Annotated in this window: 52 protein-coding genes and 5 pseudogenes (1 of these 57 only partly in view); 26 read left to right on the top strand and 31 right to left on the bottom strand. The window is 71.4% G+C overall.

The window, feature by feature from the left end:
- Positions 1-172, bottom strand: partial view of a DUF5997 family protein gene (locus tag TU30_RS14245; protein WP_042169503.1) — the beginning only. 221 nt of this gene lie to the left of the window's left edge; the window shows 172 of its 393 coding nt (coding positions 1-172); it begins with the start codon at positions 170-172; the stop codon falls past the left edge of the window.
- Between the two features lie 169 nt (positions 173-341).
- Between TU30_RS14245 and TU30_RS14240 the strand changes: the two genes are divergently transcribed.
- A complete protein-coding gene (locus TU30_RS14240; protein ID WP_370626657.1) occupies positions 342-1,082 on the top strand; it encodes a LysR family transcriptional regulator substrate-binding protein in 741 nt (246 codons plus the stop codon).
- 28 nt (positions 1,083-1,110) lie between these two features.
- On the opposite strand, the gene TU30_RS14235 is transcribed toward TU30_RS14240, so the two are convergent.
- The 4 genes and pseudogenes from TU30_RS14235 to TU30_RS14220 form a co-directional block, all read right to left on the bottom strand.
- A complete protein-coding gene (locus TU30_RS14235) occupies positions 1,111-1,860 on the bottom strand; it encodes a DUF4142 domain-containing protein (RefSeq protein ID WP_042169496.1) in 750 nt (249 codons plus the stop codon).
- A gap of 118 nt (positions 1,861-1,978) precedes the next feature.
- Positions 1,979-2,839: pseudogene (locus tag TU30_RS14230) on the bottom strand (glycosylase); the annotation flags it as partial.
- Between the two features lie 66 nt (positions 2,840-2,905).
- On the bottom strand, positions 2,906-3,601 hold the full coding sequence (locus TU30_RS14225; protein WP_042169489.1) for an HAD family phosphatase: 696 nt from the start codon (positions 3,599-3,601) through the stop codon (positions 2,906-2,908).
- A gap of 50 nt (positions 3,602-3,651) precedes the next feature.
- Entirely contained in the window at positions 3,652-4,128 is a 477-nt protein-coding gene (locus tag TU30_RS14220; RefSeq protein WP_042169485.1) for an Lrp/AsnC family transcriptional regulator, read from the bottom strand.
- Positions 4,129-4,445: 317 nt separating this feature from the next.
- Between TU30_RS14220 and TU30_RS14215 the strand changes: the two genes are divergently transcribed.
- A complete protein-coding gene (locus TU30_RS14215; protein WP_042169482.1) occupies positions 4,446-5,936 on the top strand; it encodes an FUSC family protein in 1,491 nt (496 codons plus the stop codon).
- Between the two features lie 122 nt (positions 5,937-6,058).
- Positions 6,059-7,162: a lactonase family protein gene (locus TU30_RS14210; protein WP_042169816.1), complete on the top strand. Its 1,104-nt coding sequence runs from the start codon at positions 6,059-6,061 to the stop codon at positions 7,160-7,162.
- A gap of 136 nt (positions 7,163-7,298) precedes the next feature.
- Here TU30_RS14210 and TU30_RS14205 read toward each other — a convergent pair whose 3' ends face one another.
- Together TU30_RS14205 and TU30_RS14200 are read right to left on the bottom strand one after the other, a co-directional pair.
- Positions 7,299-8,222 (bottom strand): sirohydrochlorin chelatase, encoded by a 924-nt coding sequence (locus TU30_RS14205; protein ID WP_063837635.1) that lies wholly within the window; start codon positions 8,220-8,222, stop codon positions 7,299-7,301.
- An 84-nt stretch (positions 8,223-8,306) separates the two neighbouring features.
- Complete coding sequence (locus tag TU30_RS14200; RefSeq protein WP_042169813.1) at positions 8,307-9,293, bottom strand: N-acetylglucosamine kinase; 987 nt, start codon at positions 9,291-9,293, stop codon at positions 8,307-8,309.
- Between the two features lie 246 nt (positions 9,294-9,539).
- Here TU30_RS14200 and TU30_RS14195 point away from each other — a divergent pair, with 246 nt between their 5' ends.
- The gene (locus TU30_RS14195; protein WP_042169479.1) at positions 9,540-10,247 is read left to right on the top strand and encodes a uracil-DNA glycosylase; all 708 of its coding nucleotides are present in this window, start codon (positions 9,540-9,542) and stop codon (positions 10,245-10,247) included.
- 506 nt (positions 10,248-10,753) lie between these two features.
- Here the strand turns inward: TU30_RS14195 and TU30_RS14190 are convergent.
- The 3 genes from TU30_RS14190 to TU30_RS14180 form a co-directional block, all read right to left on the bottom strand.
- On the bottom strand, positions 10,754-11,908 hold the full coding sequence (locus tag TU30_RS14190; RefSeq protein WP_042169477.1) for a sialidase family protein: 1,155 nt from the start codon (positions 11,906-11,908) through the stop codon (positions 10,754-10,756).
- Between the two features lie 197 nt (positions 11,909-12,105).
- On the bottom strand, positions 12,106-12,909 hold the full coding sequence (locus TU30_RS14185) for a pectate lyase (RefSeq protein ID WP_042169475.1): 804 nt from the start codon (positions 12,907-12,909) through the stop codon (positions 12,106-12,108).
- A 443-nt stretch (positions 12,910-13,352) separates the two neighbouring features.
- Entirely contained in the window at positions 13,353-14,318 is a 966-nt protein-coding gene (locus TU30_RS14180) for a LysR family transcriptional regulator (RefSeq protein WP_304951813.1), read from the bottom strand.
- Between the two features lie 214 nt (positions 14,319-14,532).
- Between TU30_RS14180 and TU30_RS14175 the strand changes: the two genes are divergently transcribed.
- Positions 14,533-15,405, top strand: a complete 873-nt coding sequence (locus TU30_RS14175; protein WP_042169473.1) for an aldo/keto reductase family oxidoreductase — start codon at positions 14,533-14,535, stop codon at positions 15,403-15,405.
- Positions 15,406-15,682: 277 nt separating this feature from the next.
- Here TU30_RS14175 and TU30_RS14170 read toward each other — a convergent pair.
- Both TU30_RS14170 and TU30_RS38280 read right to left on the bottom strand, forming a co-directional pair.
- Positions 15,683-16,042 (bottom strand): annotated as a pseudogene (locus TU30_RS14170) (NAD(P)-dependent alcohol dehydrogenase); the annotation flags it as partial.
- A gap of 6 nt (positions 16,043-16,048) precedes the next feature.
- Positions 16,049-16,401 (bottom strand): annotated as a pseudogene (locus TU30_RS38280) (Tn3 family transposase); the annotation flags it as partial.
- Between the two features lie 276 nt (positions 16,402-16,677).
- Between TU30_RS38280 and TU30_RS14160 the strand changes: the two are divergent.
- Entirely contained in the window at positions 16,678-17,262 is a 585-nt protein-coding gene (locus TU30_RS14160; protein ID WP_042169467.1) for a DUF6214 family protein, read from the top strand.
- Here the strand turns inward: TU30_RS14160 and TU30_RS14155 are convergent.
- Positions 17,254-17,922 (bottom strand): DUF305 domain-containing protein, encoded by a 669-nt coding sequence (locus tag TU30_RS14155; RefSeq protein ID WP_042169465.1) that lies wholly within the window; start codon positions 17,920-17,922, stop codon positions 17,254-17,256. The genes TU30_RS14160 and TU30_RS14155 overlap by 9 nt on opposite strands.
- 190 nt (positions 17,923-18,112) lie before the next feature.
- Between TU30_RS14155 and TU30_RS14150 the strand changes: the two genes are divergently transcribed.
- The gene (locus TU30_RS14150; RefSeq protein WP_042169463.1) at positions 18,113-19,615 is read left to right on the top strand and encodes an LVIVD repeat-containing protein; all 1,503 of its coding nucleotides are present in this window, start codon (positions 18,113-18,115) and stop codon (positions 19,613-19,615) included.
- On the opposite strand, the gene TU30_RS14145 is transcribed toward TU30_RS14150, so the two are convergent.
- The 4 genes from TU30_RS14145 to TU30_RS14130 form a co-directional block, all read right to left on the bottom strand.
- On the bottom strand, positions 19,603-20,418 hold the full coding sequence (locus tag TU30_RS14145) for a TetR/AcrR family transcriptional regulator (protein ID WP_042169461.1): 816 nt from the start codon (positions 20,416-20,418) through the stop codon (positions 19,603-19,605). The two genes, TU30_RS14150 and TU30_RS14145, sit on opposite strands and share 13 nt — an antisense overlap.
- Positions 20,419-20,625: 207 nt before the next feature.
- Positions 20,626-21,312, bottom strand: a complete 687-nt coding sequence (locus TU30_RS14140) for a phosphatase PAP2 family protein (protein ID WP_042169458.1) — start codon at positions 21,310-21,312, stop codon at positions 20,626-20,628.
- 157 nt (positions 21,313-21,469) lie between these two features.
- On the bottom strand, positions 21,470-22,405 hold the full coding sequence (locus tag TU30_RS14135; RefSeq protein ID WP_042169455.1) for a M56 family metallopeptidase: 936 nt from the start codon (positions 22,403-22,405) through the stop codon (positions 21,470-21,472).
- Positions 22,406-22,504: 99 nt separating this feature from the next.
- Positions 22,505-23,074 carry a DUF5134 domain-containing protein gene (locus tag TU30_RS14130; protein ID WP_042169452.1) on the bottom strand — a complete coding sequence of 190 codons (570 nt, stop codon included), beginning with the start codon at positions 23,072-23,074 and terminating at the stop codon, positions 22,505-22,507.
- 252 nt (positions 23,075-23,326) lie between these two features.
- Between TU30_RS14130 and TU30_RS14125 the strand changes: the two genes are divergently transcribed.
- Positions 23,327-23,983, top strand: a complete 657-nt coding sequence (locus tag TU30_RS14125) for a MarR family transcriptional regulator (RefSeq protein ID WP_078878284.1) — start codon at positions 23,327-23,329, stop codon at positions 23,981-23,983.
- Positions 23,984-24,020: 37 nt separating this feature from the next.
- On the opposite strand, the gene TU30_RS14120 is transcribed toward TU30_RS14125, so the two are convergent.
- Positions 24,021-24,422 (bottom strand): VOC family protein, encoded by a 402-nt coding sequence (locus tag TU30_RS14120; RefSeq protein WP_042169450.1) that lies wholly within the window; start codon positions 24,420-24,422, stop codon positions 24,021-24,023.
- A 71-nt stretch (positions 24,423-24,493) separates the two neighbouring features.
- Here TU30_RS14120 and TU30_RS14115 point away from each other — a divergent pair, with 71 nt between their 5' ends.
- Positions 24,494-25,036, top strand: coding sequence for a GNAT family N-acetyltransferase (locus TU30_RS14115; RefSeq protein ID WP_042169447.1), 543 nt, complete (start codon positions 24,494-24,496; stop codon positions 25,034-25,036).
- A 94-nt stretch (positions 25,037-25,130) separates the two neighbouring features.
- Here the strand turns inward: TU30_RS14115 and TU30_RS14110 are convergent, their stop codons facing one another.
- Positions 25,131-25,814 carry a glycerophosphodiester phosphodiesterase family protein gene (locus tag TU30_RS14110; protein ID WP_042169444.1) on the bottom strand — a complete coding sequence of 228 codons (684 nt, stop codon included), beginning with the start codon at positions 25,812-25,814 and terminating at the stop codon, positions 25,131-25,133.
- Between the two features lie 252 nt (positions 25,815-26,066).
- On the opposite strand from TU30_RS14110, the gene TU30_RS14105 reads away from it, so the two are divergent.
- The 6 genes and pseudogenes from TU30_RS14105 to TU30_RS37215 all read left to right on the top strand — a co-directional run.
- Positions 26,067-27,464: a DUF6421 family protein gene (locus TU30_RS14105; protein ID WP_042169441.1), complete on the top strand. Its 1,398-nt coding sequence runs from the start codon at positions 26,067-26,069 to the stop codon at positions 27,462-27,464.
- Between the two features lie 38 nt (positions 27,465-27,502).
- Entirely contained in the window at positions 27,503-28,249 is a 747-nt protein-coding gene (locus tag TU30_RS14100) for an SDR family NAD(P)-dependent oxidoreductase (RefSeq protein WP_042169433.1), read from the top strand.
- Positions 28,246-29,316 carry a low specificity L-threonine aldolase gene (locus tag TU30_RS14095; protein WP_042169430.1) on the top strand — a complete coding sequence of 357 codons (1,071 nt, stop codon included), beginning with the start codon at positions 28,246-28,248 and terminating at the stop codon, positions 29,314-29,316. Before TU30_RS14100 ends, TU30_RS14095 begins: the two co-directional genes overlap by 4 nt.
- Positions 29,317-29,864: 548 nt before the next feature.
- Positions 29,865-30,071 carry a hypothetical protein gene (locus TU30_RS14090; RefSeq protein WP_042169427.1) on the top strand — a complete coding sequence of 69 codons (207 nt, stop codon included), beginning with the start codon at positions 29,865-29,867 and terminating at the stop codon, positions 30,069-30,071.
- 671 nt (positions 30,072-30,742) lie between these two features.
- Positions 30,743-30,931, top strand: coding sequence for a hypothetical protein (locus tag TU30_RS36000; protein WP_158719315.1), 189 nt, complete (start codon positions 30,743-30,745; stop codon positions 30,929-30,931).
- A 166-nt stretch (positions 30,932-31,097) separates the two neighbouring features.
- Positions 31,098-31,635 (top strand): annotated as a pseudogene (locus tag TU30_RS37215) (transglutaminase family protein); the annotation flags it as partial.
- 44 nt (positions 31,636-31,679) lie between these two features.
- Here TU30_RS37215 and TU30_RS14080 read toward each other — a convergent pair.
- Positions 31,680-32,408 carry a 1-acyl-sn-glycerol-3-phosphate acyltransferase gene (locus TU30_RS14080; protein ID WP_042169422.1) on the bottom strand — a complete coding sequence of 243 codons (729 nt, stop codon included), beginning with the start codon at positions 32,406-32,408 and terminating at the stop codon, positions 31,680-31,682.
- A gap of 498 nt (positions 32,409-32,906) precedes the next feature.
- Between TU30_RS14080 and TU30_RS14075 the strand changes: the two genes are divergently transcribed.
- From TU30_RS14075 to TU30_RS14060, 4 genes are all read left to right on the top strand, one after another.
- Positions 32,907-33,233, top strand: a complete 327-nt coding sequence (locus TU30_RS14075) for a thioredoxin family protein (protein WP_042169419.1) — start codon at positions 32,907-32,909, stop codon at positions 33,231-33,233.
- 270 nt (positions 33,234-33,503) lie between these two features.
- A complete protein-coding gene (locus TU30_RS14070) occupies positions 33,504-34,292 on the top strand; it encodes an electron transfer flavoprotein subunit beta/FixA family protein (protein WP_042169412.1) in 789 nt (262 codons plus the stop codon).
- Between the two features lie 61 nt (positions 34,293-34,353).
- The gene (locus tag TU30_RS14065) at positions 34,354-35,316 is read left to right on the top strand and encodes an electron transfer flavoprotein subunit alpha/FixB family protein (protein ID WP_042169409.1); all 963 of its coding nucleotides are present in this window, start codon (positions 34,354-34,356) and stop codon (positions 35,314-35,316) included.
- 656 nt (positions 35,317-35,972) lie between these two features.
- Entirely contained in the window at positions 35,973-37,277 is a 1,305-nt protein-coding gene (locus TU30_RS14060) for an aldolase/citrate lyase family protein (protein ID WP_042169403.1), read from the top strand.
- 137 nt (positions 37,278-37,414) lie between these two features.
- On the opposite strand, the gene TU30_RS14055 is transcribed toward TU30_RS14060, so the two are convergent.
- The gene (locus TU30_RS14055) at positions 37,415-38,464 is read right to left on the bottom strand and encodes a LacI family DNA-binding transcriptional regulator (RefSeq protein WP_042169401.1); all 1,050 of its coding nucleotides are present in this window, start codon (positions 38,462-38,464) and stop codon (positions 37,415-37,417) included.
- Between the two features lie 238 nt (positions 38,465-38,702).
- Between TU30_RS14055 and TU30_RS14050 the strand changes: the two genes are divergently transcribed.
- The 4 genes from TU30_RS14050 (at position 38,703) to TU30_RS34060 (ending at position 46,020) form a co-directional block, all read left to right on the top strand.
- Positions 38,703-39,656, top strand: coding sequence for an ROK family protein (locus TU30_RS14050; RefSeq protein WP_042169399.1), 954 nt, complete (start codon positions 38,703-38,705; stop codon positions 39,654-39,656).
- Positions 39,657-39,786: 130 nt separating this feature from the next.
- The gene (locus TU30_RS14045; RefSeq protein WP_042169397.1) at positions 39,787-39,981 is read left to right on the top strand and encodes a hypothetical protein; all 195 of its coding nucleotides are present in this window, start codon (positions 39,787-39,789) and stop codon (positions 39,979-39,981) included.
- Between the two features lie 1,150 nt (positions 39,982-41,131).
- A complete protein-coding gene (locus TU30_RS14035) occupies positions 41,132-44,833 on the top strand; it encodes a hypothetical protein (RefSeq protein ID WP_042169391.1) in 3,702 nt (1,233 codons plus the stop codon).
- Positions 44,833-46,020, top strand: a complete 1,188-nt coding sequence (locus TU30_RS34060; protein ID WP_078878283.1) for an NUDIX domain-containing protein — start codon at positions 44,833-44,835, stop codon at positions 46,018-46,020. Before TU30_RS14035 ends, TU30_RS34060 begins: the two co-directional genes overlap by 1 nt.
- Here the strand turns inward: TU30_RS34060 and TU30_RS14025 are convergent.
- The 7 genes from TU30_RS14025 to TU30_RS13995 form a co-directional block, all read right to left on the bottom strand.
- Entirely contained in the window at positions 45,990-46,904 is a 915-nt protein-coding gene (locus TU30_RS14025) for a 5'-3' exonuclease H3TH domain-containing protein (protein WP_052479799.1), read from the bottom strand. The two genes, TU30_RS34060 and TU30_RS14025, sit on opposite strands and share 31 nt — an antisense overlap.
- Before the next feature lie 222 nt (positions 46,905-47,126).
- Positions 47,127-47,939 (bottom strand): class I SAM-dependent methyltransferase, encoded by an 813-nt coding sequence (locus TU30_RS14020; protein WP_042169387.1) that lies wholly within the window; start codon positions 47,937-47,939, stop codon positions 47,127-47,129.
- A gap of 44 nt (positions 47,940-47,983) precedes the next feature.
- A complete protein-coding gene (locus TU30_RS14015) occupies positions 47,984-48,190 on the bottom strand; it encodes a hypothetical protein (RefSeq protein WP_234307861.1) in 207 nt (68 codons plus the stop codon).
- Complete coding sequence (locus TU30_RS14005; protein WP_234307860.1) at positions 48,187-49,719, bottom strand: hypothetical protein; 1,533 nt, start codon at positions 49,717-49,719, stop codon at positions 48,187-48,189. Before TU30_RS14005 ends, TU30_RS14015 begins: the two co-directional genes overlap by 4 nt.
- A gap of 249 nt (positions 49,720-49,968) precedes the next feature.
- Positions 49,969-50,730 carry a hypothetical protein gene (locus tag TU30_RS37210; RefSeq protein WP_234307859.1) on the bottom strand — a complete coding sequence of 254 codons (762 nt, stop codon included), beginning with the start codon at positions 50,728-50,730 and terminating at the stop codon, positions 49,969-49,971.
- Entirely contained in the window at positions 50,724-51,215 is a 492-nt protein-coding gene (locus tag TU30_RS37205) for a helix-turn-helix domain-containing protein (RefSeq protein WP_234307858.1), read from the bottom strand. Before TU30_RS37205 ends, TU30_RS37210 begins: the two co-directional genes overlap by 7 nt.
- 86 nt (positions 51,216-51,301) lie before the next feature.
- The gene (locus TU30_RS13995; RefSeq protein WP_052479798.1) at positions 51,302-52,702 is read right to left on the bottom strand and encodes a helix-turn-helix transcriptional regulator; all 1,401 of its coding nucleotides are present in this window, start codon (positions 52,700-52,702) and stop codon (positions 51,302-51,304) included.
- 72 nt (positions 52,703-52,774) lie between these two features.
- On the opposite strand from TU30_RS13995, the gene TU30_RS13990 reads away from it, so the two are divergent.
- Positions 52,775-53,272 (top strand): restriction endonuclease, encoded by a 498-nt coding sequence (locus TU30_RS13990; protein ID WP_078878293.1) that lies wholly within the window; start codon positions 52,775-52,777, stop codon positions 53,270-53,272.
- A 46-nt stretch (positions 53,273-53,318) separates the two neighbouring features.
- On the opposite strand, the gene TU30_RS13985 is transcribed toward TU30_RS13990, so the two are convergent.
- Together TU30_RS13985 and TU30_RS13980 are read right to left on the bottom strand one after the other, a co-directional pair.
- Positions 53,319-53,549 (bottom strand): DUF397 domain-containing protein, encoded by a 231-nt coding sequence (locus tag TU30_RS13985; protein ID WP_042169382.1) that lies wholly within the window; start codon positions 53,547-53,549, stop codon positions 53,319-53,321.
- Entirely contained in the window at positions 53,546-54,403 is an 858-nt protein-coding gene (locus TU30_RS13980) for a helix-turn-helix transcriptional regulator (RefSeq protein ID WP_052479796.1), read from the bottom strand. The genes TU30_RS13985 and TU30_RS13980 overlap by 4 nt, the downstream gene beginning before the upstream one ends.
- A 217-nt stretch (positions 54,404-54,620) precedes the next feature.
- On the opposite strand from TU30_RS13980, the gene TU30_RS13975 reads away from it, so the two are divergent.
- Entirely contained in the window at positions 54,621-55,043 is a 423-nt protein-coding gene (locus TU30_RS13975; RefSeq protein ID WP_042169380.1) for an ATP-binding protein, read from the top strand.
- 56 nt (positions 55,044-55,099) lie between these two features.
- Positions 55,100-55,564, top strand: a complete 465-nt coding sequence (locus TU30_RS13970) for a GNAT family N-acetyltransferase (protein WP_042169378.1) — start codon at positions 55,100-55,102, stop codon at positions 55,562-55,564.
- Positions 55,565-55,643: 79 nt separating this feature from the next.
- Here the strand turns inward: TU30_RS13970 and TU30_RS13965 are convergent.
- Positions 55,644-56,181 (bottom strand): annotated as a pseudogene (locus tag TU30_RS13965) (ISKra4 family transposase); the annotation flags it as partial.

Here is a 56,181-nt window from a genome sequence, read left to right as displayed (position 1 = left end):
CGTTGCGCCGCAGGTCCTGCAGCCACTGGGGCGGGTCTGCCTGGAGCGCGTTCAGCTCGGCGCGGGAGACGACACCCTCCCGGAACTCGGCGGGGGTGGCCTCGAGGTACACACCCAGTTTCTTCGCCGCGGTCGCGGGCTTCATCGTCTGGGTGTTGTGGTGCGACGTCATGGTGTCCAGGGTATCGACCGTACGCGCGCCCGCCGACCACCCTCGGCGGGCGCGGCCGGCCCTCAGGCCGTCGCAGGCGGTCCGGGCCCGTGGCCACGGACGGTAGCCTGGCAGGGTGACAGCCTCGGATGTGTCCCCGTCGTTCCGGCTCGTGTACGCACCCGGGGTGATGCCCGGCAAGTGGGTGCGCGTCTGGAAAGAGCGGCTGCCCGGCGTCCCGCTGGCCCTCACCCAGGCGCCCGCCGCTCGGACGGCCGGCCTGCTGCTGACCGGTGACGCCGACGCGGGCCTCGTCCGGCTGCCCGTCGACCGGACGGTGCTCAGCGCGATTCCCCTCTACACCGAGCAGACGGTCGTCGTGGTCCCCAGGGACCACATCGTGACGGCGGTCGACGAGGTGTCCCCGGAGGACCTGGCCGACGAGATCCTGTTGCACCCCCTCGACGACGTGCTCACCTGGGAGACCCTGCCCGGGAGGCCAGCCCTCGAACGCCCCGCCACCACCGCCGACGCCGTCGAACTCGTCGCGGCCGGGATCGGCGTGCTCGTCGTACCGCTGTCCCTGGCGCGGCTGCACCACCGCAAGGACCTCACCCACCGGCCGCTCAAGGACGCCCCCGAGTCGAGTGTGGCACTGGCCTGGCCCGAGGACGCGACCACCGACCTGGTGGAGGAGTTCATCGGGATCGTCCGCGGCCGGACCGTCAACAGCACCCGGGGCCGCACCCGGCCCCAGCCGTCCGCGGCGCAGGGGAAGTCCAAGGAGAAGCCCGGGCGGGCCGCCGAGAAGGGCGGAGCCGGGACCCGGCGCCGGCAGGCGTCGGGCGGGCCGGCCGCCCGCGGGCAGCGGAAGGGCACCGGCGGCACACCGAGGAACCCGCGCCGGGGCAAACCCCGCCGCGGGTCCTGACCTCGGGTTTCCGGGTTCCGCGGGGCGTCTACTTCACCGTCGAGGCAGGCGTCGGCGCCGGGGAGACGGTGTTGAGGTCCTTCAGCTCCTCGGGGATCTCGAGCACCAGCACCGGGGCGCCCGCCGGCGGGGCAGGCGGCGTCACCTGCTCCCGGGGCATCTTGGGCGGGCTGGTCTGCTGGAAGTTGACCTGCTCGTGATTGACCAGTCCGGTCTTCTCCAGCACCGTGATGTGGTCGAGCACGGTGTCGTTGGCCTGGTCGGCCAGCTGCCGTACCAGGGTGTTCCTGGTGTTGGCCCGGACCTTGGCGATCGCCGGGAAGATCTGGCCGTGGGTCACCCGCATGATGTTCACCGCCAAGGTGTCGAACTCCTTGTCGTTGGTGGTTTTGATGCTCTCCACGAACTGTTCCTGCTGGGGGGAGGCCTGGTTGGGCAGGGTGATGCCCAGTTCGAGGGAGATCTTGCGGCAGCTCTCGTCGAGCCGTCCGTGCCCGACGACCAGGTGCTCGCCCGCCTCCTTCATCTCCGGAGTCGTACCCCGCTCCATCGCCAGCAGGCCCAGGGGGTGTTCCCAGAGCCCGGCGGCGCGCACCTTGACCACGAAGTCGCGGTCGGCCTCGGTCAGCTGGCCGTACTGCGTGTTGGCGACGACGCGGTCCGGGGTGCTCGATGTGGTCTGCACGCCCAGCATGGTGGGGTAGGCGAGCGCGGAGAGGGTGAGAACCATGGCTCCGCCCACGAACGCGGTTCCTGCCGTGCTGCGCGAGATGCGCATCGTTCCTCCTGGTGTATCAACAGCCCAACACCATGGAGTACGGATGGAAGTGGCGAGACAATCACCCTTCCGGAAGAAAACTTCTGCCGGGATGCGCATGACCTCTCGCCGTATGACCTCATGCCGCGTAGGAGGCGTTCTGTGCGGTACGCGCCGCCCTGTCGCCGTCCATGCCGCTCGGCAGGCCGGCGAGGGCCCGGTCGGCGACCGTCGTCCGTACCCGTGTGACCAGCGCGCCCTTGCTGCCGAAGAGGGCTCCCGCCCAGATCTCGTCCAGCAGCGTGACGCCGTCGCCCCGGGCGGGGTTGGCGACGCCGGCGTCGAAGGCACCGAAGACCACATGGGGTTCCGAGCGCCGGAAGCAGGCGTGCGTCGGGTCCTCGGTCCCCTCCGCGAAGGGTGCGAACCCGACGCCGTTCAGGGTGTGGTGCAACGGCTTCCCGGAGACCGGGGTGAGCGAGGGGGCGGCAGATCGCCGGAGAGGCCGGCGTTGCCGTACAGCGCACACCGCAGGTGCCCGGTCGACGGGTCGCGGGCGACCAGGTTGACCGGGCCAAGGAACGTTGACCGGGCCAAGGAACAGGGTCTGCAGCGTGGGGTCGTCGAGCGCGCGCTCCGCCCTCAGCCGGAACGGCACCAGGACCCGCACGGTGTCACCGGCCCGCCAGGTCCGTCGGACGCTGAAGTAGCCGCCCGGAACCGGAGTCCCGGGCACCGCACGCCCGTTGACGGTCACCCGGAACCCGCCGGTCGCCCAGGCCGGCACGCGCAGCGGCAGGGCGAACGAGGCGGGGCCGCCCCCGATGGTGAGCGTGCTGACCTGCTCCTCGGGGAAGCGGGTGGTCTGCGTGACCGTGACTCCCTTTTCGGACCAGGTGAGTTCGGAGGGGCTGTAGGGGGTGACGTACAGGGCGCTCGCGTCGGCTTTCGCGAAGTACACCGAGTCCTGGTACTTCGTGGCGCTATCCGGCCGTTCGCCGACGACACCCGCCCGACGGGTACCGGGCCCGCCGTCCGGCCGCGTCCGCCGTGTTGCGCGACCCCGTCAGGCCGGCCGGGCGGCTCGCGTCAGCCACTCGTGCGCGGCCCGTGCCGCGAACTCCCGCTGCCCGCCGCGCAGCAGCAGCGAGGCGGTGGCGAACTCCGGGGCGTCGGCCTGCGCCGCGACGTACGGAATCGCGATGCAGCGCATGCCCGCGGCGTGAGCGGCGGCGGCGCCCGGGGTGGCGTCCTCCAGTACCACGCATGCGGCGGGGTCCGCCCCGAGCCGACGGGCCGCCTCCAGGAAGACGTCGGGAGCGGGCTTGCCGTGCGGCACCTCCTCCGCCGAGACGACCGTACGCAGGTGGGCGTCCAGGCCCGTGCCGGCCAGGATCGCTCCGATCGCCCCGGGCGAGGAGCCGGAGGCCACGGCCATCGGTACGCCATCGGCGGCCAGCAGCTCGACGAACCGGCGCATCTCGGGGTACACGTGTGTCGAGGCGCCGGCCAGCCGGAGGTAGTGCCCGTTCTTGACCTCCAGCAGTTCCTCCACCGAGGCGTGCAGCCCGTAGCGCTCCCGCCAGTCGGTGATCGTCTCCCGGGTGCTGATCCCCACGTAGCGCTCGTGCTCCGCCCAGGAGAAGTCCGGAACGCCGTGCTCGGCGAGGGTCAGCCGGCCCGCCTCGTAGTAGTTCGGCTCGCTGTCCACGAGCGTTCCGTCGAGATCGAAGACGACCGCGAGTGCGTCGAAAGTGCTCATGGGGCCAAGGATGCCAAGGTCCGGACAGCGGAAGGACTCGCGGGCGGACTCTAGGGGCGAGCCGTCCGGCCGATCGACTTCACCAGCGGAAGCAGCCGGTGCGGGACGCGCTCGCGCAGTGCCACCTCGGTGCGGGTGCGGACCACGCCGGGCAGGTTGATCAGCTTCTGGACCACGTCCTCGAGATGCGCGTTGTCACGCGCCACGACCCGGGTCAGCAGATCCCCGCCGCCGGTGATCGAGAACGCTTCGACGATCTCCGGCACGGCGGCCAGTTCGTCGCCGACCTCGTCCAGGTGCCCCTGCGTGACCTCGATGTGCACGAACGCGAGCACCGGATGGCCCAGCGCGGCGGGGGAGAGGGCCGGACCCGTCCCGGTGATCACACCGTCGCGCTCCATCCGGTCGAGGCGGGCCTGGAGCGTGCCGCGCGCGATCCCCAGGAGGCGGGCGTACTCCCGCACGCTGGTGCGTGGTTGCTCCAGCAGCAGGCGCAGGATGCGGGTGTCCAGCTCGTCCACGGCCATGGCCCCCGGCCTCCTGTCCTGCGGGCTCGTCACCGGTGATCGTTTCCGACTGTACCAATGGCCGCCCGCCCGTCCGGATCGTTGGGCCACGCGTCATCGGCCGTTGGTACCCCATCGGCCACTCCTCAAGGGCTCTTACTGTGCCATTGGCTCAACCGGGGAAGGGAGAGTTGAGCCAGCAGGGGCCGGGATGCTGAGATATGCGCATCGATGGCGCTGCGGACTCCGCGGCGCCTTTCTCGTGCCGGCGCGCAACGGCGTCATGGCACGCAACCGCGCATCCGCGCACACCACGATTCTCCGAGGGGCGGTCGGCAGTGTTGAAGAGGGTGTTCACGGCTCCGGACCCGGGCCGGACGCGACTGCGCTTCGCCGCGCGGGCCGTGCTCGGCATCGGCCTGGCGGTCGCCGTCTGCGGCCTGGCCGGCCACTCGCTCACCGGCGTCGTCACCGGCGGGCTCGCCGCCCTCCTGGCCCTGTTCACCGTCACCGACGCCACCGTCCGCGGGCAGGCGCTCACCACCGCCCTGCTGCCCGTCGTCGGACTGCCCGTACTCGCCGCCGCGGCCGGGCTGTACGACCACCCGGTGGCCCGGGACCTCACCTTCCTCGCCGTGGTCGGGCTGGGCGTGTACGTGCGGCGCTGGGGCCCGCGCGGGCACAGCCTCGGCGTGTTCGCGTTCATGACCTACTTCGTGGCGCAGTTCCTGCACGCGACCACGGACCAGCTGCCCGAGCTGTACGCCTCCGTCCTGCTGTCCGTGTCCACCGCCGCCGCGGTGCGCTTCGGGCTGTGGTGCTACGAGCGCCGCCTGCCCCCCGCGGTGGTGCCCGCCGCCCCCGGCGGCACCGGGCTGGCCCGCGTGACCACGCGGCAGGCGGTCCAGGCGACGGCCGGCGCGGGCTTCGCGCTCGTCGTGGGCCAGCTGGTGTCCGGCGAGCGCTGGTACTGGGCCGTCGGCGCCACCTGGTGGGTCTTCGTCAACACCACCTCGCGCGGCGAGACCCTGGTCCGGGGCTTCCGGCGGGTGCTGGGCACCGTCATCGGCATCGGCCTCGGCCTGCTCGTCGCGGTCCCCGCGCACGGCGACGGGCTCGCCACGACGCTGGTCGTCGCGGTCTGCGTCTTCGGCATCTTCTACACGGCCTCCGTGTCCTACACCTGGATGATGCTCTGGGTGACGCTGCTCGCCGCCATGCTCTACGGCCTCCTCGGCGTGCTCGACCCCGCGCTGCTGGCCCTGCGGGTGGTGGAGACCGGCGTCGGAGCGCTCGGTGCCGGGCTGGCCGTGGCCCTCGTCCTGCCCGTGACCACCCACGGCGTCACCGACGCCTGGATCCAGCGGGCCCTGCGGTGCGTCCACGCGTGTACCGCGGAGGCGGCCGCGCGGCTGGCGGGAGCCGAGGGGGCAGACCCGGCGCCGAAGGTGGCCGAGCTGGAACAGCTGCTCGCCCGGGTGCGGCTCTCGGTCGCCCCCCTCGTACACCCGCTGAACCCGATGCTCGGCCGCAAGCGGCGCGCCCGCGCGGTTCTCGCGCTGCTCGACGACTGCGCCCGGGAGATCCGCGGCCTGGTGCTCGTCGCCGCCGATCCTGAGGCCTCCCACGACGCCCGCCTGGCCGGTGCGTGCCGACGCGTGGAGAGGGCGGTCGAGGCGCTCACCGACGGCCGGGACGGCATCGCCGTACGGACGCCCCCGGCGGCGACGGAACCGGCCCTGGCCCATCTCCACGGCCTGGAGCGGGCTCTCGCCGAACTCGCCGCGCCCCTGCGGGCCCCTTCCGGGTCTCCGCTGGCCGGGGCCTGAGGGCGATGGCCCGAGCGGACGGGAGCGAACTCCTGGTCCAGACCTTTGGGGACCGGCTGCTAGCGTCACCCCGGTCGGCGGGAAGCGAGAGGGGACCAGGAGTGAGCGTGGGGGACACGGGCGTGACGGACGGCGGACGACGGCGGCGGGCTTTCATCGGATCGTTCACGACGGCCGGCGGTCCGGGCCTCGTCACCGCAGACCTCAGCCCCGACGACGGCGCCCTGACCGTCCTGAGCACCGTGAACGGCCTGCCCGACCCCTCCTGCCTGGCGCTCTCGCCCGACGGGCGGACGCTCTACGCGGTCAGTGAGACGGCCGAAGGGGCCGTGGCCGCGTTCCGGCTGCCCGGGGCCGAGGACGGTGCAGGGGACGGCACCGGGGGCGCGGGGGGCGTGCCGGAGCAGGCCGGGTCCGCAGTGCCGGTCCACGGGGACGGGCCGACCCACCTCTGCCTCTTCGCCGGACACGTCCTCACCGCCAACTACGGCTCGGGCAGCGTCACCGCCGTCCCCGTCCGCGCCGACGGGAGCCTGGCACGCTCCGCGTCCGGGGTGTTCCCGCACACCGGACCGGGCGGCCGCCGGCAGCGGTCGCACACCCACCAGGTGCAGCCCGACCCGAGTGGCCGCTGGGCGGTCGCCGTCGACCTCGGCACGGACTCGGTACGGGTGTACGCGCCGGCCGACGGGACTCCCGCGCCGCACGGCGAGGTGGCACTACGCGCCGGCTCGGGCCCGCGCCACCTGGCCTTCCACCCGGACGGCACGCGCGCGTACCTCCTCCACGAACTCAGCCCCACCCTGACCGTCTGCCGCTGGGACGCCGCCGAGGGCACGCTGCGACCACTCGCCGAGATCCCCGTCCTGCCCGGTGTCCCGTCCGGCGACGCCTACCCGTCGGGCGTCGCCGTCTCGCCCGACGGCCGCTTCGTATGGACCGCGACCCGCGGAGAGGACGTCCTGTCGGTGTTCGAGGTCGCCGACCGCCCGGACGCAGGCGACGGGGTGGCAGGGGCGGACGGGACGCCCGGTCTGCGGCTGATCGCCACCGTGCCCTGCGGCGGCCACTGGCCTCGCGCGCTCGTCGAGTCCCACGGCTTCCTGTACGTGGCGAACGAGCGTTCCGGGAACGTGACCTGGTTCGCGCTCGACCCGGACACCGGGATGCCCAGGCGCCGCGGCTCGATCCCTGTGACGGCGGCGTCCTGCGTGGTCGTGGGCTGAGCGCTCCGCCCGCCCGCACCCGGTCGCACGTACCCGGTCCGCACGCACCCGGCCGTGCACGCCGAAAGGCCCGCCCCGGTGACCGGAGCGGGCCTGTTCGGCGTCTGCGTCGTGGAGCGGATGAGCCCGCCCGGGGTCAGTGCGCCGGAGTGCTCTGCGTCTGCTGCGGGCTGATGCCCAGCGCGGAGGTGTACTTGGCCAGGGCGAGCTTGCCGATCGCCGGGTAGGGGCCCAGCGCCTCGGCGGCGGGGCAGCCCAGCTCCTTCGCGGCCTCCTCGACCAGGCTCGCGTCGATCTCGGGACCGATCAGGTAGGGCGCGAGCGCCAGCTGCTGCGAACCGGAGTTCCGCAGTTGCTCGGCCACCGACGCGATCGAGCCCTCCTCGTCCAGGGCCGCCGCCATCACCGGCACGGCGAGGCGCGCGGCGAGCAGCATGCCGGTGATCCCGGCCGCCTGCACGGCCTCGTCACCGCCCACGGAGGCGAGGACGATGCCGTCCGCCGCGGTCGCCACGGTGAACAGGCGAGCGCGGTCGGCGCGGGCCAGCCCCGCCTCGGACAGCCGTACGTGCAGCGCCTCCGCGAGCAGCGGGTGCGGACCGAGGACGTCGGTCAGCTCGGCGGCCACACGGCTGTCCATCACGGCCTGACGGACCTGGCGCAGCAGCGCGCTGTCCGGACCGGCGAGCAGCGGCACGACGACGGCGACGGGGCCGTCCGGCTCCTTGACGTCCATACCGGCCGCGCGCGCCTGTTCGAAGCGGGCGGCGCGCTCCTCGGCGGCGTACGCCAGCACCGACTGCAGCGTGGGGAACTCCGCGTCGTCCCCGTCGAGGTAACCGATCCGGGCGTCCAGGCCGGGCAGCTCGGAACGGGCGATGCTGATGACCTCGTCGGCGAGGGAGCGGGTGGCGCTGCTGGGAGTACCCGGCACGGCGAGGACGAGCGCGGGCGCGCCCTCGGGAGCCACCAGAGGCTCGGGACGGCGGTGCCGTCCGGGCTGGCGGGGGCGCGGCATTCGTACTGGCAGGCCGGACGCAGGCCCAGTGGGGGTACTCATGGAGCGGAATGTTAGTGGTTTCCCGGACTCCCCTGTTCGGGGAGGGTGCGCCTGCGCGGACTACGTCCTTATTTGTCTGATGTGTTATGTGCGGACATCGGGCGCACCGGTGCAGCCCTCACCTGCCGGGCTCGTCACGCACAGCATCTTCTCGTCATCCGGAAGGGTGAACGAATCCGTCGCGAGGTCGGTGGCGATACGGACCGCCCCGTGCAACGGATCTCCTTCCGCGGCCAGCCGCCGTGCCCGCGGCAACCGTTTCGCCAGCTCCTCGCCCAGGGGTACGAGGAGGGGATCGCCCAGGTCGAGCAGCCCTCCGGTGAACGCCACCAGTGGCTCGCCCGAGCCCGGCTCCGGGCAGACGGCCGCCGCCGAGTCCGCCATGTGCCGGGCGGCCGACCGCAGAATGCCCGCGGCGACGGCGTCACTGCCGGCGCACTCGGCCACCCGGGGCGCGAAGGAGGCGAGGACGGCCGCCCGGTCGGTACGCGGATACAGACGGCCGGGAAGGGACGCCGCCGGGCCGAACATCCTCTCGGCGCACTCCAGCAGCAGCCCGGAGCCGCCGTCCCGTCCGTCATGCGCGCGCAGCGCCGCCTCCAGGCCGGCCCGCCCGATCCACGCGCCGCCGCCGCAGTCGCCGAGCAGATGCCCCCAGCCGTCCGCCCGGCGCCAGCCGGCCAGGTCGGTGCCGACGGCGATCAGGCCCGTACCGGCGGCGACCACGGCACCCGGCCGCGGCCCCAGGGCGCCGACGTACGCGGTGACGGCGTCCGCGGCCAGCGCGACGCGACGCACTCCCAGTTCCCGGGCAAGCGCCCCCGGCAGCTCGGCGCGCAGCGCGTCCCCGAGACTGGCCAGCCCGGCCGCACCGACGGCCGCCGTGTCCAGTCGGCCGACGCCGGCCCCGGCGGCCAGTTCCCTTGCCATGGGCACCAGTTGTTCCATCAAATGGCCGGGGTCGATCCCCCGGGAGCCGGTCCGCACCGGCTTCCCGGAGGTGCCCCGGGCGAGCGGACCGCGCCCGACGGCACCGACGACGACCCGCAGTCCCGAGCCCCCGGAGTCCACGGCGACGAATCCGGGCCCGGCGTCCCGCGCGCCTGCCGCCGCCGTCCCCTGCCGGGCCGGCTGACCGCTGCTCGGCCGGCCGCTCGTCGGCAGACCGTTGTCGGACGGACGCAACGGGCTCCCCTCTCTTCCCGGGCCTCTGTCTCTACCTCGACGGGGAGGAAGAGTAGCGTCCCGGGACGCCCCGACACCGGGAGCGGGCTGCCGGGCAGGGCATGTCGGTGGCAGCCAGTAGAGTGATCGACCGTGGCACCACGACCCTTGCACGAACTTGTTGAGCCCGGCTGGGCAAAGGCTCTGGAACCGGTGGCCGGACGCGTCGCGGCCATGGGGGACTTCCTGCGCGCGGAGGTCGCGGCCGGCCGCACCTACCTGCCGGCGGGAGCGAATGTCCTACGGGCGTTCCAGCAGCCCTTCGACGACGTGAGGGTTCTGATCGTCGGTCAGGACCCCTATCCGACACCGGGAATGGCGATCGGACTGAGCTTCGCGGTCTCACCGGACGTACGGTCGCTGCCGGGCAGCCTGGAGAACATCTACCGGGAGCTGAACGCGGACCTGGGCCTGCCCCGGCCCGTCAACGGTGACCTGACCCCGTGGACCGAACAGGGCGTCCTGCTGCTCAACCGGGCGCTCACCACCGCCCCGCGCAAGCCCGCCGCACACCGGGGCAAGGGCTGGGAGGAAGTCACCGAGCAGGCCATCAGTGCCCTCGCCGCGCGGGGCGGACCCCTGGTGTCGATCCTGTGGGGGAGGGACGCGCGCAATCTGCGCCCGCTGCTCGGGGACCACCCCGCAATCGAGTCGGCCCATCCCTCGCCCATGTCGGCGGACCGGGGCTTCTTCGGCTCGCGCCCGTTCAGCCGGGCCAACGACTACCTGGTCCGGCAGGGCGCCACCCCCGTGGACTGGCGGCTGCCGTCCGTCCGGGAGGCGGACGCGCCGACCGGTTAGAGCCGTCGGTACGGGGCCCGGCAGGACCCGGGCTCCCCAGAGGGCCGGCGTCACCCGACCAAACCGACGTCCGCCCGGGCGCTCGCCCCGACGAGACGTCAACCTGTGTCGCCCCCCGTGTCGGAGGACGCCGACGCGTGCCGGTCCGCCGGTCCAGGGGCACCGAGAACCTCCGGGAACGCTCCGGCCTTCGGTCGGGAGGAACCGGACTCCTGCGAAGCAGGGCAGAGGTGGGGGATCGCTGTCAGGGTGATGCGCCGTCCGCCACGACGGTGGTGCGCTCGACCTCCAGGCGGTGGACGATCTCGGGGCTGAAAGACCCGCGGGCGGACTTCGCCTCAGTGACCGGCCCCTGCCATCCGCGGTTCACGGCAGCCCGCGACCGGCGACGGCCGACTGACGCATCACCTGACCCACCACCGACCCACCCCGGCACCGCCGGGCTCAAGGGCCCGGCTCAGAGCCGGGCCCTTGAGCCCGGCGGTGCCGCACGCTTGCCGTGCCCCTCAGGCAAGCACCGCGGCCCGGACGCACAGCACGTCCGGCAGGTGCGCGGCGAGCTGCTGCCAGCTGTCGCCGTCGTCCGCCGACGCGTACACCTCGCCGTTGCGGTTGCCGAAGTACACCCCCGCCGGGTCGGCGCCGTCGTGGCACATCGCGTCGCGCAGCACCGTGCCGTAATGGTCGCCCTGCGGCAGGCCCGCGCCGAGCGGCTCCCAGCTCCGGCCCGCGTCCGTCGTGCGGTAGACGCGGCAGCGTCGGTCGGCCGGTACGCGGTCGGAGTCGGCGTTGATCGGGAACACGTACGCCGTGTCCCCCCGACACGGATGGGCCACGACCGTGAAACCGAACGTCGACGGCAGTCCGGCACCGATGTCCGTCCACTGCGCGCCCGCGTCGTCGCTGCGGTACACACCCCAGTGGTTCTGCAGGTACAGCCGGTCCGGTGTCACCGCGTCCCGGGCCACCTTGTGCACGCACTGGCCGAACTCCGGGTTCGGATCCGGCAGGAACACCGCGGAGACACCCGAGTTGGACGGGGCCCAGCTCGAACCGCCGTCCAGCGTGCGGAACACGCCCGCCGTGGACACGGCGACCGTCACCGCCCGCGGATCCCGCTCGTCGGTCAGCACGGTGTGCAGGCCCTCGCCGCCGCCGCCCGGAACCCACTTGGAGCGGGTCGGGTGCTCCCACAGCGGCCGGACCAGGTCGAAGGTCTCCCCGCGGTCCTCCGAGCGGTAGAGCGCCGCCGGTTCGGTGCCCGCGTACACCACGTCCGGCTCCGCGGCCGCCGGATGGAGCTGCCAGACCCGCTCCAGTGACGCCCCCGTGTCCTTGGGGAACTTGACGGCGGGCCGCGCCGGTTCGGTCCACGACCGGCCCAGGTCGTCGGAGTGGAACACGGACGGGCCCCAGTGCGCGCTGTCACCGCCGACCAGCAGCCGCGGGACCGCGCCGCGGGTGTCGACGGCGACCGAGTACACCGCCTGCGCGTTGAAGTAGGGACTTTCGTCGAACTCCCAGTGGTTCCCCTGCCGACGCCCGATGAACAGACCTTTACGGGTGCCCACGGCGAGCAGTACCTCGGACATGCCGATCACCTCCGCGACGTCTTCGTCGACGCCCTCGTTCAGGACATCCGTAAGTCTGCACCCCACCACTGACAGTCACCTCAGGATCAGGCGCCGACGCAGGTCAAAGCGGTGCGGCGGAACGTGAGGCGGGGGCGGCGGAGCCGCCGGGGAAAGGCGTGGGGCGGGCGAGGGACGGCCGTCGGACAGAGGACGGCGGCCGTGCGCAGCGCCACGCGGGAGCCGTGCACGGCCGCCACCCTCACCGTGGGGGGCTGTCGGAAGGGCTACTGGTAGGTGATGTCGGACGACGCGTACTTGCAGTACGTACCGTCGGCACCGGAACCGTTGCTGCCCGGCTCGGCGCCGGTGTTGTTGCCGATGTACTTCTGGCAGGGGACGATCTTCTTGCTGCTGTCCCCGACGATCCTGATGTTGCGCAGGGTCGCGCTGTCGCCGTAGTTGGTGTTGATGCCGGCGATCCTGCCGCCCTTCCAGCTCACCTCGACGGTGTTGAGGTTGATCGTGCGCTTGTACTGTGTCGAGCAGTTGCCGCAGGAGCGCACGAAGGTGCCGAAGTTCTTGACCGCGAAGTTCGACACGTTCAGCGTGCCGGCGCCGTTGAACTGGAACACCTTGTCACTGGCTTCCTTGGCCCCGCCGCCGCTGACGGTGTAGACCGAGGACGACGACTTGCCCTTGAACGTGGCCGCGTCCTCGCCGACGTCCTCCCACCACACGTTCTGCAGCGTGCAGGAGCCCGTGCAGTGGATGCCGTCTGCCGCGGGGGCGCCGAGGACGACGTTCTTCAGGACCGCGCCGTCCGCCAGCTGCAGGATCGGTCCCTGGTCCTCGTCCTGACCGCCCGAGCCCAGGTCGCCGGTGCCGTAGAGGCGCTTCATCCCGTAGTCCTTGGTGCCGGACACCGAGATGGTGGAGGAGACGCCCTCACTGCCGTTCGGGGTCGGCCAGGTGGCGGCGCTCGCCGAGGACACCCCGGTAGTCATGATCATGCCAACCGAGAGGCCGAGGGTGGCCAGCGCTCCGGTCGGCGCGCGCCCGCGGGCGCGTGGTCGTGTCGCGGAAGTCATGTTCCGGTTCCTTCTGTCGTGATGTGGGGGACGTGGCGATGTGGAGGGCCCGGGGCGGCACCGCGCTGCCCAGGCCGGTTCACATCGCTGAACGGAACGTAGGGGGTAAGCGCTTTCTGGTCAACGCCTCGGACAGTCATATTCGGTCGTCTGTCAGGGCGGTCGTGAGTAGCGGCGGTACGGCGGTTGGCGATGCCCGCGACGAGGACGTCGCCCGCCTCCCGCCGTTCGTACGGCACCGCACCAGCATGCTCGGCCGGTATCCCTTCCGGCCCCTGAGCCGCCGGACGGCCTGCGCGCGCTGCGCGACAAGGACGCCACCGACGACGAGTGATGCGGCGATGGCGTACGGCGTCATCGGCTCGTCATGGTCGTGACCATCTTGACCAAGGCACACCTACTGGTCAGCGACCCGTAAGGGGTTCCGGGAGCCGTCTCGCCGGTCAGAGCTGTGACAGCTTCGCGGGCCGGTCCGTGCCGTGCACGGACCGGCTGTCGGGCGGCGTGTCATCAAGGTGGCGGCGGTGAGGGAAGGCAGGAGAGGGCCATAGCCGTGTTGCCGTGCGGATCAGCCCGGCGAGGGCGAGGGAGCGGCTGTGCGCGGGCCAGGCGATGTGGGTGACGACGGGAGGTGCGTCGGTCAGGGGGACGGCGGTGTGCTCGGCCCACAGCCAGGCGCGGGCTGAGTCGGGGAAGACGGCCGCGGTGCGTCCGAGGGCGATCAGCTGGGCCAGTTGCGTCTGGTCGTGGATCTCGGGGCCCGGGCCGGGGGGATAGGTGCCGTCGCGGGACCAGCGGGCGAGCGGAAGATCGGGGATGCTGGTGATGTCGGCCAGGGACAGAGTCCTGTGCGCCGCGAGAGGGTGCCCGGCGGGCAGGATGGCGATCTGCCCCTCGGTCATCAGTTCCTCGCTGTCGAACCCGGCGAGGGAGTTGAACGGCGCGTGCAGGAGCGCCACATCCGCGCGGCCGTCGCGCAGCATCTCTCCCTGCTTGCACGTACCGCTCGGCAGCACCTCGATCTCGGCGGCGTCGGGCTCGGCCGCGTAGGCGTCGAGGAGCTTGTGCAGCAGCTCGTGGGACGCACCGGCCTTCACCGCCAGCACCAGGCGGTTGCGGGGACCGCCGGGGCTGTCGGCGCCACCGGCGCGGCGGGCGCGGCGGGCGGCGGCGGCGGTCGCGTCGAGGGCCGCGCGGCCCTCGTGCAGCAGCATCTCTCCGGCGCCGGTCAGGGCGACGCCGCGGCGGCTGCGGTCCAGCAGGCGAACACCAAGACGCCGCTCGAGCTGCTGGATCGCCCGGGACAGCGGTGGCTGGGCCATGCCGAGGCGCTCGGCGGCGCGGCCGAAGTGCAGTTCCTCGGCAACGGCGACGAAGTACCTCAACTCGCGGGTCTCCAAGGTGTCCACGGCCACAGCGTACTCCCGTGATACCTGACGGGTATCACAAGGCACCGGGGCGGTATTGGATGCGCCGCTCGTCTGCGAGCGAACATCTACGGCATGGGCAAAGCGAAGTCCGCGCCGGTGACCGACCCAGACAGCTGCCCACGAAAAGCGGCGCATCGCGTGACACGCGGCCCTCTGCAACATCCCGCCCAGCAGAAAGACCAAAGACACAGCCATGAGCACACCCTCCGCGTCATTGTCCGGCGGCACCTGGATACTGGGCGATCTGACCGTCACCCGTTTCGGCTACGGCGCCATGCAGCTCGCCGGCCCCGGGGTCATGGGCCCGCCCGCCGACCACGACGGTGCGCTCGCCGTCCTGCGCGAGGCCGCCGACCTCGGAATCACCCACATCGACACCGCCGGCGCCTACGGACCACGCGTCACCAACCAGCTGATCCGTGAAGCGCTGCACCCCTATCCCGCATCGCTGCACATCGTGACCAAGGTCGGCGCGGTCCGCGACCGGCAGGGCGGCTGGCCCCCTGCCCGGCAGCCCGAAAACCTGCGCCGCGCCGTCCACGAGAACCTTGAGGACCTCGGCCTCGATGCGCTCGACGTGGTCAACCTCCGGCTCGGCGACGCCCAGGGCCCCCGGCCCGGCTCGCTCGCCGAGCCCTTCGAGGCCCTCGCCGAACTCCGGCAGCAGGGCCTGATCCGACACCTCGGAGTGAGTAACGCGACCGCGGAACAGGTCAGCGAGGCGCAGGCGATCGCACCGATCGTGTGCGTGCAGAACATGTACAACCTCGCCTACCGCCAGGACGACGAACTGATCGACGACCTCGCCGCCAAGAACATCGCCTACGTGCCGTTCTTCCCGCTCGGCGGCTTCACCCCGCTGCAGTCCTCGGCACTCTCCGCCGTGGCCACCCGGCTGAACTCGACGCCGATGTCGGTCGCCCTGGCATGGCTGCTGCGGCGGTCGCCGAACATCCTGCTCATCCCCGGCACCTCGTCCGTGACGCACCTGCGCGAGAACGTCGCCGGCGTGGGACTCCCGCTCTCCGACGAGGAACTCGCCGAGTTGGACGAGATCGGCCACTAGCAGGACCGAGGGCTGGCGGACGATGTGATGCAGGCAGCATGCTGCCGCCCGGTGGCGCCACCGGGCGGCTCCACTGCGCCAGGGCCGAAGTTCAGCCCAAGGACGGGAAGGCGGCGGCCTTGCCGCAGATGACGGGGCCGCTTCGCGCACGGCCTCCGAGCCGTCCCCGCAGGTCGCGATCGGCCGTCCCGCAGGTAACAGGGCGTTGTCTGCGGAAGGCTTCGGACCGGTCCCGCGACCGGCGCCTCGTCGGCCACCCACCAGGGCCGACAGATCCTCAGCGCCGGTTTTCGTTCCGATGCTCCTCAACCCCCAGGCCGGACATGTCGAGCACGAAGCGGTAACGGACGTCGTTTCGCCGGAGGCGGCCGAGTGCCGTGTCCACCTGTGACGACGGGAGCACTTCGATGTCGGCGGCGATGCCGTTGTCGGCGCAGAACCGGAGCATCTCGGCTGTCGAGGAGCGGCCTCCGCTGCCCGCGGAGCTGAGCTTCTTGCAGCCGACGAGCAGGTCCATGGTCTCGACGGTGACCGGGCCCAGCTACCCGAGGAGGCTGAGGGTGCCGTCCATCGCCACCAGCTTCAGGTACGGGGCGAGGTCGTGAGGTGCGGAGATGGTGTCGATGACGACGTCGAACCATCAGGTCTCGATCTTCTGGAGGTTCACCTTGTTGCGGGCAAGTGCCTCCAGTGGCCCGTAGCTCCCGGGCCTCGGCGTCGCTGCGGTGCTCTTCCCCGTACGGGCCGCGGAGGGGAGGCCCGCGCGCCGGAACCGCTGACCGGCCAGGTCCCGGAAGCAGGGCGCGGAGCGGTGGCCGAGCATCTTGAAGACGCCGCACACCATGTCGAGTACGAGGCGTTGTCGGTGCTGACCATCTCCGGGCGCACGCCTCCGTCCGGACTCAGCAGGGTGTCCAGGACGCGCGAGGAGCAGCGCGGGGTACCGGGCACGGCCATCCGACCGGTCCCCGACGCCTGGTCGCGGACCGAGAGCAGTCTCACCGCCAACGGTTGTACCGCTGCGCGTGCCTGCCCCGCCCCGCCGGCCGGGGCGGCCGGTACCGCCTACCGTCTCCGTGCGGCCCTTCCCGTCCACGCGGGCGGTCGTTCCTCACGGAGCGGACTGCATCCGCTGCGCTGACAGGGTGCCGTCCGGCAGCCGGGGTGCGTGTTCGGTCGTATGGAAAGTGATCACGTGCTTACGTAGCGCGCGTGCTTGAGGAATCTTTTCTCCATCTTTCCGATCGTTCTCCGGCGGACGGGGCGGTCTTCGTGTGGCCCGCCTGGGAGGTGCGGGAGGGCGAGCACGCGACGCGCTGGTTCCATGTGCGGCTCATCTTCGCCGACGGGGCCGGTGTGGAAGCGCTCGCCCTGGTGTCCGGGCTCTGCGTCTGTGTCGAGGACGTACGGGCCCGGCCCGCGTTGTCACTGGAGGACCTGGCGCTGTTCGCCGACTGGATCGAGGGGCCGCTCGCACGGGCGTGCGGTGCAGACGACGGGCCGGGCCCCGGCGACGGGGCGGCCGGTGTCGTGGCAGCCGGGATCGCGTCGGCCGCCGCCGTCCAACCGGCCGCCGACGACGACGAAGCGGCATCCGAGGGCGGCTCCGCCGTCCGGGCCCGGCCGCCCGGTGCGGGGGAGCCTAAGACGCGCAGCCGCGCGGTCCGGCCGCGGGAGCCCGTGGGGAGGCGCCTCGTGGCGCGGGAGTACCGCGCGGCCCAGGCGGAGGGCGTCGACCCGGTCCTCGCCGTGATGTGCGCGACCGGATACAGCCGGCGCGGAGCGCTCAGGGTCATCGGACGGGCGCGTGACGCGGGCCTGCTGACCCCGCGTCACACCCGGCGGGCGTCAGAGTAGGGAGCGCATCCGCGTGATCTCGCTCGTCTGCTGGGCGACCACGTCGTCGGCCATCTCCTCGACCTGAATGTTGTTGCCCTCCGACTTCACCTCCGTGGCCATGGCGATCGCCCCTTCGTGATGGGTGATCATCAGCGTGAGGAAGAGCTGGTCGAAGGCCTTCCCCTCGGCCGCGCGGAGGTTCTTGAGCTGGCCCGGGGTCGCCATACCGGGCATCGTCGCGTGGTCGTGTCCGTGGGAGTGCCCGTCGGCCTCCTTGGACTTGCCGTGTCTCGTCAGCCAGCCCTCCATCGCCTTGATCTCGGGCTGCTGCGAGGCGGCGATCCGCTCGGCCAGTTTGACGATCTTCGTCGACTCGGCGCGGTCCGGGACGAGTTCTGTCATCTCCAGGGCCTGAGAGTGGTGCTCGATCATCATGCGGGAGTAGGAGACGTCCGCCGAGTTGGGGGAGTCGTCCTCGACGCGCAGCTCCGCCGCCTCCTCGGCCGACAGGGTCCGGTTCTGCCCTCCGGGCTCGCCCGGCGCGATCACCGAGGGGCCGCCCGCCGAGGCCGGCCCGGCGTCGTCCGTATCGGAGTCGCAGCCCGTGATCCCGAGTACGGCCAGGGCGACCAGCCCGGTCGCGACGACGGACACACGTGACGCACGGCGGTGGAACACGGGACCTCCTGGGTCAGGCGGGTGGCACGACGCCTCGTGAGCGTTGACGACTGTCCTGGCACGCTTCCGCGCGGTAGTGATCAAAAAACTTCGTTGCGAGCATGTTGCCCACTGTTGATATGTGCATGCTCAGGGCCATACTGCCGGAGCGGAACCCGTTCCGAGCTGAACGGAACAAGGGAGGAAGACAGTGATCCTGTTCAATGTTCCCCGGACCCGGCGCAGACGGCTGGGAGTTGCCGCGGCGGCCGGTGGGCTGCTGGCGGCGCTCCTGACCGCAGCCCCGGCCGCGGCGACCCCCGACCCCGGGGACGCGCCGCCCGCTTCGAAGGAGATACCGAAGAGCGCGCAGGCAGAAGCGCGCGAGGCCATCGCGGAGGGCGAGATACCCGCCCAGGACGAGATCGTCCACTCCAACAACATCCGTCACGTCGCGCACGTCCCCAAGGACGCGCTGACCGGCACCAATTCGGACCTGGCCTTCCAGGGCCGGTACGCCTTCGCCGGAAACTACGACGGCTTCACCATCTACGACATCAGCAACCCGAAGTCGCCGATGACGGTGTCCCAGGTGCTGTGCCCCGGCTCCCAGAACGACATCTCCGTCTCCGGCGATCTGCTGTTCCTTTCCACCGACTCGTCGCGCAGCGACAGCAGTTGCAACAGCACCACGCAGCCGGTGACCGAGAAGTCCTCGTGGGAGGGCATGAAGGTCTTCGACATCAGCAACAAGCGCAACCCGCGCTACGTCGCCGCCGTCGAGACCGCCTGCGGCTCGCACACCCACTCGCTGGTGCCCGAGGGCAAGAACGTCTACGTGTACGTCTCCTCGTACTCGCCGAACGCCGCCTACCCCGACTGCCAGCCGCCGCACGACGGCATCTCCGTCATCAAGGTGCCGCGCAAGGCCCCGCACAGGGCGGCCGTGGTCGGGTTCCCCGTACTGTTCCCCGGTGAGGGTCCCGACGGTGGCGGCAACCCGGGTGGGCCCACGAACCCGGGTGTCTCCAAGACGACGGGCTGCCACGACATCACCGTGCTGCCCTCCAAGGACCTGGCGGCCGGCGCCTGCATGGGTGACGGCATCCTGCTCTCCATCAAGGACCCCGAGCGCCCCAAGGTGATCGACCGGGTGCAGGACAACGTCAACTTCGCCTTCTGGCACTCGGCGACGTTCAACCAGCGGGCCGACAAGGTCGTGTTCACCGACGAGCTGGGCGGTGGCGGCGCCGCCACCTGCAACGCGGAGGTCGGACCGGACCGCGGTGCGGACGGCATCTACGACGTCGTCGGCAAGGGCGACAAGCGCAAGCTCGTCTTCCGCAGCTACTTCAAGATCCCGCGTCACCAGGCGGACACCGAGAACTGCGTCGCCCACAACGGCTCGCTGATCCCGGTCAAGGGCAAGGACCTCATGGTCCAGGCCTGGTACCAGGGTGGCGTCTCCGTCTGGGACTTCACCAACTCCTCGAAGCCGAAGGAGATCGCCTACTTCGAGCGGGGGCCGTTGAGCACCGACCAGCTCGTCACCGGCGGTTCGTGGTCGGCGTACTACTACAACGGCTACATCTACTCGAACGACATGGCCAAGGGCTTCGACGTCCTGAAGATCGACGACCGGCGCACGGATCCGGCCCGCTGGGTCAAGATGCGTGAGCTCAACGTGCAGACGCAGCCGGACTACTTCGACTGACCTTCAGGCTCGGGACGACGGGCGGGCACCAAGGACTCCGGCGCCGCCCCGGTCGCGAAGAACCGTGACACATCCGTCCGGTCCGGCGCGTCCCTGCCGCCCGCCCCCTCTGGGCCGGGTGTTTTGTCCGAGTGGTTCGGTCCGTCCGTCCGGCCCCCGTCCTCGGGCCGGTCCGGCGGACTCGTCGCACCCGTCCCGCCGGACACCGAGGTGCGCGGCGGGACACCGAGGTCCCAGTCCAGCCGGTACCGCTGGAACAACTCCTCGCGCAGCACCGTGACGGGCATCGGCACACCTGGCACCAGCGCCGAGTACACGGCACCCATCAACAGGGCGCGCAGCATCGGATAGTCGCTGCCGACCTGCGTCGAGCCGTACCGGGCGACGGTGTCGCTCAGCAGTTCCGCCAGCCGCCGCTGCTCGGGGCAGGGCAGGAAACCCTCGGCCTGCAGCAGCCCGGCCATGTGCTGGCGCATCAGTACGGGACGGTCCCGGGCCAGGCCCAGGATCGCGTCGATGGCCCGCGCCATCCGCTCCCGCCCGTCGTCGGTGCGCGGTTCCTGTTCCAGCGCCTCCTCGAGCGTCCGGTGCATCAGGCGGTGCACGGCGGACTGCACCAACTGGCGCTTCCCCGGGAAGTAGTACGACACCAGGCCCCGCGCGGAACCCGCTCGGTCGGCGATGTCGCCGAGCGTCGTCGCGTCGTAGCCGCGCTCGCTCACCAGCTCCACGGCGGCCTGCAGAAGCCGCTCCTTCGAACGCCTTCGCAACTCTTCATTGACCGAGGCGCTGCGCGGGGACATGCTGGACTCCTGCGTTGACTGGCTGGCAGCCAACTATACTCAGCGCATCCGGTCGGGCCCCTCGTGGGTCCACGCCGGGCTGCCGTCCTCCTCGGGCGGCGCGGGGGATCGCCCGAGGAGAGCGGCGGCGGCACGGCACGGGTCCTTTCGCCCAGAACACAGGACCGCCGGACCAGCGGGACGCCGGGGCACCGGCGCCTCTCACGGTCACGGGTGCCGTTGACCGTGGACCCGTACCCCCACGACCACGACCACGACGCCGAGGAGCCAGCCGCCGAGCACGTCCGTGGGCCAGTGGACGCCGAGCCAGACGCGGGTGAGGCCGACGCCGCTGACCGAGAGTGCCGCCAGGGTCACGGCCCAGCCCCACAGGGCCCGGTCCGCCCCGTGCCGGTGCAGCAGCCACAGCAGGAGACCGAAGGCGACGGTGACGGTCATGGCGTGGCCCGAAGGGAACGCCGCGTAGTGGGCCGAGTCCACCGGGTCCGGCCACACGGGGCGGGCGCGGCCCACCACCGCTTTCAGGACCTGCTGCACCATGGTCCCCACGGCGCACGTCACCACCAGCCACACCGCGGTCCACCGGGCCGCGTACCGGTACCACAGCAGCAGCGCGACCGCTCCGCACAGCACGCGCATGGTCCATGGGTCCCAGACCCAGTCCGTCAGGACACGGGCCGCCTGCGTCAGCCCCGGCTCGTCGACCGCCCAGCGGTGGACGGCCGAGGCGATGCCGCGGTCCAGCCCGGTCAGCGGGCGCCATTCAGCGGCGACCAGGATCAGCAGCAGGACCGAGCACACGGCCGGAACGCCGAGGAGAGCGGCGGACGGGCGGTGCTCCGGTGGACGGGGCGGTGGCTCGAGGCCGACGGGAGAGATGTGGGGGGAGGGCATACAGCGATCTTCGCCGACCCAGGGGGCCCGGAGCCAGTCCCTCGACCGCCGGCAGCCTCATGGGCCCGGCCGTCCTCCGTCACCATCCCGCTCCGGCGCCCCGCGCCTCCGGCGCCCGCCGGATCCCGTGTCTTCGGCAGGACCCGCCGGGCAGGCCCTACCCCAGCGCCCGCAGCCCCGGTACGAACGCCACCAGTACCGGAACCACCGGTACCAGCGACGCCACGGCCGTCAGCCGCAGCCGGTGCCACGCCGGGAGCCGGTTCGGGGGAGTCAGCAGCCGGTGCACCCGGGCCGGGACCTGGCCCTGGGGGGACGGACAGGGGCCGAACACCCCCCGGTGCTCGTTGAGCTCGACCAGCGCCAGGGCGGTCGTCAGCCGGCCGAAGCGGCGGGAGGCCGTGTCGTCGGCGGCGAGTTCGACCAGCCGGTGCATCTCGTCGCGGAACGCGGCGAACACCGGCACCTGCGGGAAGCCGTCGGCGAGCGCGGAGGAGCAGTGCAGCAGCCAGTCGTGCCGGGCCTGCGCGTGCCCCCGCTCGTGCGCGAGGACGGCGTCCAGCCGGCGGCCCTTCAGCCGGCGCAGCGCGGCCGTGGTGACGACCAGCCGGGGCGGGGTGCCGGGCAGCCACCACGCGTCGGGGTGCTCGCCCTCCAGGACCACCAGCCGCTCTGCGCAGGGCTCCTCGCCGGGCAGCAGCGGCGCCCGCACCAGAAGCTCGGCCCGACGGGCCCGCCGCCGCGCACGAGCCCGTACGACCTCGCGGACCAGCATCGCCGCGGTCCACAGCCCGCCGCACGCCAGCGCGACCGCGGTGGTCGCCGCCAAGGGCCCGGCCGTGCCGAGGGCGTAGGCCTCCACGACCCCGCGCGGTGCCGTCGCGAACACCGGACGGCCGATCACGTGCGAGGCGGCCGCCGCGCTGAACGTCATCGACAGGGCGCAGCACAGCAGCACCGCCGCGACCACGCACTGCCACACCCACAGCGCCACCACCGGCTCGCGGTCCGCCCAGTGGGCCCGCGCCAGTAACCGGGGGCCGGCGGCGGCGATCAGGACGCCGAGCAGCAACAGTGCCGCGGGGAGCATCATGCGTTCAGCCTATGAGCGCGCCCCGCTCCCGGGTACGGCCCACCGGGGCAAAGTGACGCAGGCAACGTCCCGCCCCTCGCAGGCCGGCCGTCACCCGCCTCACATCGTCACCAGCATCGCCACCGTCGCGATGCCCATGGACAGTCGGCACACCCGCGCCAGCTCCGGCCGGTCACCCCAGCCCGGGGCCCCGGCCGTCCCTGGTGGCGGACTTCCCGCCACGGCGGTCACCGGCACCAGTCGTACGCCCGTGACCAGCACGTATCCGGTGAAGTAGAGCAGCAGGAGGCCGGTCAGCAGAGGGAGGCCCGCGCTCCCGTGCGCGTGCCCCTGCCCCGGTCCGGGGGAGAGGGCCATCGCCACCGCCATGTAGACCATGGCCGCGGCGCCCAGCGGATGGTGCAGATGGCGGGCGTCCCCGCGCGTCGCCCACAGGAAGCGCAGCCCTGCCGCGCCGAACACCACCGCGTAGGCGGGCCACGCCCACGAGGGCGGTGTGAAGACCGCTGCGGGTACGGCCATCGCCGCCATGCCAAAGCCCATCAGTGCTTCGCCGCCCGCGCTACGGCGCTGCTCCTCGACGCTGCTGCGCATTCGCAGCAGGCAGTAGGCACCGGTCGCCGCGCAGAGCGCGACCAGCAGCCAGCCGGACGCCGCCGGTCCGTGCACGCGAACCTCCCCTGGGGCCGTCCCCGACGCATGGGAGGACCCCTCCACAGTCGGTCAAGGCATGCCCGCGCTCGAAGGCGTGCACGCGAGCGCACGGAGGTACACGAGGAGCATTCGGGGGGCACCGCAGGGCACGCAGATATTTTACTGGTAAAAGAACTGGTGGCGTTGTACGCCATGAGCAGTGGAGTCCGGGTGGCGCCGCGAAGGCGGGGACCGGCACCGGCCAGGACCCGGGCGACGACACGGAGGATGCACGGCCATGACGGCTACCGAACGCCCCCCCCGGCCGACGCAGGGCGCCCCGCCGAGGAGGTCCACCGGGCCGACGGAGGACCTCCGGCGGACGAGGGGCTCCCGGAGGGCGGTGCGGGAGTCCCCGCCGGTGAGGGCACACCGGCGGCCGGCCGGGACACCGTGGCCGAGGTGGCCCGGCAGTGGCGGGCCGTGCACCCCGGCCTCGACACCGGGCCCATGGAGGCCATCGGACGCATCAACCGCTGCGCCGCCCTGCTCCAGCAGGCCGAGGACGCCCCGCTCGGCCGGGCCGGACCGACCCGCCCCGAGTTCGACCTGCTCGGCGCGCTGCGCCGCACGGGGCGCGAACTCACCCCGGGTGAACTGGCGTGCGAGACCTTCTCCCCGGGTGCCGCCGTCACCAAGCGCCTCAAGCGGCTCGGCGCGCACGGCCTGGTGGAGCGCCGCGGCGACCCCCGTGACCGCAGAGTGGCCCGAGTCCGCCTGACCGACGCCGGGCGGGACACGATCGACGGCGTCGTGCCCGCGCAGCTCGCCTACGAGAGTGCCGTGCTGTCCGGCCTGGAGGGACCGGCGCTCGCCGAGCTGGCCTCGCTGCTCGGGACGCTGCTGAGCCGGCTGGAAGGACGCCTGGGCGCCCCGCGGGCGTGACGAAGCCGGCAAGGCCTCCGGAGTGACGCAGACCGTCTCAGATCCCCGGCCGGTACCGCAGCGGATGATCGGCCGGGATCTCCACGAGGACGATCGGTGTGCCGTCCGGATCGGCGATCCACATCTCGATCAGGCCCCACGGTTCCTTCACCGGTGGCCGGACGATCTCGACGCCCTTGTCCCTCAGTTCCCCGTGGGCGGCCGCCACGTCCGCGACCTGGAGCCACAGCCTCGTCGCCGGATCCGCCGCGTCCGTGGCGGGGTCGGAGCGGCCGGACAGCTCCAGGAAGCCGCCGCCGAGGAAGTAGACCGTGCCGCGCTCCGGGCCGGTGGCGAACTCGCGGTACACCGCGAGGCCCAGCTGCTCGCCGTAGAAGACGCGGGAGCGTTCGGGATCGGTGGGGCGGAGGAGGATCCGGCTGCCCAGTACATGCACCATGCGGTCGAGCGTAGCGGCCGGGATAACCTCGTACCCGGAGAAACCCGAACGGCGAAGCGGAGAAGTGCCCCATGGAATCCGTCACCGAGAGCGCACTCGTCTTCCGTGACGCCACCGACGCAGACGTGGACGACCTCGTCGCGCTGATCGAGTCGGCGTACCGGGGTGATTCCAGCCGGGCCGGGTGGACCACCGAGGCCGACATCCTCCAGGGGCAGCGGACCGACGCGGAGGGCGTACGGGAGGTCGTCAAGTCGCCGGACAGCCGGCTGCTGACGGTGGAACGCGAGGGCCGGATCGTCGCCTGCTGCCAGCTCGAGCACCGCGGGGGGCACGCCTACTTCGGGATGTTCGCGGTCAGCCCCGGGCTCCAGGGTGCCGGGCTCGGCAGAACGATCGTCGCTCACGCCGAGCGGCAGGTGCGGGACACCTGGGGCGCGCGCGAGATGCACATGACCGTGATCACGGCGCGCGAGGACCTGATCGCCTGGTACGAACGGCGTGGTTACCGCCGTACGGGCAGGACGAGTCCCTTCCCGTACGGCGACGAGCGGTTCGGCATTCCGCTCCGGGCCGACCTGCGGTTCGAGCTGCTGGTCAAGGAACTGCCCTGACCGTCGGAGGAGCCGTCCCGAACTCCACCCCTGCCGTTCCGTGCCGGCCCGACCGGCACGGGACGGTCCCGATTGAGGCGGGGCGTCCGGGCCGTCACGCGGTGAAGCGGCCGGTGCGCTTGATCTCCGGGTAGTCGGTGGTCGCGCCGTCGAGCCCGAGGGCCCGGACCAGTCTGAGCTGGTCCTGGGTGTTCACCACCCAGCCGATGATCCTCAGGTCGGCCTTGCGGGCCTGCTCGACGATCTCCAGGGTGAGGCGGCGGATGTTCAGGCAGAGGGTCGACGCGCCGGCGCCGGCGGCCCGCTCCACGACGTCCGTGCCGTAACGGCTCGCGACGAGCGCAGTGCGTACGCCGGGCACCAGGCGAGCGATCTCGGCGATCGCGTCGTCGTGGAACGAGGACACCTCGATCCGGCCCGCCAGATCCCGCCGGTTCATCACCTCGGCCAGCGCCCTGGCCGCCTGCACGTCCTTGATCTCGGCCTGCAGCGGCGCGTGGACGGTGTCCAGCACTTCCTCGAAGACGGGGACGTGCTCGCCGCGCCCGGCGTCCAGGGCGCGCAGTTCGGCGACGGTCCGGTCGGCGACCGGACCCGTGCCGTCCGTCGTGCGGTCCAGGTCCGTGTCGTGCATGACGACGAGCGCGCCGTCCTTGCTCAGATGCAGATCGAGTTCGATCACGTCGAGGCCGGCCTCCTGGGCGGCGACGAAGGACCGGAGGGTGTTCTCGGGCTCGACACCCATGACTCCGCGGTGGCCGATGGTGAGGAAGTTCAAGATGCGACTCGCTTCCGTCGACGGAGACGCGGGGCCGCGTCCCTGCGGCCCTCCTGGACCGTATCGCCTGTGCCCGCCCCGTCCAGATGCTGAACATCGAAGCCGAGGAGTGTCACCCAACCACGTGGTGGGCAGGAAAAAATGCGGTGGCGGCCGGGGTGGCGCAGGATAATTTACGGGAGTGTCCCTTGCTGGGGGAAACCTCGTATGTATACGGTCGCTCCACGCAGTTTCTTCGCTGGAGGATGGGATATGACGGAAATTCTTGCGCAGGTGGGTACGGAGGGGCACGTTCCTTCGACGGCCAGGGTGGTCGAGCACCCGGCGTGGCCCGTGCTCAAGGATGCCGTGGAACGGATCAGGCCCTGGCAGGCGAAGGACGGGTCGATCGACCTCGACGCCGAGGACGCCCCGGCCCGCGCCGAGGCCGAGGCGGAGGTGCGCCGGGTGACCGACGCCCTCGGCGAGCTGTCCCCGCTGCTCCCGCACGACCGCGCCTACCACGAGGCCCTGGTGAAAGACCTGGCCCGCTGGGCCGAAGGCGGCTTCGAGGTGCCCGACTTCCTGGACTCGCTGCTGGCCTTCCACCCCGCCGCGCACCGTGAGGACGGCCTCCAGCACCTGGTCGTCTTCCCGATGTACACGCAGAACGGCAACCCCGACCGCAACCTCGAGGCGGTCGTGCTGCGCATGGTGTGGCCGGACTGGCTGGCCGAACTGGAGCGCACCCGCTACGACAACCCGCTGTTCTGCGGCATCTCGTTCGAGGACTTCACCGCGGGTTACGACACCAACTCGGCGGTGCTCTTCCCCGAGACCATCGCCGTGCGCGAGGCCCCCGAGCGGTTCACCTGGGGCGGCATCTTCTGCGACCGCGAGGCCGCCCGCTTCCGCCGGGTGTCCGCCGCCGCCGTCGACCTCCTGGGCCTCGAGCTGCCCGAGGACGTCGCCGCGCTGGTGCACGACCAGAAGCGCTGCGAAGAGGCGTTCGTCCTGTGGGACATGGTGCACGACCGCACCCACAGCCACGGCGACCTGCCCTTCGACCCGTTCATGATCAAGCAGCGCCAGCCGTTCTGGATGTACGGCCTGGAGGAGCTGCGCTGCGACCTCACCGCCTTCAGGGAGGCCGTCGAGCTCGCCGGCGACGGCGTCCCGCAAGCGCGTGACGTCCAGGTCGCGGTGCTGTTCGACCGCATGTTCCGCTTCCCGGTCACCGGCGAGCGGGTCCGCAACTACGACGGCCTCGGCGGCCAGCTGCTCTTCGCCTACCTGCACAAGCACGACGTCGTCCGCTGGACCGACAACAAGCTCACCATCGACTGGGACCGCGCCCCGCGGGTCACCAACCAGCTGTGCGCCGAGATCGAGACGCTGTACCGCGACGGCATCGACCGCCCCAAGCTCGTCCACTGGTTCGCCGGGTACGAGCTGGTCTCCCGCTACCTCTCCCCGCACCCGGGGTCCAAGTGGGCCAAGGGTCCCGACGCCCTGGACCTGACCCAGCCGCCGCGGAAACTCGTCGATGACGTGCTTCCGGACGAGTTTCCGCTGAGCATGTTCTATGAGGCACTGTCCAAGAAACTGAAGAACGTGATCGCCTCGACCCGGGGTATCACGTCGGACGGCGCCGAGCGGATCGCCGCGTGAGCGATCTCGTTCACACCACTGTGCAGGAGGCGATGACCATGGGGAACGGGGCGCTCGACGGTGCGGTGATCGCTGTGGCCGGCGCGGGGGGACCCGCGGGACGGGCGGCGCTGCTCAGGCTGGCCGAGGCGGGGGCGGTCGTCGTCGGCTCCGACAACGATCCGGAGCGGCTGGCGGAGGCCGTGGACGCGGCGCGCTACGCGCACGGGGGCGCCACGGTCACCGGTGACACGGTCGACCTGCTCGACCTGGATTCCACCCGCGAGTGGGCCGCGCGTACCGAGAAGGAGTTCGGCCGCGTCGACGGCCTGGTCCATCTCGTCGGCGGCTGGCGCGGCAGCGAGACCTTCACCAAGACCAGGGTGGACGACTGGGACCTGCTGGAGCTGCTCCTGGTCCGCACCGTGCTGCACACCTCCCTCGCCTTCCACGAGGGACTGCAGCGCAGCGACCGGGGCCGGTACGTCCTGATCAGCGCGGCCGGTGCCAGCAAGCCCACCGCGGGCAACGCCGCCTACGCCGCGGCCAAGGCCGCCGCCGAGGCGTGGACGCTGGCCATGGGCGACTACTTCCGCAAGGCGGGGGGCGAGCAGGGGCCGACATCGGCGGCTGTGATCCTGGTGGTGAAGGCGTTGGTGCACGACGCGATGCGCGCCGACCGCCCCAACGCGAAGTTCGCGGGCTTCACGGACGTCAGGGATCTCGCCGAGGCGATCGTCGGCGTCTGGGACAAGCCCGCCGCGGAATTGAACGGAAACCGTCTGTGGCTGACCGAGAAGCCGTGAACCCACCCCGGACCGACGCGCGCCGCCGTCACGACCCGGACGCCCGCGGGTTCGCCAGCGACAACTACGCCGGGGTCCACCCGGAGGTGCTCGCCGCCCTGGCCCTGGCCAACGGCGGGCACCAGGTCGCGTACGGCGAGGACGCGTACACGGAGAACCTCCAGCAGGTGATCCGCAGCCATTTCGGCCCCACCGCCGAGGCCTTCCCGGTCTTCAACGGCACCGGTGCCAACGTCGTCGCGCTCCAGGCGGTCACCGACCGCTGGGGCGCCGTGATCTGCGCCGAGAGCGCGCACATCAACGTCGACGAGGGCGGGGCACCGGAGCGTGTCGGAGGAATCAAGCTGCTCACCGTGGCGACCCCCGACGGCAAGCTCACCCCCGAGCTGATCGACCGGCAGGCGTACGGCTGGGAGGACGAGCACCGCGCGATGCCGCAGGTGGTGTCCATCGCCCAGGCCACCGAACTGGGCACGGTGTACACGCCCGACGAGATGCGCGCCCTCTGCGAGCACGCGCACGCCCACGGCATGAAGGTGCACGTCGACGGCTCGAGGCTGGCCAATGCCGCCGCCACCCTGGACGTGCCGATGCGCACCTTCACCAACGCGGCCGGCGTCGACCTCCTCTCCCTGGGCGCCACCAAGAACGGCGCCCTGTTCGGCGAGGCGGTCGTGGTGCTCAACCAGGACGCCGTCAGTCACATGAGGCATCTGCGCAAGCTGTCCATGCAGCTTGCGTCCAAGATGCGCTTCGTCTCGGTGCAGCTGGAGGCCCTGCTCGCGCGGGACCTGTGGCTGCGCAACGCCCGGCATGCCAACGAGATGGCCCAGCGCCTGGCCGAGGGCGTGCGCGCCGTGCACGGCGTGGAGATCCTTCACCCGGTCCAGGCCAACGCCGTCTTCGCCCGCCTGCCGCACGCCGTGACCGAGCGCCTGCAGAAGCGCTTCCGCTTCTACTTCTGGGACGAGACCGCGGGCGATGTCCGCTGGATGTGCGCCTTCGACACCACCGAGGACGACGTGGACACGTTCGTGGCGGCCCTCAAGGAGGAGATGGCCCGCTAGCCGCCCTCACGGAGCCTCCGCCCACTTGAGACCACAGGCCGAAGGGCCGGGGCGACCGGGTCTCGGGGTACTCGCGCTGGTCGCCGGCGGCAGTCTGCGGAGCAGATCGTCCGACGGAGCCGGACGGCTCGCTGGTTCCCGCTCGTCGGGGCCGGGCGGCCGTCCACGATCCGGTGCATGGATCCCGAGCTGCTGGAACGGATCACCGTGCGGCGCGCGGAACCGGACGCACTCGAATGCCATGCCTCCATCCTCGACCATTGCACGGGACAGCCAGGCGGCTGGGGCGGCTCTGGGCCGGCCCCATGCCGACTGGCTCCCGAGCAGACCGGATCGTGGAAGGCCACCCGGCCACAGCAGGCCGGAACCGGTGAGCCGACCGCTCTGCCGGACGGCCTACTCCGCAGACTGTCGCCCTCGACCGGCGTGGGCACCCCGGAGGACTGTCACACCGGCCCTTCGACCTGCGATTGCAAGTTGGTGGAGGCTCACCGTGCGCGCACCACCGACATCGGCGGTGCGCACTGCACGGATGTGATGCGCACCGTGTGCGCACCGGCCGCTGCGGGGTGCGCATCGAGGGCCTGGCCGAAGCCGACGGCTTCCCTCTGGCGCAGGACACCGGCGACGGTCTCACCGCACTCCTCCCTCGTGAGGACCTGAGCGACGAAGGCGGTGATCGCGTGGGCGACACCTTCCGTCGCGCCCGGCCCGGCCTGCGCCTCGTCCACGAGCGCGACATCTCCCGCACCTGACTCCGGGTCACCGGGCCCCGGCAACCGGGCGCGCGAGGGCTGCCCGCGCACTCCGGCGGCGGGACTTCTGCCCGCCTGCTCGTGGTCCGTGCCGGAACCGACCAGCTCGGCGTCTGTTTTTGGACAACCGTGGTTGCAGGTTCTCCCACAGCAGCACTGCCGGTCACCGGAGCCCAGTACAGTCCCTCCCGTTCCACTGCCAGGTGCTCTCGGCCGCCGAGGCCGGGCACGCGAGCCTGTCCGGAATGGGCGTGAAGTGAACAGTCGCTTACGGCTGCGGATGCGTACGGCGACGGCGGTCCTTTGGGCCAGGTTCGCCGCGATGGTCGGAACGGTCGCGATGTTCGCGGCCGTCCTCACCGGCACGTCCGTCACCACGGCGAGCGCCGCCGAAGCCGCTTCCCCGCAGGCCGCGGCAGGCGGGTGGTCCTGCGGCGGGGATCCGGTTCCCCCCGGGTACGTCATCACCTCGCTCAACCGCACCGGCTGCAACGGCAGGGGTTCCTGGTACCAGGAACCCGCCCGCGACGGGATCTGGACCTGCTCGGGCTCGCCGATCGTGCCCGGGTTACGTCATCAGCGCCCACGACAAGTACGGTTGCGGCGGCATCGGTTCCTGGCGCCACAAGCTCGTCAAAGACGGCATCTGGACCTGCGCGGGTTCTCCGATCGTGCCCGGGTACGTCGTGACCGGCCATGACAAGTACGGTTGCGGCGGTATCGGCTCCTGGTACCACAAGCTCGCCCGTGCCGGCCTGTACGTGTGCCCCACCTCGCCCATCCCGCCCGGGTTCCGCGCCACCACGGGCAGTGCGAACCAGTGCAGCGGCCTCGGTGGAAGGCTCCTCGTCAACGCCTGACCCCGGTCAGGCACACCTCACGCCTGCCGTAAGCGCGCGCTGAAGGCACCACGATCCGTGTGGTGCCTTCAACGCGTCCCCGGTAGCTTCGACGAGGCCGTGTCGGGACGGGCGCGCATGCCAGTGGTGGCGGTGCGGGGCCGCGCCGGGCGTCAACCACGGCGGCATCAAGACCGTCCAGGAGACCCCGGATCTCGCCGCCCGTCCCGCCGCCGGCGAGGTGATGGATCACCGTCACGAGCTGGTCCGCGAGACCGCCCGCCGACTCGCGGCCGGGGTCACCGACTCGTACGAATGTGCGCGGGTGGTCTTCGCGTTCGTGCGCGGCCCGCCCCGCACTCCCACGGCTCGGGCGCTCCCCGTGTCGCCGGTGGCCGTCCGGCGCCCTGAGGAAGCACACCGGGATCTGCTGCGCCAAGGCGCACGCGCCGGCCGCGCTGCTGCGGGCCGAGGGCATCCCGACCGCGCTGTGCTGCCGGTACCTCGGAGCGCTGCACGGTCTGGTCGCCGTACGGTTCGACGGTGCCTGGCACCGGCCGGATCCACGGGGCGGCAAACCGGCGCCCGGCCCGTCCTCACGCCCGACCCCGTGGCCGACGAGACGGCCCCCGCTCCTGTACGCCGCACCGCGTCCCGTCGTACGGAAGGCGCTCCAGGCCGCCGTGGACCGCGCGCACCCGCGGCGGACGCCTCCCGCCGCACTGCCGGACCGCGCCGGAACACGACGCCCCGGCGGCGACGACGGGGCTCAGCGTGCCTCGGCCGCGCGGACCTGCTCCGGGGTCGGTGCCGTGCCGCCGAGGTGGGCCGGCATCCACCAGGTGTCGTCCGGGCCCTTGGGCCGCACCGGGTAGGCGCGCTGCGCGGCCTCCAGCAGTTCCTGGACCCGCTCCCGCAACTGCCGGGTGAGCGCGCCCGCGTACTTGTCCTTGGACGCCTCGACCGCCTCGCCGACGCGCATGGTGATCGGGGTGTGACTGCGCTTGAAGTTGCGGGGGTGTCCCTTGGTCCACAGCCGCTGGGTGCCCCACACCGCCATCGGGATCAGGGGTACCCCCGCCTCCTGCGCCATGCGCGCGGCACCCGACTTGAAGCTCTTCAGCGTGAAGGACTGGGAGATCGTCGCCTCCGGGAAGACGCCCACGATCTCGCCGGAACGCAGCGAGTCGAGCGCGTGCGCGTACGCCGCGTCCCCCTGCTTGCGGTCCACGGGGATGTGCTTCATCCCGCGCATCAGCGGACCCGAGATCTTGTGCCGGAAGACGGCGTCCTTCGCCATGAAGCGCACCAGTCGCTTCTGCGGCAACGCCGCGAGGCCGTTGAAGACGAAGTCCAGGTAGCTGATGTGGTTGCTCACCAGCACGGCGCCGCCCGTACGAGGGATGTTCTCCGACCCGCGGCAGTCGATCTTGAGGTCCCACGCCTTGAACAGAGTCTGGGCGAAACCGATCACGGGACGGTAGACGAGTTCTGCCATGGGTGCGGTGGAACCCTTCCTGCTCTGCCTGGGAAGGGGGACTCCCAGTCGAAGTTACGCAGCCGTAGGTTTACGGCTTGCCGCCGATGGTGCCCCAAGAACGACCGGTGAACCAGCCCTGACGCCTGCCTGCGGCGAGATTCTCGTCACGTCCACTCCTGTGATCCACCTCGGGCTTTTGCGTCGCCGTTACCCCGCGCACCGTCATCCTCCGCAGGAGCAGGGGGCGTCCGGTACCCCGGGTGGTAACCGGACACGGCGTCGGGGAGGGGCCGCCGCGAAGCCGGTCGCCGGCACGGCCCCGGCGCGGGGCCCTCTCGCGCCGACGGCCACGGATCGGTCATCCGCAAGGGGACGCCGCATGGGAAACTCGTACGGCGGCGGGAATCCCTGCGGTCCCGTGCGTGCTGCGACGGACGATGACCGGACCGACGGTGTGTGCCGGTGCTCGCGGCGGCGAGTGTCCTGGGAGTGCGGTGGCGGAGAGGGAGGGTGCGGATGCGCGGGCGGGGCGACGGCAAGCGGCTGCGGGCGGCGGAGATCGGTGCGGACCTCGGTGAACGCGCCACCCTCGTCCAGTTCTCCAGCGCGTTCTGCGCGCCCTGCCGGGCGACCCGGAGGGTGCTCGGTGAGGTGGCCGGCCTGGTTCCCGGCGTGGCCCATGTGGAGATCGACGCCGAGGCGCACCTGGATCTCGTGCGCCGGCTGGACATCCTCAGGACCCCCACCGTGCTCGTCCTCGACGCCGAGGGCGCCGTCGTCCGGCGTGCCACCGGCCAGCCGCGCAAGGCCGATGTGATCGCCGCGCTCGGCGAGGCCGTGTGACGGCCGGCAAGGCCCGCCACCAGGGACGTTCCGGCGTCCCTCGGGGCTGAGCCGCGGGCGCCGCCTGCTGCGGGCAGATCGAGTTCCGGTTACGCTGCGTTGCGAAGGTCACAGTTCAAAGCGCTTGCTCAGCGGGAACGAACTGGATGTACTGGCGAGTAATATTTCGCTCGGAAACGTGGATCGCCCCGATCGGGAACGGCCGTTTGAGGCGCCTATGCTGCCTGAAGGCAGGCAGCCAGAAATGACGATTGCAGTAGGAGAGCCGGCGTGAGCTTGAGGATCGTTGTCACAGTGAAGTACGTGCCCGACGCCACTGGCGACCGGCACTTCGCCGATGACCTGACCGTCGACCGCGACGATGTGGACGGTCTGCTCTCCGAGCTGGACGAGTACGCGGTCGAGCAGGCGCTGCAGATCTCGGAGAACTCCGACGACGACGTGGAGATCACCGTCCTGACGGTGGGCCCGGAGGACGCCAAGGACGCGCTGCGCAAGGCGCTGTCCATGGGCGCGGACAAGGCGATCCACGTCGAGGACGACGACCTGCACGGCACCGACGCCATCGGCACCTCCCTGGTCCTGGCCAAGGCGATCGAGAAGGCCGGCTACGACCTGGTCGTCTCCGGCATGGCCTCCACCGACGGCGTCATGGGTGTCGTGCCGGCGCTGCTCGCGGAGCGCCTGGGCGTGCCGCAGGTGACGCTGCTGTCGGAGGTGTCGGTCGAGGACGGCAAGGTCTCGGGCCGTCGTGACGGCGACACCGCGTCCGAGCAGCTCGAGGCGTCGCTGCCGGCGGTCGTGTCGGTCACCGACCAGTCGGGCGAGGCGCGTTACCCGTCCTTCAAGGGCATCATGGCGGCGAAGAAGAAGCCGGTTCAGTCCTGGGACCTGTCCGACCTCGACCTCGACGAGGACGAGGTGGGGCTGGAGAACGCCTACACCGTGGTCGACTCCGCGACCGAGCGCCCGGCCCGCACCGCGGGCACGATCGTCAAGGACGAGGGCGAGGGCGGCAAGCAGCTCGCCGAGTTCCTCGCGAGCCAGAAGTTCATCTGAGCCAAGAGGCTCGACTCGCTTCCCGCCCCTCACACTTCGCAAGCAGGAGAGAAGAAGTCCCATGGCTGAAGTTCTCGTCTACGTCGACCACGTGGACGGCGCCGTCCGCAAGCCGACCCTGGAGCTGCTGACGCTGGCCCGCCGCATCGGCGAGCCGGTCGCCGTCGCGCTGGGCAACGGCGCCGCCGACACCGCCGCCACGCTGGCCGAGCACGGCGCGGCGAAGGTCCTCACGCATGAGGCCGCCGAGTACGCCGACTACCTCGTCGTGCCGAAGGTGGACGCCCTCCAGGCCGCCCACGAGGCCGTCTCCCCGGCCGCCGTCCTGGTCCCCTCCTCCGCCGAGGGCAAGGAGATCGCGGCCCGCCTGGCGCTGCGTCTGGGTTCCGGCATCATCACCGACGCCGTCGACCTCGAGGCCGGCGACGAGGGCCCGGTGGCCACGCAGTCGGTGTTCGCCGCCGCCTACACCACCAGGTCCCGTGTCTCCAAGGGCACTCCGGTCATCACGGTCAAGCCGAACTCGGCCGCCGTGGAGGCCGCTCCGGCCGCAGGCAGCGTCGAGGCGCTGTCCGTGTCGTTCTCCGGGCAGGCGACCGGCACCAAGGTCACCGGCCGCACCCCGCGCGAGTCGACCGGCCGCCCCGAGCTGACCGAGGCCGCGATCGTGGTCTCCGGCGGCCGCGGTGTCAACGGCGCGGAGAACTTCGCGGTCATCGAGGCGCTCGCCGACTCCCTCGGCGCGGCCGTCGGCGCCTCGCGTGCCGCGGTCGACGCCGGCTGGTACCCGCACACCAACCAGGTCGGCCAGACCGGCAAGAGCGTCTCGCCGCAGCTGTACGTCGCCTCCGGCATCTCCGGCGCGATCCAGCACCGCGCGGGCATGCAGACCTCGAAGACGATCGTGGCGGTCAACAAGGACGCCGAGGCCCCGATCTTCGACCTCGTCGACTACGGCGTCGTCGGCGACCTCTTCGACGTCGTCCCGCAGCTCACCGAGGAGATCAAGACCCGCAAGGGCTGATCCTCTCCGGGGCGAGGCCCCTGCGACCGCGTCCGGCGCGGTCGCAGGGGCCTCGCCCCGTTCCGTTCCCGGCGCGGCGCCCCGGCTGAGTCCTGGGCGCCGATGACGTGCGGCTGCCCGTGGCGCAGCAGTCGGCGTGTCACGGGTCCTTGGACGGCCCGGCTGCAGGGCTCCGCCGTACTGGCGAAGCGCAGGTCGAACGACATGATGTTCAGCGGCCCGCCCTGCCGTTCCCGGGCCGAGGCGGGCTCGGCGGGCAGTGCTGTACTGGAGAGCGCAAGGGCGGCGGAGGCGGCGAGCGCGGTCTTCGGTCCCAGGCGGCGCGTGACGCGGCTGCGGTTCGGCGCAGGAGAGCTCCTTCGCTGGTGCTGCGCGGCGGTGTCCCGGTGGGTCGGACGTGTGTCGGGGTGCGCCGGTGCGCGGTGTGGTGCGTGCCGGTCCGGTGCCGGGTGCTGCGTGGCTCCGTGCCGGACGGTGCCAGATGGATGTGAACATGCCGGGATGGCGGAGTGGATCGGGACGCACGAGGGGTGCGAGGCGGTGTTGACCGGCGCGAAGGCCGCCCGATAACTTCATTCAACGGATTATTGATTCCGCATCGCGGAAAATAATGGGACAGGTGTGCCTCGAGGCGTCAAGGACCGGGAGGATGCGCGATGAGCCGGAGCCGGCAGGAGCAGGTGGCGACGAGTGTCCCGGGCGCCGTCGGCGCGGAGATCGGCGCCTCCCTGGCGCCGGTCGACGCCGAGCTGGAGCGCCGCTACCCCGGAGACCCCGGCACCCGTCAGCCCGTTCACACCGTCTACGTGCCCGGCGACGCCTTCACCGCCGGCACCCTTCGCTCCTGGGGCGATCGGGCCCTGGCCGCTCTCGACGAACACGCTCCGGACGCCGTCTCGTTCGCCGCGGCCGTCGGGATGGACCCCGCACTGGCCGGGGACGTGTACGGGCGCGTCCGCGCCAAGCTGGAGCGCGAACCCGTGGAGGACCTGCGCGTCGACTTCGAGGACGGGTACGGCAACCGCCCCGACCCCGAGGAGGACGAGACCGCCGCCCGCACCGCGCGCCTGATCGCCGAGGCGTACCGGGACGGCGCGGCGGCCCCGTACATGGGCATCCGGATGAAGTGCATGGAGGCCGCGGTGCGTGACCGGGGCATCCGTACCCTCGACATCTTCCTCACCGGCCTGGCCGAGGCGGGCCCACTGCCCGACGGGCTGGTACTGACGCTGCCCAAGGTCACGTACGCCGAGCAGGTCACCGCCATGGCGCGGCTCCTCGACGCCTTCGAGGAGGCGCGCGGGCTGGAACCCGGCCGGCTCGGCTTCGAGATCCAGATCGAAACCAGCCAGGCCGTCCTCGCCGCCGACGGCACCGCCACCGTCGCCCGGATGATCCAGGCCGCCGAGGGCCGGGCCACCGGGCTGCACTACGGCACCTTCGACTACAGCGCCTGCCTCGGGGTCTCCGCCGCCCACCAGGCCAGTGACCACCCGGCGGCCGATCACGCCAAGGCCGTCATGCAGGTCGCCGCCGCGGGCACCGGTGTACGCGTGTCGGACGGTTCCACCAACGTCCTGCCCGTCGGCCCGACCCCACAGGTCCACGCCGCGTGGCGGCTGCACCACGGCCTCACCCGCCGGGTCCTGGCCCGCGCCTACTACCAGGGCTGGGACATGCATCCCGGACATCTGCCCACCCGTTACGCGGCCGTTTTCGCCTTCTACCGCGAGAGCTTCGAACAGGCCGCCGCCCGGCTCGCCCGGTACGCCGCCCGGACCCCCGGCGACGCCATGGACGAGCCGGCCACAGCCAGGGCGCTGGCCGGTCACTTGCTGCGCGGCCTGGACTGCGGTGCCCTGGACCCCGCCGAAGTGGCACGGGCGGCGGGCCTGACCCGCGCCGGCCTGGAGGGCTTCGCGTCCCCGCACCGGGGACACTCGGAGGGACGGCCCGGGTGAGGGGTGTCGGCGACGCCGTGCCGGTGCCGGGACGTTCCGGCCGCCGGGCCGTGCGTAACGCTTCGAAACCGGCGCCCGTACGGGCGGCTCCTCCCTGAAGGGCGGCCGCCCCGCGCGGTTCCGGCGGACCGGGGTGCTCAGTCCGCCGGGGGCAGCTCGCCCGAGCCGCGAGCGATCAGCCTGGTCGGCAGCTCGATCCGCTCGGGGGCGATCAGGGTGCCGTCCAGCTGGCGGAAGAGGCGCTCGGCCGCCGTCCGGCCGAGGGCGGCGGAGTCCTGGGCGACGACCGTGAGCCCCGGCCGGAGCAGATCGGCGAGCTCGATGTCGTCGAAGCCGACGAGCGCGACCGGGCGGGACCGCTCGCTCAGGACCCGGATCACGGTGACCGTCACCCGGTTGTTGCCCGTGAAGACCGCCGTGACCGGATCGGGGCGGGACAGCATCTCCTCGGTGGCCCGGCGCACCCGCTCGGGGTCGGTGACCCCCAGCGACATCCAGGCGTCCTCCACCGGTATGCCCGCGTCCTCCATGGCCGCGCGGTAACCGCGCAGCCGCTCGGACGCGGTGTGGATGCCGGGCATGTCACCGATGAAACCGATTCTGCGGTGCCCGTGGGCGATCAGATGGGCCACGCCGTCACGGGCGCCGCCGTAGTTGTCCGACACGACGACGTCGGCGTCTATCCGGCCGGCCGGCCGGTCCACGAAGACCGTGGCGACGCCCGCCCTGAGCTCCGGCTCGAGATACCGGTGGTCGTCACCGGCCGGAATCACCACCAGTCCGTCCACCCGGCGGGCGCACAGCGCCAGCACCAGTTCCTGCTCGCGGTCGGCGTCCTCCGCGCTGGAACCGTTGATCAGCAGTGCGCCGTGCGCGCGGGCGACCTCCTCGACCGCCCGGCTCAGCGGACCGTAGAACGGGTCCGCGAGATCCTCCAGGACCAGGCCCACACTGGCGGTACGGCCCTTGCGCAGCACCCGCGCGCTGTCGTTCCGGCGGAAACCGAGCGCCTCGATGGACTCCTGCACCCGGCGCTCCGTCTCCGGCGTGACCCCGGGTTCGCCGTTGACCACCCGCGAGACCGTCTTCAGACCGACGCCGGCACGGGCCGCCACGTCCTTCATGGTCGGGCGGCTGCCGTAACGGGACCCTGGGAGGCGGTGGATGCGGCGGGGCGTCTCCGGCACGGTACGGTGTCCTGTCCTGTAGGCCACGGGCTGCGTGGGGCCCTGGGGTCGTATGGGGATGCGGCGTCGAGCATAGAGCCTGGACAACGTTGTCAGGCTCAGGGACACTGTCCACCGCACGCCCCGGCCCGAGAGTGGTCGCGACATCGGGGTGCGGCTCGCCCCCGCGTGTCGGTTCATGGCCGCACGTGGGCTGTTTCGGTGCCTTTTTCATGGTTGACGGGGAGAATCGACACTGATGCACACCGATCTCGTGGCAGCGCTCGACATCGGCGGGACCAAGATCGCCGGTGCGCTGGTGGACGGGCAGGGCCGGATACTGGTCCGTGCCCAGCGGCCGACGCCCGCACGCAAGGACGGCGAGACCGTGATGCGGGCGGTCGACGTGGTGCTGGGCGAGCTCACCGCGTCCCCGCTGTGGGAGCATGCGAGAGCCGTCGGCATCGGCAGCGCGGGCCCCGTGGACGCCTCCACGGGCACGGTGAGCCCGGTGAACGTGCCCGGATGGCGCGACTACCCGCTGGTCGCCGGGGTCCGGGCCGCCACCGGCGGACTGCCCGTGGAACTGATCGGCGACGGCGTGGCGATCACGGCGGCCGAACACTGGCAGGGCGCCGCCCGCGGTCACGACAACGCGCTGTGCATGGTCGTCTCGACCGGGGTCGGCGGCGGACTCGTGCTGGGCGGCAGGCTGCACCCCGGGCCGACCGGCAACGCGGGGCACATCGGCCACATCAGCGTGGATCTCGACGGCGACCCGTGCCCGTGCGGCTCGCGCGGCTGCGTGGAACGCATCGCGAGCGGGCCCAACATCGCCCGCCGGGCCCTGGCGAACGGCTGGCTCCCCGGACCGGACGGCGACACCTCCGCCGCCGCGGTGGCCACCGCGGCCCGCGCGGGCGACCCGGTGGCCGTGGCGTCGTTCGCGCGGGCCGCGCGGGCGCTGGCCGCCGGAATCGCGGCCACCGCGACGCTCGTCGAGATCGACATCGCCGTGGTCGGCGGGGGAGTGGGCAAGGCGGGTGAGGTCCTCTTCGCCCCCCTGCGCCAGGCCCTGACCGAGTACGCGACGCTGTCGTTCGTCCGGCGTCTCGTGGTGACGCCGGCGCGGATGGGCACCGACGCCGGGCTGGTGGGCGCCGCGGCGGCGGCCCTGACCCGGCGGACGGACCCGGCGGCGGCAGGCGTCTGACCGAGGCCGGGACACGGACGCCCGCAGGAACGTTCACGCCGTGCCGTACGAGTCCGTACCGCCGTGGGTGTCCGTACGTTCCCGTGGGTCCGTGCGTGACCTTGGGGCGGCTTCCGCCGTTGAACCCGGCATGAAGAAGCGCAGCATGCTCGCCATCGCCTCCCTCGCCACCGGGTTCGTCGTCGCGGCGGTCACCCCGTCGCACGCGCTCGGTGAGGGACTCGACAGCCTTCCCGCCGGTGACGCACTCAGCACCCTCGATCACGCCGTCACCGACGACGCCCTCGCCGCCACGGCCGACGTCGACCGGGAGACCAAGGCCTGACGGGCCGCACGGCAGAACCGCCCACGGCGCCGGCGCCTCCTTCCCCGAGGGGCACCGGCGCCGTCGGTGTGCGTTCTCAACTCGCGCTGGTTTCCGTGGCAGGGTGGAGCGGGCAAGCCACAGGGGGCCAACAGAAGAGGGGGAACCGTGATCGTCTGGATCAACGGCTGTGTCGACATAAGGCCAGGTCGGCGTCCTGCCTGCTTCTATTCGCTCCGAAACCTAGCCTTAGCTAGCCTTGATTGGGAAGATCTTTCTCCCATCCGTCTCCCATGGGGGACGGATGGGAGACGGCTGCGATAGAGCTCCAGATCCGGGACCGTTCGGTCAACCAGGGGCGCCGTGAGCTATCGCCGCCGAGGGGACTCGGGCCCGCCGGGCTACACCCAACAAGGCGATAACCGGCGTTCCGACGCTCATGGCTTCCAGGGCGCGAGCCCGAAGGACTCCCGCAGCGAGAGGGCTAACACTAGGGCGCGGCTGGGGAGGGCCACACGGGCTGCTCTGACTGCCGAGTCCTGGTCTACGACGCCGACGCCGTCCCCGACCGGGCCACCCTGACCGCTTTCGCCGACGCCGCCGCCGAACACGGGGCGTCTACCGGCCGGATGCCAGCACTGATCCAACAACAGCGGCTCCCGCTGCTCTTCCGCCGTCCCTTCCCGCGCGGCCTGGCCGGCCTGCTGCTGACCGAGGAGTGTGTCTACCAACTGCGGCGCTCCCTAGCTAGGGCTGGCAGGAGGCCAGCGGACGGCTTTCACACGCCACGGGTGCCGCCGCCGTCGTGCGCATACGAGCAGACATACGATCGCCGAAGCCGTTGTTCGGCCCACCACAGCGAGCGGTAACACAGGTGAGCAGCACGCTGCTCCCGAGGCGCTCGAAGGACGAGCTGCTCGATGCGATCCGAGCAGGAAGCCTCAACGCCCCCGTGGTGTAGCTGGCCACAACAGCCCCAGCATCGCCATCATCACCGAACTCGCCCAGCGTCATCCCCATACCAGCGGCGTCCGTGAACTGTCAGTCGCTGTGCGGTCGGCCCAGCCATAACCGGAACGGGCGACTGGCCGAAGACAAGTTTCCCCGATGCCATGGGGTGTTCTCCTGCAAGGCTGGCTTCACCACGATCGGCACAGGAGACGCATCCACCATGGCCACGGCGCAGCAGCCCACGTCCGCCCAGCACCGGCGGGTGCAGTGGAAGCCCATTGACCGGGCGCTGGCCCGCTACTCGACCGAATCGCTGGTAGTGCTGCTGGAGACCGCGCTGGCCTCTCCCGGCTGCTCTCGCTTCCACGATCACCTGCTGCTGCTGTGGACCCGGGTCCTGCGAGGCTCCGTCCGGCTGGGGAGGCGCGCGGGCGCACAGGATCTGCCGGGACTGGTCGAAGCCGTTGTCCGTGCTGCCCCTGGACGCGGAACACTGACGGAGAGGGAGCCGAACGACCCGCGTGCCCTGGTGCGGTACGAGGTGGCGGGGGAGCGGCTGCTGGTTCATCCTGGGCAGCTCGACCACCCGGTGATGTTTCTTCGCTGTGCGGAGCTGACGGCGCGAGCGGTCGACGAGTCTGTGCTGACCGTGCATGGCTTCACCCTCACTGACGTTCTGGAGCTCGTGCTGCGCTGCACGGACCGGGTGGTGTCGACGCTGGCGCTGGCGTGGCCCGAGGTGTACGACGACCGGTCCGCGCAGGACATCGCCTGCGGGATCAACCCCGACGAGTACGACGCCGTCGAGGGGCTGGCCGACCTCGACCCGACTGAGATCGCCGCCGGATGTCGGGAGCCGGAACGCGCCGCTCGCGCGCTGGATTGGCTGACCTCGGACATCACCTCCATGTCGCTGCGCTACAACCCCAGAGCACCGCTCCTGGGGCCGGTGCTCGCCGTCGTTGCGCACGGCCGCCGCCGGCTGGTCCCGGCCTCCGCCATGCTGAACAGCTTCGCCGCGGCCCTGGAGTCCCTGATCACCCAGGTCCCGGATGGGCCGGCTGCCGAGGAGTGCCTCCAGTCGCTGACCGTGGACCGCGTCGCCCAGCTGCTGGGCCTGGACGGGGCACCCGCCCGGCCCGGGCCGGTGTGCGTGATCTCCTCACCCACTCACCGTTACGACATTGCCGTCGTCTGCGCGCTCGCGGACGGCCTCCTGTCGACCAGGATCGAGGAGGGCCGAGCCAAGTTCGCCGAACAGCCGCCCGGCCGCGGGCGGCTCGTGGTCTATGGGGGACCCCGGGTGCTCGGGCCGGAGCTGATTCTCGACACCTGCTACGTGCATGCCGAAGAGCTCGCCGAGATCCTCGCCGACGCGGAAGGCGACCCGGCCCTGCTGGCCCTGTTTGTCCTGGAGCTCACCGAGCACCCCGGCGTCGACGCCGTATTCCACCAGGAGCCGCTCGACGCGTGGAGCGCCTGGTCGCGCGCGGGCACGCTGCTGCTCCCCGGCCCGCCTCGCAACGAAGTCGCCGTCGTTCCGGCGGCCGGGGCCGATCTCACATGGCAGCGGGCCGCGGCCTGGGCCCGCCTGGACGACGTCCTCGCCACTGCCGGGCTGCCGTCGGCGCTGCACTGGCGCTTCGCCCACCTCGTTGACCCCGACCCCGCCGTTCCCGGGACCGATGCCGACCTTCTCCAACCGGGCCCCGGCGAACTGCTGGTGCGGATCAGCACTGTCCCGCCGATGGCCATCATCGCCCGGCCCGCCCGCGGCCAGGGCGCCGTGCTCGATCTGGCTGCGATGAGCGGACTGGCCGACAGCATCCGCACCACGATCACCAGTTGCACCGCGGTCGCCGAGCACTTCACCCTGCCCGACGGCGCCCCCGTCGTGATGCAGCTGACCGGGACCGCCCGACCCCACCAGCCCCCGAGCCCCGGCCCCGGCAGGGACGAGCCGGATGCCGGCGAGTGGCTTCCGCTGCACGCCGGTGCAGACCCTGACCGGGCCTGGATCGGCATCGACTTCGATCCGCCGCTGCTGGCCGCCTTCACCGGCGACGGCCACCAGGGCCACCGTGTGCTCGGCAGGCTCCTGCACCACCTGGTCGAGCGGATCCGCCGCGGGCGCGGCGTCGGGGGCGGCACCGATCCAGAGGCCTTCGCCGAAGCCTGGAACAATGCGCACCCGGTACTACGCTTCACCGGTACCGCCACCTTCTGGCCCGCGACCGCCCCCCACTTCACGCTTCCGCGCACGAGCCACCTCCACGCCCGGGCCCTGCGCCGCGCGGCCACCGCCGTCCGCCGCGCCGGAGTTCCCGTCGGCTCCTGGCACGGCGCTGACGCCTTCGCCCGGGGCGGCCCCGCCGAGCAACTGCTTCATGCCCTCGAAGACGAGCTCACCCGGCAGATCCGATCCCACCAGCCGGACCTGGTCGACGAACTGGCTCGGCAGCTGAACGCGGCCTGGGCCAGCCGCACCCGCGGCCACCACGAGGTGACCGTGAACCTCGCCGCACCCTGGGCTCAGAACTGGGCCCAGGAAGCCGTCCGCCGCCAGGCCGATGCCGCCACCGCCACGTCCGCCCTGCAGCTGCTCCTCCAGCAGGCGATCACCACCCCACCCGCCGGCCGCCGACCCGTCGACATCCTGGCCGTCGCCGACCTGGTCGCCCTCGCCGAGCTCGTACTGCACTGCGGCACCACCGCAGTCGCCGCCGCCCGCCGGCTGCACGACCTCCACCTTGAGACCCACACCACCGGCGTGTTCACCCTCACCGACACTGACCAGACGCACACCGCCGGCCCGGGCGCCGAGCTGCTCCACCTCGGCTTCGACGCACAGGCGTACCAGCACGCCCGGCAGCAGCACTTCATCACCCAGGCCGCCGCTGCCCCGCCCGAACACCTCGACCCGGCCGCCGTGTTCTCCACGGCCCGCACCCGGGCCCGCGTCGAGTTCACCGCGCCGCGCCTGCCCGCGGGCAGCCAGATCGCCGTCGCCGACCAACTCCTGTGCCAGCACTGGAGCTTCGGATTCGATGCACTGGGGGCCGTGCTGGCAACGGCCGCCGACTGGCCGACCGGAGCGGACGGCATCGCCGCCGTCACCGCCGAGGACCTGATCGACGAGGCCGCCGCCTGGTCGGCGCTGCCCGACGACGAGCTGGCAGCCGCTGTCGACCGGCTGCGCCTGCACTCGGCCAACGCGGCCCCTTCCGGGGCGCACGCCTACACTGAGGTCGAACGCCGCATCCGGCCCACTACTCACCCGCTGATCGAACACGGCGGCCGCTTGCTCCTGCTGCCCTGGCTCCTTCACACCTCCCAGGAGCTCTACGCCGCCTACCTCGACGAGGGCCGCCTCCCGCATCCCGACCTGCCCCGGCCCGTTGGGGACGCCCTGCGCCGTTACCGTCAGCAGCTCGACGAACGCCTGGAAGCCGACCTCCAGTCCGTCGCCCGCACCGCCGGCCTGCCCCACCGCTTCCGCCTCCTGGAGAAGACCGCCGCCCAGCTCGGCATTCCCGGCCTCATCGGGGAGATCGACCTGCTCGTCGCTGACCCGGCCACCCAGCGGCTGTGGGTCATCGAGGCGAAGAACCCCGAAGGCGCGGTCGCCCCGCACGCCCTGCTCCAGCACGTCCAGCGCTTCACTGCCCGCTACCGCGACAAGCTCCTAGCCAAGGCCGCTACCATCACCGCCCACGCGGCCGCGGCCGCCCGCGCCTGTCAGGCCCCCGGCGACCTGGACTGGGACGTCATCCCGCTGATGGTCACCCGCAGCATCGAACCGGCCGGCTTCCTCGCCGACCCGAAGGTCGCCTTCACCATCGCCGACCACCTCGCCCAGGTCCTGACCTCCCCGGCGAGCCCACACCCGGGGTGGAACAGCCCCGGCGAAGGGAAGAACTGATGCCGGCTCCACTCGAACGAGTCGACTCGGCGTACGCCCTGGTCACCGATCCGACGGCCCAGCGGGTGCTGCTCGTCAGAGACCGTCGAAGCGGTCAGTGGGGACTGCCTGGAGGCCGCCGTGAGCACGGTGAGACCCTCCCCGAGGCCGCCGCCCGCGAGACCCTGGCGGAAGCCGGGGTGGTCGTGGACGTCGGCCCTCTGGTCCACGTCGGCGAACGGATTGCCGACGCCCACGACCTCTTCGCGGTCTTCCGCGCGGCCTACGTCTACGGCGAGCCCGCCGCGGGCGGGGACGAGGAGATCACCGAAGCGTCCTGGGTCGCACTCTCCACTGCCGACGCGCACCTGCCCTTCTCCACCGGCGGCCTCACCTCGCTGCTGGCCGCCGAGGGCACCGCCCATCACACCGCCCGGCCCGGCCGCCCGGCGACCAGCACACCGTCGGCGCTCCCCGCGCCCACACCGGGCGCGGTGGCGTTGACCGGCGGGCGCATGACGACGGGCATCGTCCGGGACGGTGCCACCGTCCTGCGCCCCTCCACCCCAGCCTCCCCCTTCGTCGCCGCACTCCTCGGGCTGCTGCACGCCCGGGGCTTCGACGGTGCTCCGCGCTACCTTCGACGCGAGGGAGCGAGCGACATCCTCGACTTCCTTCCCGGAGAGGTTCCCCAGCGATTCCGCACCTGGTCAAACCGGCAGGTCAACGCCGCCGGTACGCTCCTGCGCTCGTTCCACGACGCGACCAGAGGCAGCGACCTCGCCGGCCGCTTCCCGGTGGTCTGCCATCACGATCCCGGTCCGAACAACGTCGTCTTCCGGGACGGGGTGCCGACAGCTCTCATCGACTTCGACACTGCGGCCCCCGGCTCCCCGCTTGAGGACCTCGGCTACATGGCGTGGACCTGGTGCATCAGCGCCAAGCCGACGGCGCCCGCCGTCGAGGACCAGGCGGCTCAGGTCCGAGTCCTCGTGAACGCGTACGGGCTGGATGCCATGGCCCGCGGCGCGCTCGTCGACTCCATCCTGGAGAGGCAAATCCGCAACGCCCGGTTCTGGGCAGAGCAAGGGCTCGCCTCAGATGGCCTTCCCGTCAGCGCGGAAGCCATCGTGCAACGCATCGCATGGAGCCGCCGCGAGCATGCCTTCGTCAACGCTCATCGCCAGATCTTCGACGGCGCCCTGTGACCACACCCGCCTGGACAGAAACAGGCGTTGCCGTGACCTTGGTCATCACCACAGGTGCAGCGCTTCCAGGACCTGTGCGGCCGTGGGCAGCGGCGCAGTGGGGGAGGTGATGAGGAGGTGATGAGGAGGTTGTCGGGGACGGCGGCCTTGGTGTCGAATTTGATCATCTCGCGCCAGCGTAGAACTTGAGCCCACTGCGCCGTCCAGGCAGGGCGCAGTTCCTCGGCAGGGATGTTCTCGAGCTGGCGCCCGTCGGCCAGGAGCCGTGCGGCGGTCTTGGCGCCGACGCCGCGGATGCCGCGGATGTTGTCGGCGGAGTCGCCCATCAGGGCGCGGAAGTCCGGCCACTGTTCGGCGAGGACGCCGTAGCGGGGGAGGACGTGCTCACTTGTGGTGTAGCGGCGCTCCATGGCGAAGTCGGTGTTCAACAGGCGCACGCTGGGGTCGGCCAGGAGCTGGATGAAGTCCTTGTCGGTGGTCATGATGTCGACCGCACGGCCTTCGGCGCGGGCAGCGGTTGCCAGGGTGGCGATGACGTCGTCCGCCTCGCAGCCGTCCTGCTCGATCCACCTGACGCCGGTGTGGTCGAGGGCGTTCTTGATCAGGGCAAGAGACTCGATCAGCCCGGGCTCTGGGGCGGGCCGCTGAGCCTTGTAGTCGCTGTCCACTGCGGTCCGGCCCTGGGAGCCTGCCTCGGAGTCGAAGACCACGAAGATCTCGAACCCGCCGGCATGTTGGACCTGTGCCTTGCGCAGGAGCGCGATGAAGCCGAACACGCCGGTGCGGTCGATAGTCTTGTCGCGACTGGTAATGCGAGTGGCGAATCCGTACCAGGCACGGTGGAGGAGATAGTGGCCGTCAACGAGCAGCAGGGGCGCGGTCATGGCGTTATCTCCAGGGGGCGGTGCGTGCTGTTTGGTGCCGGTGACCGCGGCGTACGGGCGTCCGTTCCCGGATGACCCTGGAGTCTAGCCGCGGTCGTGGTGCGGCCAGCACCAGGTCGCCCGTGGCCCCGCTCGCGGGGCTACGGGCGACGCGCGCTTCGGCTGCGTTGCCGATCCTGGGTGATGTCATGCGGGCAGTACGCCCGGGTCGGCCCTGGCCGGTTAGGGCCTGGTGGCGATGATCGCCTCGGTGCGGATCACCTCGTCGAACCGCCCGGAGGGGGCGAAGGCGAGCAGCGCTGCGCGCAGGTCCTGCTCGAAGGCGTCCTTCTGCTCGCCGAGCTGGGCGGGGCTGGAGTACGACAGGCTGAACACCCAGCCGATGACCTCGTCCACGGTGCGTGTCAGGGTGTGGTCCCAACGCGCGGTGTCGACTTGAGAGAAGGGGGAGCGCGCGAGGACGTCCTGGTGGCGCTCCTTGGGGTGTGAGTAGGTGCCGGAGCCGGCGCGGCGCTCGGGGCCGAGGTAGCGGGTGCGGACCTCGTCGACGACGTGGCGCCAGTCGGCGGGCTCGAGGTCGCCGGGGGCGCCACCGGAGGCGAGGACGATCGCGCCGCCCGGTTCGATGATCCGGTCGAGGTCCCGGGCGACCTGGTCGCGGTCCATCCAGTGGTAGGCCGCGCCCATGACGGTGAGCAGGATGGGCCTGAGGTCCATCGCCGGGAGGGTGGTGGAGTCGCCCTCGCGCCAGTTGATGTTGGTGATGCCCTGTTCGGCGGCGAGGCGGCGGCCCTCTTCGAGCATGCCCTTCTCGGGGTCGACGGCGACGACCTCGCCGACGAGCGGTGCGAGGTCGAGGGCGATGATGCCGGGGCCGGCGCCGAGGTCGAGGACGCGCTGGGTGCCGTCGAGGCCGAAGCGGTCGGCGAGCAGGGTGTAGAACTCGGGCGCGTAGCGGGGCCGGTGCGCGGCGTAGTACGGCGCGGTGGACGCGAACAGCTCGTCGGGCGTGTACGAGGGGGTGGAGGAGGTCACGGGTCCAGTCTCTCGCGGGGGTTCGGTCAGGGTCGGGTGTTCGGTCAACGAGCCGGAGCGGTGTTCAGGTGCTTCCACCAGTCGGCCAGGGGGCGCGCGCCGGAGCCTTCGCGGGCGACGGAGCCGTCGGGGTGGCGGTCGCGGGCGCCGAGGAGCTGCCGTGCGACGTCGTCCAGGTCCGGCCGGTCGAGGAGGTCGGGGGCGGGGTCGTCGACGGCGTTGAGCCACCGGTAGCCGTACTGCATCATCACGGCCAGCCGGTCGTGGCCGGAGCGGTTGAGGCCGCCGGCGTGCCACCCAGCAGCTCCGGCACCGACTGGCCCGAGGCCCGCGACGCCAGATCCCAGCAGGCCAGCTCGACAGCCGAGACGGCCTGCCGGGCGTGCGCCCCTTGCTGGTGCCGACCGGTCCTCGGCCGGTAGCCGAGCTTGCGCGGCGCCGCCGCGTCGTGCCCGACCAGCCCGTCGGCGAGGGCGTCCACGACGAGCCGCGCCACACCCTCCCCGACCGGCGCGTGCCAGCCCGAGACCCCGTCGCCGACCACCTCGATCGCGAACCGGGTCCGGTGCTCCGCCCACGACGGACCCGCCGGCGCGACCGCCACTGCGGCCACAGCATCCGGTAACCCCTGCGGCAGACCGGCCGGCTGCCCCGCCACCGGCCACACCCGCACCGCCCGCACCACCGTCACAGCACCACCGCTGCGGCCGGCCATCAGATCCGCCCCCCCGGTCAGCTGCTCCCCGGCGAAGGTGTACGCCCACGGCGAGCGGTAGTTCTGCCACCACTGCGGCCGCAGCCCCGTCGTCACGAACAGCTCCTCGACCGCGCGGCGCATGGCCAGGTTCCACTCGATCGTGTCCGACCCTGGCGCGCGGTAGACGTCCATGAAGGGGTTGTGCGCCTGGAACGTCTGGAACCGGGGGAACGTCGTCGTCACCGGCACCAGCCGCTTCAGGTTCTCCACGGCCTCCTCGATCGGGTCCAGACCCACGATGTAGGTGAAGTCCGTGGTGATGCCCCGCTCCTTCGCCGCCCCGAGTGTGGCGACCATCTGGTCGACCGTCAGCGCGGCCTTGGACCCCTTGAGGATGTTCGCCCGGTTGGTGAAGCACTCCACCGTCAGGGTCAGGTGGAAGGGCCCGAGCCCGGCGGCCCGGTCCAGGCCCGCCTCGCTGGTGAGCAGCGACGACAGGAAGTGCAGCGTCCCCTCGCAGCCGGTGCTGCGCATCGCGGCGCGCACGCCCTCCAGGTGCTCCAGGGCGAGGTGCTCGTACAGGAAGCACCCGGTGCACACCGTGACGGTCTCGACCCCCGACAGGTCCGGCATCCCGGAGTTCGCCGCGAGGGTGGCGAAGTAGCCGGGCAGGTCGAGTTCGCGGATCGCCGGGTCCGACGCGCCCTCCAGGGTGTTCGGGCAGAACGTGCACCCGACGCACTGGGACCGCTGGTTGGAGTTCAGGGTGAGCATCTTGGTGCCGTTGCGCCAGTAGCCCAACACGGCGTCATCGTCCTCGATGCCGGTGACCGCGCCGACCCGCTCACCGCGCAGCCGCAGCTCGTGCTCGTCGATCTCGAACGGCGAGTCCTCGCGGCCCAGGGAGAGGATCAGGTACGAGGGGTCGGCCGGCCGCGAGTCCAGCGCCAGCTGGAACCGCATCCGCGGCTTGTCCAGCGGCGAACGAGCCCCGCAGCTGTTCAGCGCGATGAGCAGCACGTCCTCGGGGTTGATCTTCCACTCGCGGGCCACCTCTCCCAGGTGGCGGACGGATTCGAGCATCGGCTTCCCTCTCTCGCCTACGGAGCGGGGCACCGGAAAGGCCGGCGCCCGTCGGAGTCGTGCGTCCCGGCTTCACGCGGAGAACCCTCCCGTGCGAAGCCGGTGCCAGACCGTAGGCGCCCAGGACCCTCTGTTTGTTCACAGCGGTGAACAGTCAGTGCTCCGGCGGCTACACCACGCAGCCGGGACGCGGAAACAAGGCGGTCTGAAGCCGCGCCCATCCGAATAGGAAGCGTGACGGACCTGGGCCTATCGGCTGATGCCCATCCGGTGAGCGAGGCCGGCCAGGTCGCGCTGCACATGGGCGGGAAGCCGTCTGCCGAGGAGGTAGCTGACGGAGTCCCCGATCAGGGCGTCGGCGTGGACCCGTTGCGGGGCGATCAGTTCCGCGCGGAGGAACCGCTCGGCTGCCGTCGACTCCTGTCCGCGAATGTGGACGAGGGCGCGTCCCAGGTCGGAGTGGTAGGCCGCCTGGCGGCCGGGGGCGCTGATGATCTCGGGGTGGACGTCGGCGCCTGCGGTGACGGCGTCGCCGTGGTGCCCGAGGTCGGTGTTGAGGCTGACCCGGTGGATCGCCACGTTCGTCGGGCCGAAGTTCAGGTGGAAGGCGCGGGTCTCTCCGATCCCGTCCGCCAGACGCTCCGCCTCGGCCAGGTGGGAGCGGACATCGGACGTGCGGTCGCGGGCGGGCCGGCTCGGGTCCTTCGTGATGCTCGTGGCGGAGATCAGGTGGAGTTCACCGAGCAGCGCCTCGGCATGAGGGAGGGCCAGGTGCTGCTCCAGCAGATTCACCGTGGCGGTCGCCTTGGACAGGGCCTGCTGCGGGCTCCCGGCCGCCATGAGGATGTGCGTGGCGAAGAAGCCGCTCAGGGCGGTGTAGACCGGGTCCTCGAGCTCGGCGATGGCCTCGCTGGCCCGGGTGACCGCGATGAAGGCCAGATCGGTGTAGCCGAGCGATTTGAGCATCAGGGTGCATGCCGGGTGGTAGGCGTCGGCCAGCAGCCTCAACACCCTCGCCGGGTGCGCCCCTCGCTCGCCGCAGCCGCCGCCTGAAGGTCCGCGAGCAGCACCGGCAGCCTGACCGCCAGGGCCCCGTACTCCGCGGCGTGGTAGAGCCGGTTCGCGCGCCGCACCCGCGCCGCCAAGCGCGTGACGGACTCCTCGGGCGCCGGACGGTCAGGCGGACTGCCCACCGTCATGCCCATCAATGCGAGCCTCAGTTCCGGGATCGCGGCATGGGCCTCTGTGGCGTGCGGATCCACGGGCAGGAAGGGCTGGCCCAGCAGCTCCGACGGCGCGACCCTTAGGGCATCGGCGATCGCGTTGATGTAGGCAGGGTCCTTCAGGAGCCGCTGGCCGGTCTCGACCATCGACAAGTAGGAAGAAGACACGCCCGCCAGACCGGCCAGCGCCCGCACAGTTAACCCCCGCCTGCCACGGAGCGCCCGCACCCTCTTGCCGATCAGCGTGGCCAGCTGCTGCTGCCGTTCATCCATGATCGTCCGCCCAACTACTTCTGGATCATGCGTAGGTTAGGCCAGGTCCGGCCGTCGTAACCGGGCATTCCCCGAACGAGCACAGATCACCTCATGCCGAACCGCACGGCCATGGCGCCCAGTTCCTCGGCGTGTGCCCGGGCGCGGACGAGGAGCACACTCACGAGTTCACGGGCCAGGGGATCCAACCTGGTGTGCAACGGTGCGATGGTTTCCGCGGCCACCAAATCCTCGGACGCAGCCCCGTACAGACCGAGCCTGGCCCGAGCGGACGAAGTGAGCACGAGTAGGGCGGAGCGGTCACCCGCCGGGAGGCGAACGGCACTCGCCGCCCGCTCAAGCACGCTGTCGTAGCTGCCGCGCTCCGCCGCCACGAAGGCCCCGGCAGCGGCAGCCTGGGATTGCTGCTGCGCGTCGATGGCCTTTTCATGCGCGGAGGCGAGCAGACGATCGCTTTCTGCCTCTTGCCCGAGCGTCGCGTGCGCGACGGCCAGCGGCAGCAGTACCTCTGCCGGGATGTCGATCTCTCCCCGCGCCACCCGGGAGATGGCGAGTTCGGCCTGCCCCATGTCCAGCAGTAGCCGGACCTCCTCTCCGAGTACCACTGGGCGGACCTCCGCCGGGGGACCCGCCTGACGAAGCATGCTCCAGGCAAGGTCCCAGTACCCGAGGCGGCGCAGGAGTCGACCCACGCATACGTGAGCCGCTGCACGAAGAGTGGCGGCCCCGCGGTCGGCGTCGCCGGGCTGTGGCGAGCCGGCCAGTTCCAGCAGTCTCGGAACTTTCAGAGCGGCGGCGGCAAGGTCACCGGCGTCGTCGGAAGCCTGCAGTCCCTCGACGAGGACGGCCAGTCGCTCTGGGGCAGCCTCCCCGAGGGCGCTGTCGACGGAGAGAGCACGAGCCAGATGCTGGCGTGCGTGCCACACGAGCGAGTGCACGGCGGAGTGGTCGGACCCGGAGGGCATGTAGGGCTGGCCGGTCAGTTCAGCCGGATCCAGTCGAAGACCGGAGGCGAGTGCGCTGAGGATGCGGCGTTGGTCGACCCAATCCCTCCCCGCCTCGAGCTCTCTGATCAACTGCTCGGGAAGGCCGGAACGCGTCGCCATACTGGCCACGGTGATGCCTCGGCGTATTCGCCACTCAACGAGGTGACGGCCAACAGGGGTGGGGCCGTCGCCGTCCATCTCCTGCGTCACCAGGGTGCTCGCATGGCCACTCGCGGGCTCCGTGCTCATCCTCGGGCGGCAAACGCCGGTCGCGGGTCGGGCCCCTCTACGGGACCACATGGGCTTCGCGGCGACACAGTAGCCACACGGAACCGGCCAAAGCGAATATGCCGGGTTGAGACGTGTGCGAACTTCCTTGCTGCCCGGCTGCGGCATGTGGATCGCCATGACCCACTCCAGGATGAAGTCGTGCTCGACGAGGTGGTCTTCCATGTGAGGCGTGAGCGCCCACATGCGCACGATGGGGTCCTCGGTGGTCACCGGGCACCGCAGAATCTCGGACCGCAAGGCGACCTTGGTCCCGGGCTCACGGACGTTTGAGTGGTGGCCGGCATGAGCGGACCCGCCCAGTGCGCCACGTACTTGGTGTGCAGCGCGGAGAAGATCAACCGGCCGCCGGTCGCCGATGTGCCCAAGGTCCTGACCTTCCGGATGAAACAGCTGACCGCGATGAGCGCGAACGGCTTCGAGCAGGCGTGCGCCGACCTGCTCGCCCGGGACGGGTTCATACGGACCCGCCGGGTCGGTGGCTCGGGCGACTTGGGGGCGGACGTCGTGGCCTGGGACGGAGACGGCCGCAAGATCGTTGCACAATGCAAGCAATACACCGCGCCGGTCGGGTCTGGGGCGGTGCAGAAGTTCAACGGCACCGCGCGTCCCGAGCATGGTGCGGATGTCGCCGTCATTGTCGCTCTCAACGGATTCACCAAGTCCGCAACTGAGTTCGCCGAGCGGCACGACATCGTCCTCATCGGACGACCGGAGCTCAAGCGCTGGGCACATGGCGAGCACCTCTATGCCGTCGTCGACGAACAGCACTCCCCGGCATAGCCGGCCAGCCAGATTTGGGCTGGCCGGCAGCCAGAAGCGGTGCAGATCAGTTGCGTCGGAGTTCGCCGCGGAGGATGCCGCCGATGAATGCGTCGTATTCGCCGTCGGTGAACAGGTGCGGGGCCTTGCCGGTGTTCTTGGAATCACGCAGGGCCACGATGCCCTGGTCGAGGAAGGCGACCTGGATGCAGGTCTGGCCGCCGCTGCTGCTGGTCTGCCACTGGGCGTTGCGCAGCTGGGACTCGACCCAGGACGGGTCGAGCTCGTTCTTGTTCATGCAAGATCCTTGGCGATGGTGGTGAGGAGCGGTACGGACGCCTTCTGGGAGAGGGCGTCGGATTTGAGCATGTCGCTGGTGGTGCGGTACACCTCCACCGTGTCTGGCTCGTTGAGGTGGAGCAGGGCCCGGATGGACTCGATGCACACGAGGTCCCGGCTCGTTGGGAAGGACATGAGCATGAAGTGCCCGTCCATCCCGGCGTGTGCGCCGGCCCGGTAGGGCAGGACCTGGATGGTGATGTTCGGGTCCGTGCGGGCGAGCCCGATCAGGTGCTCGATCTGGGCGCGCATGACGGCCTTGCTGCCGACTTCCTGACGCAGGAGTCCTTCGGGAAGGACTGCCCATATCTTCAGCGCCGGGTCGCGCTCCAGCATGTTCTTCTGGTGCTCCTGGCGCATGGCCACGAAACGTTCGATGTCCTCTGGGGTCTTCCAGGCTCGGCTGCCTTCGGTTACGGCCCGGGCGTACTCGGGCGTCTGCAGCAGACCGTGGATGGCGACGGGGTTGAAGACGAACAGGCTGCTGGCGCTCTCCACCAGGGAGAGGTAGTCGCCGAGCGGGTCGTCGACAACACCCTCGTACCGCTGCCACCAGTCGGCCTCGCCGGCGCGGCGCACGAGATTGCGCAGTTCTTCACGCAGGGCCGGGTCGTCGATCTGGTAGACCTCGAAGAAGTGCGGCAGTTGCTGGATCTTGAGTCCCTGCACTCCCTTTTCGATCTTGCTGACGGTGGAGAGGGACCGATATCCGAGGCGGCTGGCTGCCTCCTCCTGTGTCCAGTGCAGGGACTCGCGGATGCGCCGGAGCTCCGCGCCCAGGCGTCGGCGTCGCGGGGTCGGCTCGACCGGCATCCCCACCTCCTTGTGTTGGGCGACAGGCTAGCGTCTGCGCCAGTTCGGGAATATGCCAAATCCCTGAAGGGAAAGACTTTCCTCAAGGACCTTCTTGCCGCAAGGGTAGTTGGCGGTCCATTATCGAGTCTCGCCTACTCGGATGGTGGCGTGCCGGTTACGCGGTGCCACCGCGTTCGGGTGTACGTCCGCGCCGCTTGGAGGGCCAGTGCCTGGGATGGTGATCAGCCCGGTCCGGCAGCACCACATGGTGCTGCCGGAGATCAGCCCCGATGCGATGGAGCCCGTGCGCGAGATCGTACGGATCCTGCTGCGGATGTGGCACAAGAGCGACCTGAGCTTTGTGGCCGAGCTCGGCGTCACCGAGTTGCTGACGAATGTCTGGAAACACACTCCGGGCGACTGCGAGCTCCTGATCCGTGAGGTACCCGACGGCGTCCTGGTGGGCGTCATTGACTTCGACGACGCGCTCCCCGCGGTGAAAGAGCCGGTGGACGACGCCGAGTGCGGCCGGGGCCTGTTCCTGCTGGCTGCGCTGACCGATGAGTTGCAGACCCAGCCCCTGCTCACCGGGAAGCAGGTGTGGTTTCGCCTCGGACGCCCCCTCGTCGGCGGTGAGGAAGAAGCGGACCATGGCTGAATGATCACGAAAGATCCGCGCGGCAACACCGGTCCCGTCCTGTCAGGAGAGCGCTCATGCAGGCTGTTCCCGCCGTCCAGGCCGATCTTCCCGCATGGCTGCGCCTGGCGGGTGAGGTCGAGGATCTGTTCGGCCCCATGGTCGACGATCCGCAGTTCCGGGAGGCCGTGGAGCGCAACATCGAGCGCGGGACCGCTCTGTGCGTACGCGATACGCCGGATGTGCCCGGTGGCGCGCTCGTCGGCGGGCTGCTGATGTCGGTCCATCCACCGCTCTACGAGATCAGTTGGCTGGCGGTCGGCGGCGCCTGGCGGGGCCGGGGCATCGGTGGACTGCTGGTTCGCTCCGCCCTACGTGACCTCGCCGTCGCTCCGGGCACGGTCGAGGTGACGACGTTCGGGCCGGACCACCCTGGCCGGGACGCCCGTGGCTTTTACGAACACCTTGGCTTCGCACCTGTCTTGCCCCTGTCGGCGGACGGCACGCGCCAGACCTACCGACTCCGCCTGTCGGAGGGGTGACGTCCTCCCGGCCGTGGTCCGCGGGCTGCCGCCTGCATCAACTCCAAGGGGTGTGCATCTTTTGAGGGTGTCTGTGTGATCAGGCGGTGAGTATGAGGGTGTTGCGGTAGCGAGCCTGGTGGTTGCGGGTGTACTCCTGTTGTTCGTGCCAGGCCCAGTAGGTGTCGAAGTCGCCGTTGGTGCGCAGGGCGCGGAGTTTCAGGACGGCTTCGGCTCCGGTCAGGCCCCAGCGGGCCCCGGTGATGTCGAGGCGGTCTTTTACCAGGTGGCGGCATGCGCCTTCGATGATCCCGGTCGCGATGGGCCAGCCGGCGGCCAGCGCGGTGTCGTAGCGCAGGTAGTCGGCTTTGTTGGTGAGGTAGGCCACGGCGTCGTCGATGCTCTTGTTCTGGCCCGGGGCGATCCCTGCGTCGGTGGCGGCCGTTGTGATCGTCTCGGCTGCGGTCAGGGCGTCTCCGGCCAGGATGGTGCGGGCGGTGCGGGCGACCCATGCCTCGATGTCCTTGCTGCCGCCGGGGTGCAGGGCGTGGGCGGCGCTCCACAGGTATTCCAGGACGTGGATGATGTCGATCACGATGTGCACCTGCACGTCGCGGGCGGCGGCCTGCTCGTTGATC

This window comes from Streptomyces sp. NBRC 110035, from assembly GCF_000829695.1.
Classification (GTDB): domain Bacteria; phylum Actinomycetota; class Actinomycetes; order Streptomycetales; family Streptomycetaceae; genus Streptomyces.
The sequence above is the reverse complement of the archived record's forward strand: the minus strand, read 5'-3'. Positions and strand labels throughout refer to the sequence as shown.

Excerpts from the sequence above, each read along its gene's own strand:
- TU30_RS14240 (WP_370626657.1), top strand. The coding sequence starts at position 342 with ATGCCCGGCAAGTGGGTGCGCGTCTGGAAAGAGCGGCTGCCCGGCGTC.
- TU30_RS14235 (WP_042169496.1), bottom strand. The coding sequence starts at position 1,860 with ATGCGCATCTCGCGCAGCACGGCAGGAACCGCGTTCGTGGGCGGAGCC.
- TU30_RS14225 (WP_042169489.1), bottom strand. The coding sequence starts at position 3,601 with ATGAGCACTTTCGACGCACTCGCGGTCGTCTTCGATCTCGACGGAACG.
- TU30_RS14220 (WP_042169485.1), bottom strand. The coding sequence starts at position 4,128 with ATGGCCGTGGACGAGCTGGACACCCGCATCCTGCGCCTGCTGCTGGAG.
- TU30_RS14205 (WP_063837635.1), bottom strand. The coding sequence starts at position 8,222 with ATGAGTACCCCCACTGGGCCTGCGTCCGGCCTGCCAGTACGAATGCCG.
- TU30_RS14185 (WP_042169475.1), bottom strand. The coding sequence starts at position 12,909 with ATGACTTCCGCGACACGACCACGCGCCCGCGGGCGCGCGCCGACCGGA.
- TU30_RS14175 (WP_042169473.1), top strand. The coding sequence starts at position 14,533 with ATGAGCACACCCTCCGCGTCATTGTCCGGCGGCACCTGGATACTGGGC.
- TU30_RS14145 (WP_042169461.1), bottom strand. The coding sequence starts at position 20,418 with ATGTCCCCGCGCAGCGCCTCGGTCAATGAAGAGTTGCGAAGGCGTTCG.
- TU30_RS14140 (WP_042169458.1), bottom strand. The coding sequence starts at position 21,312 with ATGCCCTCCCCCCACATCTCTCCCGTCGGCCTCGAGCCACCGCCCCGT.
- TU30_RS14135 (WP_042169455.1), bottom strand. The coding sequence starts at position 22,405 with ATGATGCTCCCCGCGGCACTGTTGCTGCTCGGCGTCCTGATCGCCGCC.
- TU30_RS14125 (WP_078878284.1), top strand. The coding sequence starts at position 23,327 with ATGCACGGCCATGACGGCTACCGAACGCCCCCCCCGGCCGACGCAGGG.
- TU30_RS14120 (WP_042169450.1), bottom strand. The coding sequence starts at position 24,422 with ATGGTGCATGTACTGGGCAGCCGGATCCTCCTCCGCCCCACCGATCCC.
- TU30_RS14115 (WP_042169447.1), top strand. The coding sequence starts at position 24,494 with ATGGAATCCGTCACCGAGAGCGCACTCGTCTTCCGTGACGCCACCGAC.
- TU30_RS14105 (WP_042169441.1), top strand. The coding sequence starts at position 26,067 with ATGACGGAAATTCTTGCGCAGGTGGGTACGGAGGGGCACGTTCCTTCG.
- TU30_RS14100 (WP_042169433.1), top strand. The coding sequence starts at position 27,503 with ATGGGGAACGGGGCGCTCGACGGTGCGGTGATCGCTGTGGCCGGCGCG.
- TU30_RS14080 (WP_042169422.1), bottom strand. The coding sequence starts at position 32,408 with ATGGCAGAACTCGTCTACCGTCCCGTGATCGGTTTCGCCCAGACTCTG.
- TU30_RS14075 (WP_042169419.1), top strand. The coding sequence starts at position 32,907 with ATGCGCGGGCGGGGCGACGGCAAGCGGCTGCGGGCGGCGGAGATCGGT.
- TU30_RS14065 (WP_042169409.1), top strand. The coding sequence starts at position 34,354 with ATGGCTGAAGTTCTCGTCTACGTCGACCACGTGGACGGCGCCGTCCGC.
- TU30_RS14060 (WP_042169403.1), top strand. The coding sequence starts at position 35,973 with ATGAGCCGGAGCCGGCAGGAGCAGGTGGCGACGAGTGTCCCGGGCGCC.
- TU30_RS14050 (WP_042169399.1), top strand. The coding sequence starts at position 38,703 with ATGCACACCGATCTCGTGGCAGCGCTCGACATCGGCGGGACCAAGATC.
- TU30_RS14045 (WP_042169397.1), top strand. The coding sequence starts at position 39,787 with ATGAAGAAGCGCAGCATGCTCGCCATCGCCTCCCTCGCCACCGGGTTC.
- TU30_RS14035 (WP_042169391.1), top strand. The coding sequence starts at position 41,132 with ATGGCCACGGCGCAGCAGCCCACGTCCGCCCAGCACCGGCGGGTGCAG.
- TU30_RS34060 (WP_078878283.1), top strand. The coding sequence starts at position 44,833 with ATGCCGGCTCCACTCGAACGAGTCGACTCGGCGTACGCCCTGGTCACC.
- TU30_RS14025 (WP_052479799.1), bottom strand. The coding sequence starts at position 46,904 with ATGACCGCGCCCCTGCTGCTCGTTGACGGCCACTATCTCCTCCACCGT.
- TU30_RS14005 (WP_234307860.1), bottom strand. The coding sequence starts at position 49,719 with ATGCTCGAATCCGTCCGCCACCTGGGAGAGGTGGCCCGCGAGTGGAAG.
- TU30_RS37205 (WP_234307858.1), bottom strand. The coding sequence starts at position 51,215 with ATGGATGAACGGCAGCAGCAGCTGGCCACGCTGATCGGCAAGAGGGTG.
- TU30_RS13990 (WP_078878293.1), top strand. The coding sequence starts at position 52,775 with ATGAGCGGACCCGCCCAGTGCGCCACGTACTTGGTGTGCAGCGCGGAG.
- TU30_RS13985 (WP_042169382.1), bottom strand. The coding sequence starts at position 53,549 with ATGAACAAGAACGAGCTCGACCCGTCCTGGGTCGAGTCCCAGCTGCGC.
- TU30_RS13980 (WP_052479796.1), bottom strand. The coding sequence starts at position 54,403 with ATGCCGGTCGAGCCGACCCCGCGACGCCGACGCCTGGGCGCGGAGCTC.
- TU30_RS13975 (WP_042169380.1), top strand. The coding sequence starts at position 54,621 with ATGGTGATCAGCCCGGTCCGGCAGCACCACATGGTGCTGCCGGAGATC.
- TU30_RS13970 (WP_042169378.1), top strand. The coding sequence starts at position 55,100 with ATGCAGGCTGTTCCCGCCGTCCAGGCCGATCTTCCCGCATGGCTGCGC.